General features: G+C 40.1%; 45 protein-coding genes and 1 riboswitch. Of the genes, 14 read left to right on the forward strand and 31 right to left on the reverse strand.

Annotation, left to right across the window (positions count from 1 at the left end; translation table 11 throughout):
• The 3 genes from KC820_RS07670 to KC820_RS07680 form a co-directional block, all read left to right on the forward strand.
• The coding region (locus KC820_RS07670; RefSeq protein ID WP_212369989.1) for a SulP family inorganic anion transporter at nt 1–1,340 on the forward strand (1,340 nt) is incomplete at its 5' end.
• A gap of 2 nt (nt 1,341–1,342) precedes the next feature.
• Entirely contained in the window at nt 1,343–1,762 is a 420-nt protein-coding gene (locus KC820_RS07675; RefSeq protein ID WP_212369991.1) for a universal stress protein, read from the forward strand.
• A gap of 98 nt (nt 1,763–1,860) precedes the next feature.
• Nucleotides 1,861–2,379: a CueP family metal-binding protein gene (locus tag KC820_RS07680; protein ID WP_144089454.1), complete on the forward strand. Its 519-nt coding sequence runs from the start codon at nt 1,861–1,863 to the stop codon at nt 2,377–2,379.
• A 380-nt stretch (nt 2,380–2,759) separates the two neighbouring features.
• On the opposite strand, the gene KC820_RS07685 is transcribed toward KC820_RS07680, so the two are convergent.
• Nucleotides 2,760–3,212 (reverse strand): OsmC family protein, encoded by a 453-nt coding sequence (locus tag KC820_RS07685; protein WP_212369993.1) that lies wholly within the window; start codon nt 3,210–3,212, stop codon nt 2,760–2,762.
• Nucleotides 3,213–3,273: 61 nt separating this feature from the next.
• Nucleotides 3,274–4,413, reverse strand: coding sequence for an alpha-hydroxy-acid oxidizing protein (locus KC820_RS07690; RefSeq protein WP_336511035.1), 1,140 nt, complete (start codon nt 4,411–4,413; stop codon nt 3,274–3,276).
• Between the two features lie 187 nt (nt 4,414–4,600).
• On the opposite strand from KC820_RS07690, the gene cyoE reads away from it, so the two are divergent.
• Entirely contained in the window at nt 4,601–5,509 is a 909-nt protein-coding gene (gene cyoE / locus KC820_RS07695) for a heme o synthase (protein ID WP_212369996.1), read from the forward strand.
• Nucleotides 5,510–5,572: 63 nt separating this feature from the next.
• Here cyoE and KC820_RS07700 read toward each other — a convergent pair whose 3' ends face one another.
• Nucleotides 5,573–5,926, reverse strand: a complete 354-nt coding sequence (locus KC820_RS07700) for a DUF2200 domain-containing protein (protein WP_212369999.1) — start codon at nt 5,924–5,926, stop codon at nt 5,573–5,575.
• A 49-nt stretch (nt 5,927–5,975) separates the two neighbouring features.
• Complete coding sequence (gene rlmD / locus KC820_RS07705) at nt 5,976–7,442, reverse strand: 23S rRNA (uracil(1939)-C(5))-methyltransferase RlmD (protein ID WP_212370002.1); 1,467 nt, start codon at nt 7,440–7,442, stop codon at nt 5,976–5,978.
• Nucleotides 7,443–7,743: 301 nt separating this feature from the next.
• On the opposite strand from rlmD (KC820_RS07705), the gene KC820_RS07710 reads away from it, so the two are divergent.
• The gene (locus tag KC820_RS07710; RefSeq protein ID WP_144089444.1) at nt 7,744–7,848 is read left to right on the forward strand and encodes a YjcZ family sporulation protein; all 105 of its coding nucleotides are present in this window, start codon (nt 7,744–7,746) and stop codon (nt 7,846–7,848) included.
• A 238-nt stretch (nt 7,849–8,086) separates the two neighbouring features.
• Entirely contained in the window at nt 8,087–8,374 is a 288-nt protein-coding gene (locus KC820_RS07715) for a phospholipase (RefSeq protein WP_212370005.1), read from the forward strand.
• 159 nt (nt 8,375–8,533) lie between these two features.
• Here the strand turns inward: KC820_RS07715 and rlmD (KC820_RS07720) are convergent, their stop codons facing one another.
• Nucleotides 8,534–9,904, reverse strand: a complete 1,371-nt coding sequence (gene rlmD / locus KC820_RS07720; RefSeq protein ID WP_212370008.1) for a 23S rRNA (uracil(1939)-C(5))-methyltransferase RlmD — start codon at nt 9,902–9,904, stop codon at nt 8,534–8,536.
• 249 nt (nt 9,905–10,153) lie between these two features.
• Here rlmD (KC820_RS07720) and KC820_RS07725 point away from each other — a divergent pair, with 249 nt between their 5' ends.
• Nucleotides 10,154–10,351 (forward strand): hypothetical protein, encoded by a 198-nt coding sequence (locus KC820_RS07725; protein WP_212370011.1) that lies wholly within the window; start codon nt 10,154–10,156, stop codon nt 10,349–10,351.
• Nucleotides 10,352–10,428: 77 nt separating this feature from the next.
• Here the strand turns inward: KC820_RS07725 and KC820_RS07730 are convergent, their stop codons facing one another.
• From KC820_RS07730 to gatC, 4 genes are all read right to left on the reverse strand, one after another.
• The gene (locus KC820_RS07730) at nt 10,429–11,334 is read right to left on the reverse strand and encodes a diacylglycerol kinase (RefSeq protein ID WP_212370013.1); all 906 of its coding nucleotides are present in this window, start codon (nt 11,332–11,334) and stop codon (nt 10,429–10,431) included.
• Nucleotides 11,335–11,401: 67 nt separating this feature from the next.
• The gene (gatB, locus tag KC820_RS07735; protein WP_212370016.1) at nt 11,402–12,832 is read right to left on the reverse strand and encodes an Asp-tRNA(Asn)/Glu-tRNA(Gln) amidotransferase subunit GatB; all 1,431 of its coding nucleotides are present in this window, start codon (nt 12,830–12,832) and stop codon (nt 11,402–11,404) included.
• Nucleotides 12,832–14,307 carry an Asp-tRNA(Asn)/Glu-tRNA(Gln) amidotransferase subunit GatA gene (gene gatA, locus KC820_RS07740; protein WP_212370019.1) on the reverse strand — a complete coding sequence of 492 codons (1,476 nt, stop codon included), beginning with the start codon at nt 14,305–14,307 and terminating at the stop codon, nt 12,832–12,834. Before gatA ends, gatB begins: the two co-directional genes overlap by 1 nt.
• Before the next feature lie 12 nt (nt 14,308–14,319).
• Nucleotides 14,320–14,613, reverse strand: coding sequence for an Asp-tRNA(Asn)/Glu-tRNA(Gln) amidotransferase subunit GatC (gene gatC, locus KC820_RS07745; RefSeq protein ID WP_212370022.1), 294 nt, complete (start codon nt 14,611–14,613; stop codon nt 14,320–14,322).
• A 319-nt stretch (nt 14,614–14,932) separates the two neighbouring features.
• On the opposite strand from gatC, the gene pepF reads away from it, so the two are divergent.
• Nucleotides 14,933–16,732, forward strand: coding sequence for an oligoendopeptidase F (gene pepF / locus KC820_RS07750; RefSeq protein ID WP_212370025.1), 1,800 nt, complete (start codon nt 14,933–14,935; stop codon nt 16,730–16,732).
• Between the two features lie 26 nt (nt 16,733–16,758).
• On the opposite strand, the gene KC820_RS07755 is transcribed toward pepF, so the two are convergent.
• The gene (locus KC820_RS07755) at nt 16,759–17,286 is read right to left on the reverse strand and encodes a GrpB family protein (protein WP_212370030.1); all 528 of its coding nucleotides are present in this window, start codon (nt 17,284–17,286) and stop codon (nt 16,759–16,761) included.
• A 98-nt stretch (nt 17,287–17,384) separates the two neighbouring features.
• Between KC820_RS07755 and KC820_RS07760 the strand changes: the two genes are divergently transcribed.
• The gene (locus tag KC820_RS07760; protein WP_212370033.1) at nt 17,385–18,062 is read left to right on the forward strand and encodes a Dph6-related ATP pyrophosphatase; all 678 of its coding nucleotides are present in this window, start codon (nt 17,385–17,387) and stop codon (nt 18,060–18,062) included.
• Nucleotides 18,059–18,232: a septum formation initiator gene (locus tag KC820_RS07765; RefSeq protein ID WP_212370037.1), complete on the forward strand. Its 174-nt coding sequence runs from the start codon at nt 18,059–18,061 to the stop codon at nt 18,230–18,232. The genes KC820_RS07760 and KC820_RS07765 overlap by 4 nt, the downstream gene beginning before the upstream one ends.
• Here the strand turns inward: KC820_RS07765 and KC820_RS07770 are convergent.
• From KC820_RS07770 to pcrB, 6 genes are all read right to left on the reverse strand, one after another.
• Nucleotides 18,229–18,522, reverse strand: coding sequence for a hypothetical protein (locus KC820_RS07770; RefSeq protein WP_212370040.1), 294 nt, complete (start codon nt 18,520–18,522; stop codon nt 18,229–18,231). The two genes, KC820_RS07765 and KC820_RS07770, sit on opposite strands and share 4 nt — an antisense overlap.
• Before the next feature lie 86 nt (nt 18,523–18,608).
• Nucleotides 18,609–20,165, reverse strand: coding sequence for an L-glutamate gamma-semialdehyde dehydrogenase (gene pruA / locus KC820_RS07775; RefSeq protein WP_212370043.1), 1,557 nt, complete (start codon nt 20,163–20,165; stop codon nt 18,609–18,611).
• A 108-nt stretch (nt 20,166–20,273) separates the two neighbouring features.
• Entirely contained in the window at nt 20,274–21,482 is a 1,209-nt protein-coding gene (locus KC820_RS07780; RefSeq protein WP_212370046.1) for a CamS family sex pheromone protein, read from the reverse strand.
• A 12-nt stretch (nt 21,483–21,494) separates the two neighbouring features.
• Nucleotides 21,495–23,498, reverse strand: coding sequence for an NAD-dependent DNA ligase LigA (gene ligA / locus KC820_RS07785; RefSeq protein WP_377862678.1), 2,004 nt, complete (start codon nt 23,496–23,498; stop codon nt 21,495–21,497).
• Nucleotides 23,499–23,528: 30 nt separating this feature from the next.
• A complete protein-coding gene (gene pcrA, locus KC820_RS07790; RefSeq protein ID WP_212370050.1) occupies nt 23,529–25,742 on the reverse strand; it encodes a DNA helicase PcrA in 2,214 nt (737 codons plus the stop codon).
• On the reverse strand, nt 25,743–26,453 hold the full coding sequence (gene pcrB / locus KC820_RS07795; protein WP_236782571.1) for a heptaprenylglyceryl phosphate synthase: 711 nt from the start codon (nt 26,451–26,453) through the stop codon (nt 25,743–25,745).
• A gap of 419 nt (nt 26,454–26,872) precedes the next feature.
• Here pcrB and KC820_RS07800 point away from each other — a divergent pair, with 419 nt between their 5' ends.
• Nucleotides 26,873–28,255 carry a glycine--tRNA ligase gene (locus tag KC820_RS07800; protein ID WP_212370052.1) on the forward strand — a complete coding sequence of 461 codons (1,383 nt, stop codon included), beginning with the start codon at nt 26,873–26,875 and terminating at the stop codon, nt 28,253–28,255.
• Nucleotides 28,256–28,552: 297 nt separating this feature from the next.
• Here the strand turns inward: KC820_RS07800 and KC820_RS07805 are convergent, their stop codons facing one another.
• Both KC820_RS07805 and mgtE read right to left on the reverse strand, forming a co-directional pair.
• Nucleotides 28,553–29,743: an IS256 family transposase gene (locus KC820_RS07805; RefSeq protein WP_212370054.1), complete on the reverse strand. Its 1,191-nt coding sequence runs from the start codon at nt 29,741–29,743 to the stop codon at nt 28,553–28,555.
• Between the two features lie 560 nt (nt 29,744–30,303).
• On the reverse strand, nt 30,304–31,674 hold the full coding sequence (gene mgtE, locus KC820_RS07810) for a magnesium transporter (RefSeq protein ID WP_212370056.1): 1,371 nt from the start codon (nt 31,672–31,674) through the stop codon (nt 30,304–30,306).
• 115 nt (nt 31,675–31,789) lie between these two features.
• Between mgtE and KC820_RS07815 the strand changes: the two genes are divergently transcribed.
• On the forward strand, nt 31,790–32,164 hold the full coding sequence (locus tag KC820_RS07815) for a fluoride efflux transporter FluC (protein WP_212370058.1): 375 nt from the start codon (nt 31,790–31,792) through the stop codon (nt 32,162–32,164).
• Nucleotides 32,137–32,496 carry a fluoride efflux transporter CrcB gene (crcB, locus tag KC820_RS07820; protein ID WP_236782572.1) on the forward strand — a complete coding sequence of 120 codons (360 nt, stop codon included), beginning with the start codon at nt 32,137–32,139 and terminating at the stop codon, nt 32,494–32,496. Before KC820_RS07815 ends, crcB begins: the two co-directional genes overlap by 28 nt.
• 500 nt (nt 32,497–32,996) lie before the next feature.
• On the opposite strand, the gene KC820_RS07825 is transcribed toward crcB, so the two are convergent.
• From KC820_RS07825 to KC820_RS07865, 9 genes are all read right to left on the reverse strand, one after another.
• Nucleotides 32,997–33,305: a YerC/YecD family TrpR-related protein gene (locus KC820_RS07825; protein ID WP_144089004.1), complete on the reverse strand. Its 309-nt coding sequence runs from the start codon at nt 33,303–33,305 to the stop codon at nt 32,997–32,999.
• Nucleotides 33,306–33,326: 21 nt separating this feature from the next.
• Nucleotides 33,327–34,406: a DUF3048 domain-containing protein gene (locus KC820_RS07830; protein ID WP_212370060.1), complete on the reverse strand. Its 1,080-nt coding sequence runs from the start codon at nt 34,404–34,406 to the stop codon at nt 33,327–33,329.
• Between the two features lie 32 nt (nt 34,407–34,438).
• On the reverse strand, nt 34,439–36,187 hold the full coding sequence (locus tag KC820_RS07835) for an adenine deaminase C-terminal domain-containing protein (RefSeq protein ID WP_212370063.1): 1,749 nt from the start codon (nt 36,185–36,187) through the stop codon (nt 34,439–34,441).
• Nucleotides 36,188–36,558: 371 nt separating this feature from the next.
• A complete protein-coding gene (locus KC820_RS07840; protein ID WP_336511032.1) occupies nt 36,559–36,738 on the reverse strand; it encodes an NETI motif-containing protein in 180 nt (59 codons plus the stop codon).
• The gene (locus KC820_RS07845) at nt 36,710–37,276 is read right to left on the reverse strand and encodes a DUF2179 domain-containing protein (protein WP_144089000.1); all 567 of its coding nucleotides are present in this window, start codon (nt 37,274–37,276) and stop codon (nt 36,710–36,712) included. Before KC820_RS07845 ends, KC820_RS07840 begins: the two co-directional genes overlap by 29 nt.
• A 271-nt stretch (nt 37,277–37,547) precedes the next feature.
• Nucleotides 37,548–38,870, reverse strand: a complete 1,323-nt coding sequence (locus KC820_RS07850; RefSeq protein WP_144088999.1) for an NCS2 family permease — start codon at nt 38,868–38,870, stop codon at nt 37,548–37,550.
• A gap of 145 nt (nt 38,871–39,015) precedes the next feature.
• Nucleotides 39,016–39,118, reverse strand: a riboswitch (purine riboswitch).
• 126 nt (nt 39,119–39,244) lie between these two features.
• Nucleotides 39,245–41,449, reverse strand: a complete 2,205-nt coding sequence (locus tag KC820_RS07855; protein WP_212370066.1) for a transglutaminase TgpA family protein — start codon at nt 41,447–41,449, stop codon at nt 39,245–39,247.
• Nucleotides 41,449–42,714 (reverse strand): DUF58 domain-containing protein, encoded by a 1,266-nt coding sequence (locus tag KC820_RS07860; protein ID WP_212370069.1) that lies wholly within the window; start codon nt 42,712–42,714, stop codon nt 41,449–41,451. The genes KC820_RS07855 and KC820_RS07860 overlap by 1 nt, the downstream gene beginning before the upstream one ends.
• Nucleotide 42,715: 1 nt before the next feature.
• Nucleotides 42,716–43,672 (reverse strand): AAA family ATPase, encoded by a 957-nt coding sequence (locus KC820_RS07865; protein ID WP_236782573.1) that lies wholly within the window; start codon nt 43,670–43,672, stop codon nt 42,716–42,718.
• Between the two features lie 363 nt (nt 43,673–44,035).
• Between KC820_RS07865 and KC820_RS07870 the strand changes: the two genes are divergently transcribed.
• Complete coding sequence (locus KC820_RS07870) at nt 44,036–44,263, forward strand: hypothetical protein (RefSeq protein ID WP_212370072.1); 228 nt, start codon at nt 44,036–44,038, stop codon at nt 44,261–44,263.
• A 678-nt stretch (nt 44,264–44,941) separates the two neighbouring features.
• Here the strand turns inward: KC820_RS07870 and KC820_RS07875 are convergent.
• The 4 genes from KC820_RS07875 to KC820_RS07890 all read right to left on the reverse strand — a co-directional run bounded on the left by KC820_RS07875 (nt 44,942) and on the right by KC820_RS07890 (nt 48,858).
• Entirely contained in the window at nt 44,942–45,262 is a 321-nt protein-coding gene (locus KC820_RS07875; RefSeq protein ID WP_212370075.1) for a coiled-coil domain-containing protein, read from the reverse strand.
• A 272-nt stretch (nt 45,263–45,534) separates the two neighbouring features.
• Nucleotides 45,535–46,104 carry an SCO family protein gene (locus KC820_RS07880; protein ID WP_212370077.1) on the reverse strand — a complete coding sequence of 190 codons (570 nt, stop codon included), beginning with the start codon at nt 46,102–46,104 and terminating at the stop codon, nt 45,535–45,537.
• A 214-nt stretch (nt 46,105–46,318) separates the two neighbouring features.
• Entirely contained in the window at nt 46,319–48,070 is a 1,752-nt protein-coding gene (locus KC820_RS07885; RefSeq protein WP_212370079.1) for a GMC family oxidoreductase, read from the reverse strand.
• Between the two features lie 20 nt (nt 48,071–48,090).
• On the reverse strand, nt 48,091–48,858 hold the full coding sequence (locus KC820_RS07890; RefSeq protein WP_336511034.1) for a gluconate 2-dehydrogenase subunit 3 family protein: 768 nt from the start codon (nt 48,856–48,858) through the stop codon (nt 48,091–48,093).
• Nucleotides 48,859–49,291 lie beyond the last annotated feature (433 nt).

The following is a 49,291-nucleotide window of genomic DNA, read 5'->3' on the forward strand; positions in this document are numbered from 1 at the left end:
CGATGGTCGGATTATATGCATCGTTTTGTATCGCCGTAATTATTGCATTTACAGGCGGTCGTCCAGGGATGATTTCAGCTGCAACAGGTGCGATGGCACTGCTCATGGTTCCTTTGGTGAAAGAGTATGGACTTGATTACTTACTCGCCGCAACCATATTAACGGGTATCATCCAAATCTTATTTGGAATTTTCAAAGTAGCAAAAGTGATGCAATTTGTTTCTAGAGCCGTCATGATCGGCTTTGTAAACTCACTGGCGATTTTGATTTTCATGGCTCAAGTGCCACACTTTATCGGGATAAATAACTTAACGTATGTATTTGTTGCGATTACGTTGTTGATTGTGTACTTGTTGCCAAGATTTATCAAATCCATTCCGGCTCCGTTAATTGCAATTGTGCTCTTAACAGCCGTTGCACTTTATGCTAATTTTGACTTACGAACTGTCGGTGATTTAGGAGCGATTCAACAATCATTACCGTCCTTCTTCATTCCGAATGTTCCATTCACTTTTGAAACACTCATGATTATTTTTCCTTATTCTCTAGCATTAGCGATTGTTGGTTTACTAGAATCATTATTAACCGCTTCAATCGTTGATGATATGACGGATACGGACAGTAACAAAAACAAAGAAGCACGTGGGCAAGGAATTGCGAACGTTGCAACAGGATTCTTCGGTGGAATGGCTGGCTGTGCGATGATTGGTCAGTCGGTCATTAACGTAAAATCAGGTGGTCGCGGCCGCTTATCAACGTTCGTCGCTGGTACATTCTTAATGTTTTTGATCCTCGTTTTAGGTAATTTGGTTGTTCAAATTCCAATGCCTGTTTTAGTAGGGATTATGATTATGGTATCCATTGGAACATTTGATTGGACATCTTTTAAATATTTGAAAAATGCGCCAAAAGCAGATGCAGCCGTTATGGTCGTGACGATGGGAATTGTTGTAGCGACACATGATTTATCTAAAGGAGTCATTGCCGGCGTGCTGCTAAGTGCAGTATTTTTCGTCATCAAGATTTCCAAGATTCAAGTTCAAAAACAAATACTCGAACACTCAACGGTTTATCACGTTACAGGGCAACTGTTTTTCGCCTCTGTCGATAACTTTGTCGACGCAATCGATTTAACAGACCGTGAAAGCAAGATTAAGATTGATTTTTCCCAAGCACACGTATGGGACGATTCAGCTGTCGGAGCAATTGATAAAGTTGTGTTAAAACTAAGTGAGAACGACAACGACGTGACAATTACAGGCTTAAACAAATCAAGCCAAAAGATTGTTAATCAGCTAGCTGTTCAGCGCATGAATACGGAAGTAGTTCAGGAGGGGTAAAGATGTATCGACGAATTTTATTAGCGGTAGATGGTTCGAAGCACTCCGAGCGTGCAACCGAACAAGCAGTAGCAATCGCCTCTTTAATTGAGGATAGCTTGATTGAAGTTGTGCTGGTCGCGGACTTTTCTAAAGCCAAAAATGAAGTACTCCATTCACAAGGCAAAGAAGAACTTGAAGTATCACGACGAAAAAAGTTAATAGACATCGAAAAAATCATTCAAGAGAAAAACGTTAACTATGAAGTAAACATTCTTCATGGCGAACCTGGTCCAACAATTGTTTCCTATGCCAATGACCAACAATTTGATTTGTTGGTGATCGGAAGCCGGGGATTGAATACACTTCAAGAAATGGTGCTAGGTAGCGTCAGCCATAAAGTCGTCAAACGAGCGAATTGCCCTGTGTTAGTCGTTAAGTAGAATCGTGAAATTTTTATGTCAATTTACTGTTTTTTGTATGGAAAATATTGAGTTCAGTCTATAATGAAGCTAACAAAATTGTGTAAGGAGTGAACTTCATGCGATTGAAAGTTCTCTATATAACGTTATTGTCATTATTTTTGTTGGCTTCATGTAATACATCCGATGACACTTCTACTGCTGACCAAGCGGATGTAAAAGAGATGGTCAATGAGTATAGTGCTGGTAATTTCGGTGATGAACAAGCTTCTATTACATCCACCGAATTGATCATTCAAGAAAACAACGAAGAAAAACGATATGAATTACCGGAAGATGAGTTCTTCGTCTCGATTGCTCCATTCATCAATCAAACACATCCATGTGGTAACCACAGTCTGACAGGCTGCCAAGGTGAACTGGCAAATGAAGAATTTGAGATTACCATTACGGATGTTGACGGCAATGTCGTATTTGATGAAAAGCGTAATTCTGGAAAGAACGGGTTCGTTGATTTATGGCTTCCAAGAGATCAAACGTATCAAGTTTTAGCCAAGCATGATGGAAAAACGGTTGAATCTGAAATCTCTACTTTTGAAGATGACGGTACATGTATTACTACCATGCAATTGCAGTAAATTTTCATGATGTTTTCATTTACCGAACTATCGGGTATAGTAAAATAGCTAGTCATAAAATAAAACCGTAGACGCGTTCCCACGTCTACGGTACAACAGTCGAACTCCATCAAGAGGAGACGGCGCTATAGGTTACAAAATAACCCCTTTGCCGGTCAAAGCATATGAGGGGTTATTTTTGTGGTCGGACATTATAAACGCGATTAACATCCCGAAGGAAATCATAAGCGTTAATGCACTTGCAATGTCTATAGGCGTCACCTCCCTTCCTCGGAAAAATCCAAAGAAGGTCATTCTGTAACGCCACCCCTCATATCGTTCGTCGATCTGTTGTTGCTAACAGTATAACAGAATGCGAACTATTGTTCTATTATATTTTCTTATTTTTTCGTCCATTGACTATGAACTTCAACACCTGCATCCACCAACAAATTGTGTAATGGGCATCTTTTTTCTACGGTTTCTTTCAACAACGCCAAAGCTTCTTCGGATTCTTCCGTCTCCACTTCTACTTGAATCGTAACCGTTTGAAAATACGTTTGTATACCCTCTACTCCTTTAAAACCTCTTGGATCCAAGCTGCCATTCGTATCAAAATCCAGTCCCGTGTAAGTAAAGTTCAAGTCTTTTGCAGCGTATGAAGCCATAATGGAAGTACATGCTGAATAAGCACCTAGGAAATACTCCAACGGATTTGGACCTGCGTTCGTTCCACCTAAACGTTCTGGCTCATCTACGAAAAATGGTGCCAAATCTCTTACATTAACCTTGTTTTTTAACCCTTCTTCCATTTTTCCATTTACACTTAATGTTGCTAACTGAGGTTTTGTCATTTTATAATCTCCTTTGTTTATCTTAATTGATCATTGAAAACAAATCTTACCGCAGACAAACTTAATCGCAAATAATTTTTAACTGTTGTAATTGCTTCATATTTTTCACTCCAGATAACATCATAGAACTACTGAAGTCTTGAAGAAAATTAGCTAAAAACTGACTAACACCCTTTTCACCATTGATGGCTAAACTATATACATAAGGTCGACCAATCAACACAGCATCTGCACCGAGCGCTAACGCTTTCAGTGCGTCACTTCCTCTTCGAATACCACTATCGAATAACACAGGAATCTTTCCATTTACGACTTTCGCAATTTCAGATAAGGCATCGATACTTGAAATCACACCATCCAACTGTCGACCGCCATGATTGGAAACAATCAATCCATCGACACCAAGATTCACCGCCCGCTGTGCGTCTTCCGGATGTAAAACACCTTTCAAAAGAATTGGTAAGCTCGTTTTTTCCTTCAACTTACTAATATGTGACCAGTTCAAAGCTGGATAGTTAATATTTTTAATGATTCCATCGACGATCGCGCTGTTATTTACCTCTTCAACCGTAGATAGAAAAACATCGTCAGATTCAAAATTTCCTTGACCATAACCATCGGCCAACGGTGAATACCCGTAAGACAGATCTTTTTCTCGAAATCCTAGCGTAACGGTATCAATTGTCACGACAATCGCTTCGTAACCTGCCTTTTCTGCTCGTTTCACAAAACTAAAAGAAATATCTTCAAGCGACGTCCAATACAATTGAAACCATTTTGGTGCACCACTTGATTGCCCCACCTCTTCAATTGAAAAACTAGAGACGGTACTTTGGATAAATGGGATATTATATTTTGAAGCCGCACGTGTCACAGCAAGATCCCCTTGGTCATCAGCTAGCTTAAGAACCCCAACCGGGGCTAAAATGAATGGTGTGGGATAGTTTCTTTCGAATAACGATATGCTCGTATCTACCTCTGAAACGTCATTCAATAACTTAGGAACAATAGAATACTTTTGGAATGCATCTTTATTTTTTCTTGCAGTTTCTTCTGCACCGGCACCAGATGATATATAACTAAACGCTTGTGGAGAAAGTATGTCTCTGGCTGCTTTCTCGATTTCCTCATAGCCAACCGGTAATAGACTCTCTTCAATCGATTGAACGATGTAATCATTGCTTTTGTATGTAGAAATGATTGCTCACCCCCGTTAACGTAATAACCTTCATTGCTACTAGTTTATCACTCAAGGTATAACAACGCCTAGTGAATAATAGGAATCCCTTCGGACTAAGCAATGTTCAAGCTAATTTCACATAGTGGAAAATATTTTTATGATATAATAAATTTAGAAAAAGATTTGTGTAAATGATTGGGAGATTTGTATGAAAAACGTAACGATTCAAAGTAGCAGGGACTCATCTTCATTGGTCAGTCTGCTCATCGATATAAAAAATTTATTAAAAGGAAAAGTGTTAATCGCGAATGTTTTTCCAGTATTTACAGCTTTCTGGTTAGCGCTTTATTTCCAAGGCGAGCAATTCAGCGGTCATATCGGATTATTCTTTTTAACGTTGATTGGTAGTACACTCGTCATATCCGGGGCGTTAATGCTAAATAACTGGTTTGAGGTAGATCTTGATCAAAATATGGATCGTACACAAGAACGGCCAACGGTCTCAGGGAACTTCTCTTTAAGAGCTGTTTTATTAGCTGGGATTGTTACAACGATTGTTGGATTGGCTATCATGTTTTTCACTACGAATGAAGCCTTGCTCTATTCCTTTTTAGGCTGGTTCGTTTATGTGGTACTCTACACCTTTTGGTCAAAACGAAAGTATGCCTGGAATACACTGATCGGAAGCGTTTCTGGAGCCTTCACCCCATTGATCGGATGGGCTGCCATCGCACCTGCGAATCACGTTGTTCCAATTACATTGTTCGTGATTTTACTCATTTGGCAAGTTCCACATACGTTAGCCATCACAATTAGACGATTGGAAGATTACACGCGAGCAGGTGTACCGATGTTACCGGTTGTCCGCGGTGTACAAGTCGCGATGATGCACCATTTGATTTACGTCATTGCCTTACTCCCTCTACCGTTCTTATTGATTAAACCGTTAGGCTGGATTTTCTTTGTGATCGCCATCCTTCTAACAATTAGTTGGATGATTCATGCGGTGAAAGGGTTCCAAGCAAAAGATCAAAAGAAATGGGCGCAAACGAGTTTACGCTTTTCATTGATTTATCTAATTTTGCTATTCCTTTTGATGGTTATCCTAACCATTTAACTGTTTCATCAAAAAATGACCTCGTTTTCAATTCGAGGTCATTTTTATTTGAAATTTAGTCATCTATTCTGTTCGGAGTATTTTTTCCATCGCTTTTCCCTTTGCCAACTCGTCAATGAGTTTATCCAAATAACGGATTTCCTGCATTGTCTGCTCTTCAATATCTTCTACTCGAACGCCACAGATGACCCCTTTAATTAGCTTTCTTGAGGAATTTAATTGTGGAGCTTCCGCAAAAAACGTTTCAAAATCTACCTTGTTTTCTAATTGTTGATCAAGCTCTGCTTGTGAATACCCGGTTAACCAGCGGATAATTTCATCGACTTCTTTTTTCGTACGATCCTTCTTTTCCGCCTTCGTGACATAATGCGGATAGACACTTGCGAAGCTCATTGTATATATTTTATGTTTATCCATTATAAAAATCCTCTCCTTGGTCAATTCAAATAGATTATATAACTTTCTTTCACTTTTTTCTCTCCAACAACGCCACACACTCCACGTGATTCGTCTGTGGAAACATGTCAACTGGTTGTATTTCCTTGACCTGATACCCATTTTTCACTAAATACTTCATATCCCGTGCTTGTGTTTCTGGATTACAAGATACATATACAACGCGCTTTGGTTGTAGCTTAATCACACTTGATAAAAATGCTTCATCGCTTCCACTTCTCGGAGGATCCAAAATAACAACATCTGCTTGTTCGCCGCGGGTTGCCATTTGAACCATGAATTTACCTGCGTCACCTTGATAAAATCTGGCATTCTTCACCCCGTTGCGTTTCGAGTTTTGAATGGCATCACGAACCGCACCTTTATTCAGTTCCACACCAATGACTTTGCCTGCTTTTTCGCTTGCAACCAATCCAATTGTACCGATCCCACAATAAGCATCGATGACCGTTTCTTTTCTAGTAAGATTAGCCATTTCAATGGCTTTTGCATATAGTTTTTCCGTTTGAACAGGATTGATTTGATAGAATGATGTCGCTGAAATTTCGAATTGCAAACCACAAAGTGTGTCTTTGATTGTGCCTTTGCCGAAAAGAACTTTTTCTTGATCGCCAAGGATCATGCTGTCCGATCTAGTATTTACGTTCAATAAGATTGTCGAAATCTCTGGGTGTGCTTCTCTTAGCGCTTTCACAAAATTTTTCTGGCCCTTAAATATTGGGGAAGCTGCAACGATGACAACCATGATTTCACCACTATTTTTACCAACTCTCACAAGCACGTGGCGCAAAAATCCTCGGTCTGAATCTTCGTCATATGGCTGCATTTTAAAGGATTTCATCATTCCTTTAATCGTTTGGATAATCTCATCGGCTTTCGGGTCATGAATAATTGAGCGCTCCATCGGTATGATGCGATGGGAATTCGGCGCATATAAACCTGTGACGACTTCCTTCTTTTTATTCAAGCCAAATGTCATCGTGTTTTTATTACGATAATCATAAGGATGCTCCATCGTAATAATTGGTTTTGGCTTACCGAACGGCTTCATTAAATCTTCCACGACATTCTGCTTGAAGCGAGCCTGGGCCTTGTCTGTCATGTGGTGAATTTGACATCCTGCACTCTGCGCATAATAGGAAGTTGGTGAACCCACGCGGTCTTTCGATGGCGTAATAATTCGCTTGAGTTCCGTCTTTGGAAATCGTCCCTTTTGTGAAATGAGTACTTCTGCTTTCTCACCTGGCAAGAAGTTTTCTACAGTAAGAGACTTCCCTTCCCACTCAAAAATCCCCTGCCCCTCATGTGTTAAGCCTGTGCAAGTGACTTCTACAATCGTTTTTTTCTTTGATTTGGGCTGGTTCTTATGCTGAGGTTTTGAGTTATTTGGTTTTTGATGTGTCTTTTGATTGACTGGCTTTTTTGTCGAGCTCCATTTATTTTTCTTTCCTTTATTTCTATTGTTCTTTTGTTTCATGTAAATTCACGACCTAACTTTCATCTTTATATAATATAATTCGGTAGTTTTCTTCTTAAAAATATTGGAATCGATAAGTACCAAACATTATAACATTTCCCCATGTAATTAACAGGATGAAGCTGTTTCAGATAAACCATGCTGTATTTCTCATGAATGTCATCATTCACCTAATCGACTACTAATCATCGTTTTTATAAGTTTTTAAACCGAAAGTCCAAACGCAACCATGAAGAAATTCATACAGTATATAAAGGACCTTTGCGATAGGTTCTTCTAATTCTTAAAGGAGTTGATACAAATGTCTTGTAGCTACGGTGGAGGATTTACTTTAATTGTCGTTTTGTTCATATTGTTGATTATTGTTGGCGCAAGTGTGTTTAGCTGTGGAGGGTATGGATACTAACTCATTTTACTTACCTCTCAATCTTAAAAGATACAAACTTCACTATGCCCAATCTACGGATATGGTGGACATTTATTTAAAGATATGGATGAGGAGGCCTGATTGTAAAAGGTCTTCTCTTATTCGTCTTACATAAAAAGATAATTTTTATAGGTATCTAAACATACACAACGACACTTTCTTGCATATATTGTCATATAAAAGGTGAGGTCATGGCGAGAGGAGATGAAATATAATCATGAATCGCTATAGGAGAGGATTATCTCCACGGTTTTGTATATTTCCGGGATACAATTGGTGCGGACCAGGATGTCATGGGCCAGAACCTCCAATTAATGCTGTAGATGCTGCCTGCAAAGCTCATGATGAATGTTACGACAAATATGGTCCATCATGTGGTTGTGATCGTGAGTTTCTTTATCGGTTAAGTCATTTAATGAATCCGCACACTGAGGAAGGGCGCCGTGCGAGATTAATGTATAACTATATGAAGATGCAAACATTTTTTACTTGTGGGTTTTATTAAAATGAGTAGAAACAAGGCACTGAGCATACCATGTGTTAGATACGCTTAAGTCAATATCTCTTCAATAGTGGAGGGATATTTTTTCATAAGCCTAAAAAATCCCCCGAACAATCTGTCCGAGGGGCATAATAATCCACTGAATATGAATTTGTTATTAACCTAAGCCTTTTTCACAATCTCCGTCACAGTTTCAATATGACTACTCTGCGGAAACATGTCGACTGGCTGAATTTGTTTAGCTTCATACCCTGCTTCATCTAATACTTTTAAATCACGTGCCAATGTTGATGGGTTACAGGAGACGTAGACGATACGATCTGGGTTCATTCCGACCATTGCGTCCAGCAGTTCTTCGTCGCACCCTTTTCTTGGTGGATCGACAACAATCACATCAGGTCTCAATCCTTGTGCGTGCCACCAAGGCATGACTTTTTCGGCTTGTCCGACGTAAAATTCGGTGTTGGTCAATCGGTTGTGCTTCGCATTATCTTTCGCGTTATCAATTGCTTGGCGGACAACCTCGACACCATAAACCTTTTTGGCATGTTGAGCGAGGAACAAAGATATGGTTCCAATACCGCAATAAGCATCGATTACCGTTTCATTACCACTTAACTGCGCATACTCTAACGTTTTCGCGTACAGCTTTTCCGTTTGTAGTGGATTAATTTGATAGAACGAATGTGCACCGATATTAAATTCTAAGTCATCTATTCGATCGGTAATCGTATCACTACCCCAAACTGTCTTTGACTCTGGACCCATAATCACATTCGTTTTCTTCGTGTTAATATTATGAATGATACTTTTCACATCCGGGTCGATGGCTTGAATTTTTTCAATAAGCTGTTCCTTTTTAGGAAGTTCTTTCGTGTTGGTCACGAGTATGACCATCATTTCGTTTGTATGTTGTCCTGTTCGCACAATGACATGACGAATAACTCCTCGGTGGGTGTCCTCGTCATATGGTTCGATATGGAGCTCTTCGAAAAGATTCGCCATTTCTTGGATTAATTTATCATTTTGCGGGTGTTGAACCGGGCATGAGTCCATGTCGATGATATTATGGGATCGTTTTTGGTAGAAGCCTGTGATGACTTTTCCTTCCAGTTTACCGACTGGAATTGATACTTTGTTGCGGTAATCCCATGGGTTTTCCATGCCAATTGTTGGGTGGACAGGGACATCAGGCAAATGAGCAATTTTTCGCATCACGTCTTTTACTTGTTTTTGTTTCATTTCAAGCTGGCGTTCGTATGTCATATGTTGTAGCTGACATCCGCCACATTGAAAGAAGATATCACATGGCGGTGTCGTCCGATGTTCACTTTCCTCATATAGTTCGATCAATTTGCCGAAACCGAAGTTTTTCCGTGTTTTCACGACTTTAACCTTCGCTTTTTCACCCGGTAATCCGTATGGAATAAACAAAGGATAGCCATCTACTTTCGCAACGCCGTCTCCTTCGTGTGTTAGATCTTCGAATGTAACATCGATATATTGATTTTTTTCTACAGGTGCTTTTGCCATATTTCATTCCGTCCTTTATGTGTTGGTGGTTTCATTATATAGGAAGTACCTCTTTTTTCCCAAACCTAAGTTAAAACCGATCGCTTTGTTACAATCTTTCTTAAAATGAAACAATTACTTAACGATTATGTAATTCCAATTGCTTGCTAACTAATGTATAATGTATATAAACAATTCAGAAAATTTTAAGGCATAATGATTTGCGCATGATTATTCGACAAAATTGTAAATGAGTAAGGAGGAGATCTCATGTACATAGTTGCTAGAAACGTTAATGGAAGAACAGAATACTTAAAAGATTCAAGTAGTACGTCGAACAAGACATTTGATGATTTCTCTATTGCAGAAAACTTCGTAAAAAAGTTAAATACGCATACGCAATCAGACAAAAAGTGGTATGTCATGGAATTGGAAGATGAACATCAAGATGAAATCTTGCCTAAGTAAAGTAAAATAAAGTAGTTCAAGAAAGGTGTTAATGTTAATCAAAATCCCTCCTTGAACTACTTTTTAATTTTCGCTCACTATTCGCTTTCTCCAAAATGTTCCTCTGGTACGAAAAATTCTATATGCTTGTGAAGATTCGTGAACGTACCCGGAAGCTTTCCTCCGTATTCACCATCAATATTCAACAGCAATTCATCTCGCGGTTCAACAACGATTTCTTTTGCATGAGTATATATGACTTTATCGTCATCAATATGTTGTCCCCTCAACGCTTTGTTTGCCAATAACAGAAACTCAGCTAAGTTTGTTTTCTTCAAAATTAGCAGATCGAAATATCCATCGTTCATGACAGCATTGGGTGCAAGTCTTTCAAAACCACCGATTGAATTCGTATTCGCAACTAGAAAAAGCATGATTTCCTCTTCACATACATTTCCGTCATATTCGATTTTGACATACGCCGGGCGTATAGAAGGTAACATCTCGACTCCCTTTAAGTAATACGCAAGCTGGCCTAACAACGCTTTTTGCTTGCTGGAAGTTTCATACGTTAATTCTGTCAGTCTCCCACCGCCGGCGATGTTCATGAAATGTTTGTCGTTCACTTTCCCGATATCAAGCTTTTTTGAGTAACCTTTCAAAATCAGCTCAGTCGCTTTTCTTGGATCTCGAGGTAGCTTTAACGCTCTGGCAAAATCATTTGTTGTCCCCATTGGCAATATGCCGAGTTTCGGCCGGTAAGGTTGGTCCGCATAACCATGAATCACTTCATTCAGCGTACCATCTCCTCCAGCTGCCACGACGAGATCATACTGTCGTTCACAAGCGGTTTGTGCAGCTAATGTAGCATCACCTTCACCTGTTGTGGCATGCGCTGATGTTTCATAGCCTGCCTTTTCCAACATTTCCAAGACATCAGGTAAATACTTTCGCATGCCTTCTTTACCTGATGTCGGATTATAAATTACTCGAGCACGTTTCATCGTCTCACCTTCGTTCAGCTTGTACTCTTTCGTCGTTGCACATCGTTGTTGTTGGATTATATTCTTTTTATCGTTTGTCTATTTCTTCTTTTAAAATTTTGTTGACCATTGGTGGATTCGCTTGACCTTTTGTTTTCTTCATCACTTGACCGACTAGGAAACCAAGGGCACGGTCTTTACCGTTTTTATAGTCAACGATTGATTGTTCGTTTTCATTTAAGATTTCTGTAATGATTTCACGCAACTGATTTTCATCAGAGATTTGAACGAGTCCTTTTTCTTTGACGATCTTCTCTGGGTCGCCGCCTTGCTTCATCAGTTCTGTAATGACTTTTTTCGCAAGTTTACTAGATAGCGTTCCTTCGTCGATTAATTTCGTCATTTTTGCCAAGCTCTCTGGAGTAACTTTCAAATCACTTAATTCCAGTTGTTGCTTGTTCATATGCGCAGAAATATCTCCCATCAACCAGTTGGTTGCTTGTTTCGCATCAGCACCGTGCTTGACGGTTTCCTCAAAGAAATCAGACATTTCTTTCGTTGACGTTAAAACTTCTGCGTCATATTGATCAAGGCCTAGCTCTTCGACATAACGTTTCTTACGGGCTTCTGGCAGCTCAGGGATAGACTGGCGTACTTGTTCCTTCCACTCATCACTAATATAAAGTGGCACTAAGTCTGGCTCAGGGAAGTAACGATAATCGTCCGATCCTTCCTTGATCCGCATGAGAACTGTCTCTTTTGTTTTCTCATCATAGCGACGTGTTTCTTGAAGGATTTCTCCTCCCATGCGAAGTACTTTTTCCTGACGTTTTTGTTCGAATTCAAGTCCTTGGCGAACAAAGTTAAAGGAGTTCAAGTTTTTCAGTTCTGTTTTCATCCCGAATTCTTCTTGTCCGACCGGGCGCAAGGAAAGGTTCGCATCACAACGAAGGGAGCCTTCCTGCATTTTCACGTCTGAAACACCGGTGAACTGGATAATATTGCGCAGTTTTTCTAAGTAAGCATATGCTTCATCAGGTGTGCGGATATCTGGCTCAGAAACAATTTCAATGAGTGGTGTTCCTTGACGGTTGTAATCCACATAAGAATAACCGTCATCACCGTGTGTTAATTTCCCAGCATCTTCTTCCATATGCAAACGAGTTATCCCGATTTTTTTCTTCTTGCCGTCGACTTCTATTTCAATCCAACCATTTTCACCAATCGGTTGATCAAATTGAGAGATTTGATAAGCTTTCGGGTTGTCTGGATAGAAATAGTTTTTTCGATCAAATTTTGTATCTGTTGCAATATCACAGTTTAGCGCCATCGCAGCTCGCATCGCAAAATTGACGGCTTCTTTATTTAACACCGGCAATACGCCTGGATAGCCTAAGTCAATTGGATTGACGTTAGAGTTCGGTTCGTCACCAAAAGCATTTGGACTCGGGCTGAAAATTTTTGATTTTGTCTTAAGTTCGACGTGTACTTCGAGCCCTATGACTGTTTCAAAGTTCATTAGTTGACACCCCCAATTGCTGGCTTCTGTTTATAGTGCATTGTTTGTTGCTCATACGCATGCGCAACACGATAGACATTGCCTTCGTCAAAGTGTTTTCCAATGATTTGCAGTCCAATTGGCATGTCGTTATCCGAATGGAAGCCACAAGGAATGGAAATCGCTGGTACACCGGCTAAGTTGACTGGAATTGTCAAAATATCATTTGCATACATGGTGAGTGGGTCGTCGATTTGTTCACCGATTTTGAACGCTGTTGTCGGTGAAGTTGGTCCAACGATGACATCGTAGTTTTCGAAAACTTTTTCAAAGTCCTCTGTGATTAAACGGCGAACTTGCTGTGCTTTTTTATAATATGCATCATAATAGCCTGAGCTTAATGCGAACGTTCCTAACATAATCCGACGCTTCACCTCATCACCGAAACCTTTACTTCTCGATTGTTTGTATAATTCAATCAAGTTGTCTGCATTTTCAGCGCGTTTTCCGTAACGAATCCCGTCAAAACGAGCGAGATTAGCAGAAGCTTCAGAGGAAGCAAGCATGTAGTACGTTGCAATTGCGTATTTTGAGTGTGGTAAAGAAACTTCATCCACTTCAGCACCGAGCTCTTTTAATGTATCAATCGCTTGATTAATTTTATTGGCAACCTCTTCGTCGACGCCTTCTTGGAGATATTCTTTTGGTACAGCGACTTTTAATCCTTTAATATCACCAGTTAATGCTTCCTGGAAATTTGGAACGTCTATGTTTGCACTCGTAGGATCCATCTCGTCTACACCTGAAATGACTTCAAGAATTCGAGCATTATCTTCAACGGTTCTTGTCAATGGACCGACTTGATCGAGTGATGAAGCGAATGCGACCAATCCAAAGCGTGAAACTCGTCCATAAGTAGGTTTCATACCGACTACACCGCAGTAGGATGCTGGTTGACGAACAGAACCGCCTGTATCAGAACCTAATGCAAATGGTACTTGGCCGGCTGCTACAGCTGCTGCTGAACCACCGCTTGATCCTCCTGGTACATAGTCTTTATTCCAAGGATTTGTCGTTTTTTTGTAAGCTGAATTTTCAGTTGAAGAACCCATTGCGAATTCATCCATATTCAATTTACCGATATTGATGGCATTCGCATTTTTGAGCTTCGTAATAACGGTTGCATCATATAATGGGTCTTCGAAATTACTGAGAAATTCACTTGCACAAGTCGTCTTTAAATCTTTCGTCATAATATTATCTTTGATACCGATTGGCATACCAAACAATAGGAATTGATCAGCGTCGATTCCTTCTTCGTCCAATTGCTTCGCTTGTTCCAATGCAGCTTCTTTATTTAATGTCAAAAATGCATTTACTTGGTCATCGGTTTCTTCAATTCGGTCAAAGCATGCTTGTGTTAATTCAGTTACCGTAATTTCTTTGTTGCTTAATTTTTCCTGTAGCTCTTTTATTGTTAAATCTAATAAAGACACCTGGTTCCCTCCTTATTCCAAAATTGATGGCACACGGAATTGACCATCTGCTTTGTCTGGTGCGTTTTTTAATGCTTCTTCTTTTGTAATCCAATCTTTTGGTTCATCTTCACGGAATACGTTTTTCATATCTAGTACATGCGTCATTGGTTTGACGTTACTTGTATCTACCTCACTCAATTGCTCGGAGAAATTAATGATGGAGCTTAATTGCTCACTATATTTTTCCGCTTCCTCATCTGTAATCGCAAGTCTTGCCAAATTAGCGACATGCTTCACATCTTCAGTTGAAATCTTTTTAGACATTCTGGCACCTCCAATTATTCCATCCATCTATATGTAACATTATGAATCAAAAATAACCTTACAATACTCTCTATCATAGCAAAATAACCATTTGCATGGCAACGATTACTATACGTTAAGAACCCTTAAATAAATTGGGTCCAAGATGGTGACTCAGGGGATTGTATGGCTCTCTTGTTTTAGCTAGCAAGATTTGTGGATGGGCCCTCGACTTCCTCTTGAAATATCTTTCTATACAAAATAATAAGATTAGACTGACAAATTTATTTATTTCCTTTATAATACTTAGTATCACGAAATAGTTTAGAGGAGGAATTACATGGCACAACGTAAGAAGCGTTCAGAAGTTCCTGTTGAACAAACATGGAACTTAGAGGATTTATTCTCGACTCCTGCTGATTGGGAAGAAGCGAGAATGGAATTGGAGGATGAGTTGCCGACGGTTACGCAATATGAAGGGCGACTGCACGAAGGTGCCGACGTTTTGTATGATTGCCTCGAAGCTCAAACGGCGTTGATCGAAAAAGCAACACTCGTGGCTACATATGCAAACCTACGAAGTTCAGAAGATGGAACGAATGCAGAGAATCAAGCGAATTCTGCCAAAGTTTCAAGTACACTTGCCAAAGTTGGTGCTGCTTTATCTTTTGTGAATTCAGAGATTTTGGCATTACCTGAAGGTACCATTGAAAAGTATCTCAATGAAAATGATCACTTAACTGACTATCAATTGGTTTTACAAGACTTATTGGAAGAAAAACCATATACTTTATCTGCTGAAACGGAAAAAGTATTAGCTTCACTCGGACAAGTAACTGATGCACCTTATATGATTTATCAGCGGAGCAAATCTTCGGACATGGATTTCAAAGATTTTGAACACGATGGTGAGACATATGCGAATTCATTTGCTTTGTTTGAAGATGAATATGAACTTTCACCTCAGACGGCGATTCGTCATAAAGCCTACGAATCGTTCGTTGAAACATTAAAAAACTATCAAAATACATTTGCTGCTACGTATTCTACAGAAGTGACAAAGCAAGTTACGCTAGCAAAAGTTCGCGGCTATGAAAACGTCACGCAAATGTTGTTACAGCCTCAAAAAGTAACAGAAGAAATGTATCATAATCAGCTAGATGTCATTCAAAAAGAATTGGCACCACATATGCAACGTTATGCTAAGCTGAAAAAACGTGTCCTCGGTTTAGAGAAGATGTCTTTTGTCGACTTAAAAGCTCCATTGGACCCAGATTTTAACCCACAATCTTCTTATGAAGAAGTGTGCGACACCATTCTTCATGCATTGCAAGTGATGGGGCCTGAATATACGGACGCGATGAAAAAAGCAATGACTGAGCGTTGGGTCGATTATGCTGATAACGTCGGAAAATCAACAGGTGCATTTTGTTCGAGTCCATATGGCTCCCATCCTTATATCTTACTGACGTTTACCGGTAACATGCGTGGCGGATTTATATTGGCACACGAACTAGGACACGCAGGACATTTTTATTTCGCAAATCAAAATCAGCGAATTTTTAATACACGCCCATCCACTTATTTCATTGAAGCACCTTCTACCTTAAACGAGTTGCTTCTAGCCGATCACCTATTAGAAAATACTGATGACCCACGGATGCGTCGTTGGATTATTTTGCAACTGCTTGGTACGTATTACCATAACTTCGTGACTCATTTGCTCGAAGGAGAATATCAACGCCGGGTTTATTCTTTGGCCGAGCAGGGCATTCCGTTAACCGCTCATACGTTATCTGATCAGAAAGGTAAAGCGTTGAAAAACTTCTGGGGAGATACTGTCGAAATTGATGAAGGAGCAAAGCTCACTTGGATGCGCCAGCCACATTATTATATGGGTCTTTATCCGTATACGTATTCAGCTGGGCTCACCGCTTCAACTGCCGTACATCAGTTGTTTAAAGAAGAAGGTCAGCCGGCGATTGATCGTTGGATGGAAGTTTTAAAAATGGGCGGAACGAAAACGCCTCTTGAATTAATGAAATACGCAGGTGTCGATATGTCTACACCAGACGCTGTGAAAAAAGCTGTTGCATATGTCGGTTCACTCGTTGACGAACTTGAAAAAAGCTATGAATAAATTTAGAGAAAGACAGAACTTCAAGGTTAGTTGAGGTTCTGTCTTTCTTTATGCCAGATGAGTGCCTTTTGCTCAAGTTCTTTGATGAGATTCTCTTTACCTTTTATATAAGACACCATATCTGTAGGGAATTTTTTTGCTAGATTCACTTTTAATAAACCATATCGTCCACGCTCAGTCGGATGTGACCTTAAATAATCTCGAAAGACCAAATGACGATGAATGTGAGAACTGCCTTCTTGAAAAATATGTACGTGATGCGTTCGGTTCTCTTTAGCTTTCGGAAAGTACCTTCTACCCGGGATGCCAAATTCTCCTTTCGGTAGATAACCAAGCTCTTTCATCTTTTCATTTACTGCGTCTATTTTTTCGATTGATTTCACAACAGGCATCATGTCGATGATCGGCTTGGCACTCAACCCTGGAATTGACGTACTGCCGATGTGGTGAATTTCTAGCAACTCCACTCCAAAAACGTTCTTTAGTCGTTCCGCTTCTTCCTGAAATAGAATAGGCCATTTTTCATTATAGGCCGTCACTTCGACTTTTCGCATAATGTCACCTCCCTTATTCGCTTATTATATCGTAATTCAATTCTCTAGCTGAATTTAATAAATTTCGATAAACTAGTTTGAGTAGGAGGTTTTTACATATGGTTAGAAAAGTTTGGGTTTCTCATAGCGGTGGGAAAGACTCAATGCTCGCCTTACATCGAATGATGAACCAATCAGATATTGAAGTCGTAGGTTTGCTGACGACAATCACTGAAGGATTTGAACGTTCCACTACCCATGGCATCAGGGAAGAACTCATCGATTTACAAGCCGAACTTTTAGGATTACCGATACACAAAGTTTTTTTACCGAAAGATCCATCCAACGAAAATTACAACCTACGAATTTTCGATGCTTATCAAAAAGCACGGGATGAAGGGGTTTCTCACATTGTTTTCGGTGATATTTTACTGAAAGATGTTCGTGATTATCGAGAACAACAAGTACAGGAATCGGGATTAGAAGCGATTTTTCCATTATGGGGCGAATCGACAGATGATTTAATCCATGAATTCACTGGACTTGGTTACGAAACAATCATCACGACAATTGATCCAAAGACTGTGCCAATTACTTTTTTAGGAGAAAAAATAACGACAGATTTATTAGAAGCTCTGCCAGAAAACGTTGATGTATGCGGTGAAAATGGTGAGTTTCATACATTTGTAGTTGGCGGTCCGTTATTTGAGCGACCACTCCCTTATGAGGTTAGTGAACAAACGCATGAAGGACCTTATTATACATATATCGATTTAGTTAGGAGCGAAACAACATGACAGACAAGGATAAAGAAAAATCAAGTTTGATTCCCGATATGGTCATTGGCGTATTGATTGCCATTGCCGTTTGGCTCGTTACCGATAACCTAGTAACTGGAATTGCTATAGGTGTCACGATCGGTGCAGGGCTCAATGTAATTAAAGAAATGAAAAATCGGAGAGACTAGATTCGATACGACGCGATGTGTTTATCAACAGTCAGGAGCACTTTTTCAACAGTTAGGGAGCGGGTATCGACAGCTAGGAAGCCTTTATCAACAGTCAGAGCGCGGGTATCGACAGTCAGAACAACTTTATCAACAGTTAGAGCGCGGGTATCGACAGTTAGGAAGCCTTTATCAACAGTCAGAGCGCGGGTATCGACAGTCAGACCAACTTTATCAACAGTTAGGACGCGCCTATCGACAGTTAGAACGCGGGTATCAACAGTTAGAATAACTTTATCAACAGTCAGCACGCCCTTACCGACAGTTAGAACATATCATACAACCAAATATAAAAGGAAAAATCCCGGCATTGCGCCGGGATTTTCTCATCTTTCTATTAATACATTTCAGAGATTGTTTTTCCTTGTAGGAAGTTATTCAAGTAGTCAGGGCCGCCTGCTTTGGAGTCGGTTCCGGACATCTTGAAGCCTCCGAATGGGTGGTAGCCTACAATGGCTGCTGTACATCCACGGTTAATGTAAAGGTTTCCGACGTGGAAGTCTTCTTTCGCCATTTCAATATGTGTACGGTTGTTGGAGATAATTGCTCCAGTTAGGCCGTACTCTGTATTGTTTGCAATGTCTAACATTTCGTCAAAGTCTTTTGCTTTTGTGAAAGCAACGACTGGTCCGAAGATTTCTTCTTGCATGATGCGAGATTTCGGATCAGCATCTGCAAAGATTGTCGGCTGAATGAAGAAGCCGTTTTTGTCATCTCCCGTACCACCATGTACGAGGCGAGCACCTTCTTCTTTTCCAATTTCAACGTAGTTCAAGATTTTATCGTAGGAAGCTTGATCAATCACGGCACCCATATAGTAGTTTTGCTCGGATGGGTCACCGACATCAAGCTCTTTCGTTAATTCAACACAGCGGTCTAACAACTGATCATAAACGTCTTCATGCGCAACAACTCGAGAACATGCTGAACATTTTTGACCAGAGAAACCGAATGCTGAGTTAACAATCGATTCAGCTGCTAACTCCAAGTCCGCATTGTCATCAACGATAATGGTATCTTTTCCGCCCATTTCTGCTACGACACGTTTTAACCACTCTTGTCCTTCTTGTACGACTGCTGCACGTTCAAAAATACGAGTACCTACTTCACGAGAACCTGTGAAACTAACAAAACGCGTTTTTGGATGCTCGACTAAGTAGTCACCAACTTCTCCTCCTGGTCCAGGTAAGTAGTTGATAATCCCACCTGGAAGTCCTGCTTCTTTTAATGTTTCCATTAACTTGTAAGCAATGACTGGTGTATTACTTGCCGGTTTTAAGATGACAGTATTACCAGTCACCATTGGAGATACAGCCGTTCCAGCCATAATTGCAAATAGGAAGTTCCATGGTGAAATAACAACTCCTGCTCCTAATGGTATATAACTGAAGCGGTTATTTTCAATTGGACGGCTGACGATATCTAGCCCTTTTCCACTATCAATTTCTAGCATTTGTCTTCCGTAATACTCTAAAAAGTCAATACCTTCTGCGATATCTGCATCGGCTTCTTTCCAAGGTTTTCCTGCTTCTTTAATAATCCACGCATTAAATTCGAAACGTCTGCGACGAACGATAGCTGCTGTACGGAAAAGGATATCCGCACGCATTTCAGCAGTGGATTTTCTCCACCATTCGAAATGTTCATTTGCGGATTGAATTGCTTTCTCCGCAAGTTCTTTATTGGCTTTGGAAACTTTTCCGATCACTTCTTCTTTATTACCTGGATTTGTCGAAACGATTTTATCATCTGTATAAATCTCTTCACCGTCGATGAGGAGAGGATACTCTTTGCCAAGCATTTGTTCAACTTGATGGAGCGCTTCTTTCTGCGCTTTCTTATTTTCCTCTAATGAAAAGTCTGTAAACGGTTCATGTCTGAATGGTACTACCATTGAAATCTTCCTCCTCTTAATTTTCTGATATTATAGCGCTTACACACTTATTTTAAATGAAAAGGAGACGGTATTCAATCCTTCTTTTTCGTCTCCCTATCAAAACAGCTATTGATAGATATAAACTTCTGGTTCTTCTTTGTCCGCTTTTCGGTAGACTACACTTTCTTGACGTTCCGGTGACATGACATTCACTTCCACATCGTAATGGTTCGGAAAGTGCTCCTGAACTAACCGATACACATGTTGTGTGAAGCCGATAACTTCTTGTTTGCCATTGAACTCTATTGTTATATCAATTGATAAGTCGTGTAAATTTCCACTATTAAAATAACCCGTACCAATTACACCAATATAATTCGGGAAAAACTCCCCAACATCTCTTTCAAACGCCGTAAAGGCTTCATATTGATCATAATGATCTCGCTCCGCTTTACCAGATGGGAATAGAACGTATTGTTCATTAATGTTTTCCCATTCTCCGATTGTTCGACCATTCGGATCGACAACAGCTTTCGTTAAGTAGTTTCCAGGTGTGATTCCACTTGCCTCATTTTCTTTATACAAAGCAATCAAAATTGGAATATCCGCTAATTCTTCACGGTCTCTCAGTCGGTTGATCACCTTTTCTGCCGCTTCCTTGCCGAACTTCAATAGTTCCGCTTCATCGATTTCTGTGTAAAAAGTCGGTTCACCGATATCTGTTTGGAAAGCATATTCCGATTTCAATACAAGTGCTACCGCGATGCCTCCAAGCTGCATTTGGTCTTCATTGACCCGTTGCAAATAGTTTTGCTCGTGTATATAAGAGAGAATCTGTGGACTATCTTCTTGCATTTCTTTTCTCTTTTCTTTGTCTGCTTCTTTATATTCATCATCGTCCAACGGTGGATTCAATCCAACTTGTATATCCTCAGGGTTCGCATCCTCATTTTCATCTAGATGTTCCTGAACCTCTTCTTTTGTCGGTTGTCTACCGAGATACTCTCCTAACGTATCTTCCGTCAGATATTGTCCCTCTTGAAAAAAGTACTTCTCCGGATCAAAAACATCCTTCGCTTGGCGAATCAACCCTTGTTCAACCTCATCGATATCATACCGATTTTTTACCCGATCGACGATATAACCACGCGCGACACCCGGGACGTAAGGCAAAATGGTTCGATACGTATCTTCTTCTAGCTTGTTGGTCGGAATAATATATCGCTGTTCCTCTTCATCTTCTGTTTCCTGTACAACTTCTTCATCGGTGTTATAGTTTGGTGCACAGCCTGAGACGATTAATAGCGCCAGGCTGAACAGCATCAATCGTTTCATTCTGTCCACTCCCTAAGCATTCAGTGCTTCTAGCATTTGCGCTTCATTCCATATTTCGATGGATAATTCTTTTGCTTTATCCAACTTAGAGCCAGCATCCTCGCCAGCAATCAATAAATCCGTATTTTTACTAACACTTCCAGTTACTTTTCCACCAAGCGATTCGATTTGGCTTTTCGCTTCTCCACGAGACATTTCTGCTAATTTACCAGTTAACACAATTGTTTTATTGGCAAATGGAGAATCCGTAGGCACCTCGATTGCTTCGTGTAAATAATTCATGTTCAAACCTGATTCCTTAAGCCGTTGAATCAATTCTTGTGCTTCTGGTTTTTCAAAATATGTCACGACTGAATCCGCCATTTTTTCTCCAATTTCCGGAACACGCTCAAGCGTTTCACGGTCTGCTGCCATAATTGGATCGATGGATTTAAACTCAGCCGCTAATATGTCCGCCGCTTTACTACCGACAAAGCGAATTCCTAGTCCAAATAGTAAGCGTTCCAGCGAGTTTTCTTTCGATGCCTCAATCGCATTCATTAAATTGGTAACTGACTTTTCACCCATCCGTTCCAACTGAAGTAAATCTTCTTTTTTCAAGTGGTATAAGTCACCGATATTTCGAATAAGCTCATGATCAAATAACTGTTCGATGACTTTTTCTCCTAAACCATCAATGTTCATTGCCGTTCGTGATACAAAATGGATAAGACCTTCTTTTAGTTGCGCCGGACAATTAGGATTCATACATCGCAAAGCGACTTCGCCATCAATTCTCTCCAAATGGCTGTCACACACCGGGCAATTACTAGGCATGCGGAAAATCTGCTCATCACCGTCTCGCTGATCTTCAACGACACGAACGACTTCTGGTATAATATCGCCCGCTTTTTTGATGACCACGGTATCGCCTATTCGGATGTCTTTTTCAATAATTAAATCTTCATTATGCAACGATGCACGCTGTACAGTCGTTCCTGCAACTTGAACAGGTGTCAAAATCGCAGTTGGTGTTACAACACCTGTTCGTCCGACACTGAGTTCGATATCTAGCAAGTCGGTAATAGCTTCTTCGGCAGGAAACTTATAAGCGATCGCCCAACGAGGGCTCTTTGCTGTAAAACCAAGCTCCTCCTGTTGCTGGATTGAATCAACTTTAATGACGATGCCATCAATATCATAGTCCAACTCATTTCGGTGGATTGTCCATTCTTCTGTGTATTCAATAACTTCTTCAATCGTGTCAAATCGCTTCGTTTCTGGGTTTGTTTTAAATCCTAATTCTCTTAAGTATTCCAATCGTTCACTATGCGAAGCTGTCGATGCGGCTTGCCATTCACCGACTGCATATAAAAAGACATCTAAATTACGACGTGCCGCCACTTTCGGATCGAGCTGACGCAATGAACCTGCAGCCGCATTCCGAGGATTTGCGAAAAGTTCAAGCCCCTCTTTTTCCCGATGATCATTCAACGAAAGAAAAGATGGCTTTGGCATGAATACTTCTCCACGAGCTTCAATCGTCACGGGCTCTGTCAAACGAAGGGGAATGCTTTTGACGGTCCGCAGATTATGAGTAATATCTTCTCCCGTTTTCCCGTCACCTCTTGTCGCACCAAGTACGAACGTCCCTTCCTCATAACGTAATGAAACAGCAAGCCCATCAATCTTCAGCTCACATACGTACTGAAAGTCATCGCCGATTTTCCCGCGAACACGTCGATCGAAATCGCGTAGATCTTCAGCATTAAATGCATTGCCAAGACTTAACATCGGCACCGTATGATCAACTTTTCGAAATTCATCTAATGGCTGTCCACCCACTCGTTGGGTCGGTGAGTCATCTGTAATGAGTTCTGGATGTTCTTCTTCCAGCTGAACAAGCTCGTGTAATTTTTGATCATACACTGCATCGGGAACAGTCGGTTGATCCAACACATGATACTCATAATTATATTGATTGAGCTCATTTCGTAACGCTTCAGCTCTCTTTTCTGCTTCGCTCATATCACTCATCCTTTATTCTTTTTCACATGGGTAATCGCTTTATATTTTTTCAATCGGTGCAAACTGGGCGAGTAATCGTTTGATTCCAGTCGGTGCTGGAAATGCGATATCTAACTCCGTATCTTCTCCTTCACCAACTACTTTAACGACCGTACCTTCGCCCCATTTTTTATGTGAGACCTTATCGCCTAATTGGAAGTTCACATCACCTTTTGGCTTTTCTTTAATGACGCGAGATTTTCTTTTCCCTGTCGTACGATTTGGTCTGAAGTCATCGATTGTTGTTCGAAAGCCCGTTTGTTGCGTCGTTTCTTTAACATCCTCTTCAATTAATTCGACCGGAATTTCATCCAAAAAGCGACTTCGCTCATTGTATTGTGTTCGACCGAAAATCGTACGGGACGTAGCATGTGTAATAAATAAATCCTGTTCAGCCCGGGTAATCCCTACGTATGCCAAGCGGCGCTCCTCTTCCATTTCTTCCATATCGAATAACGAGCGTGTATGTGGAAAAATGTTTTCTTCCATTCCGACTAAAAAGACGACTGGAAATTCAAGCCCTTTTGCTGCGTGTAAAGTCATTAATGTAAGCTTATCTTTCGTCTCTTCATCCGTGTTATCCAAATCAGAGATCAATGCTAAGTCTGTCAAAAATGAAATTAACGTTTGATCTTCACTCGTTTCTTCAAATTGCTTTGTAACGGTTTTGAATTCTTCTAAGTTTTCCAAGCGACTTTGTGATTCGATGGAACGATCTTTCATCAGCTCTGCTTCATAGCCTGAGCGAGATAAAACTTGTTCGACCACATCCGTGACATTTAAAAATTCTTGCTGTTGTTGCCAGTCTTCAATCATTTCTCGGAACAGATTCAGCTGATTGGATGCCTTTTTGCTCATGCCTGTAAAATCTGATTCTTTCACCGCATCAAATAACGACAAATCATTGATTTCTGCATGCATTTGCAACTTATCCATCGACGTTTTTCCGATACCCCGTTTCGGCACGTTCACGACACGCTGAAAACTAATATCATCATGCGGGTTTGTTATTAACCGTAAATAAGCGAGTAAGTCTTTAATTTCTTTTCTGTCATAGAACTTTGTCCCACCGACGATTTGGTAAGGAATATCGGACTTCACCAGTACATCCTCTACAGCACGCGACTGCGCATTCGTTCGGTAAAGAATCGCCATTTCTTTATAGCGTGTACCTTTTGTCCGGTTTAACTCTTGTACTTGATCGATGACATAGCGTGCTTCATCCCGCTCATCAAGCGCCTTAAACAATTTAATTTCCGTTCCATCATCGTTTTCTGTCCAAAGATCTTTCGGTTTTCTCGATTGGTTATTTTCAATAACCGTATTCGCAGCTTGTAAAATTTTCTTCGTCGAACGGTAATTTTGTTCAAGTAAGATTACTTTTGCGTTCGGGTAATCTTCTTCAAACGAAAGAATGTTATAAATGTCAGCCCCGCGCCATTTATAAATCGATTGGTCTGAGTCACCTACGACGCATAAATTTTGAAATCGAGCGGCTAACTGTTTCACTAATTCATATTGTGCTTTGTTCGTATCCTGATACTCATCGACGTGAATATATTGAAAACGATTTTGATAATAATGCAGCACTTCTGGATGCTTTTTGAATAAAAAATGAGTTTCCATAATTAAGCTATCAAAATCTAGTGCCTGGTTTTTCTTTAAAATTGTTTCATACGTTTCATATAATTCAGCGATTTTTTCTTCACCATAATCATTTGCTTGCTGCTTCATCACTTTCGGCGTAATTAGCTTATTTTTTGCATCACTGATTGCATACTTGACTGCCTTTGGATTGAACACTTTGGAATCGACGTTATTGATTCGAAAAGCTTCCTTCACTGCCGTTTGTGAATCAGATGCATCATAAATCGCGAAATTACGGTCGATACCTAGTTTATCTCCATCTCTTCGCAAAATCCGAACACAGAGAGAGTGGAACGTCGACATAATAATCTCTCTCGCTTCGTCACCTACAAGTTTCGTAACCCGTTCTTTCATTTCCTTTGCGGCTTTATTTGTAAATGTAATCGCCAAGATATTCATTGGCGCAATGTCTTTTTCTGATAGTAAATAAGCAATCCGGTGAGTCAACACACGTGTTTTCCCACTTCCGGCACCTGCCATGACAAGCAGTGGACCATCTGTATGCTTGACTGCCTTCGCTTGCTCTTTGTTCATTCCTTCAAGGATCTCTTGCATGGATAAACTCATTTATTTCCCACCCTTAATTTTCTCGACTGAATGAACCGCGTGAACGGTTCGCAATGCTGCATTCAAATTTTCATAAATGACATTACCGACAACAACGATATCCGCATGTCGCGCCATATCTCTCGCTTCTGCCTTCGTGGTAATCCCACCACCATAAATCAATAAACTTTGATCGAGTTCTTTACTTACTCGTTCAACAAGCTCTACATCTCCATATGTACCGCTATATTCCAGATAAACGAAAGGAAGATGCATTAAATGTTCAGCAACTTGTGCATAAGCGATGACATCCTCATCCGTTACCTGTTTCGATTCCGTCCATTGATAAGCCTTCGACCCGGGATTCAACATAATATAGCCTTCCGCTTTCAACTCTTCCCATTCAATGAACTCACCGTATTCCTTGACGGCTTGCTGGTGGTAGTCAATTAACCAGTTCGGATTTTCTGTATTCAACACCATTGGAATAAAATAAAAGTCGTAGCCAGGTGTAATAGCTGACAAATTAGACACTTCCAAAATACATGTCACCTGATAACGACGAATTCTCGCCAACAAATAAAGTACTTGATCGAGTGTCACATCATCCGTGCCACCTACAATTACTGCGTCTGTACCCGACTCACAAATCTTTTCCAATGCATCATCATCGATTGGTTTATTCGGATCTAATTTAAAAATGTGTCGCCACATTCGGTAATCTTCAATCATTCGACATACGCCTCCAAAATTGCATACCTTTACCTCACTTATTATAGCAGAAACAAGGGGGGTCTTTCACCGATTGTTCTTAAGCAATTTGGATTAATTTGATGGTGTTCCACTCCCTCTACACAATTTTGTTGAGAAAAAAATTTTGTTATGCTACGATGTTCTCAGGAAATATGCATATCAACCCACGAAGAAGGACCAATAGTAACCAATCACCTCTGCAACAAGCGATTCAGGGACGGTGCAAGCCTGAAGCAAGGATTGGCGAAAAGGCAGTCTGGAGTGTAATTTTGAAAGCGGACATGATTGTTTCATGTCAAGCAGGGTGGAACCGCGAGAGTACATCTCGTCCCTGGGCAGTAAATGCCCTGTGGACGAGATTTTTTCATGTAACAGACATTATTAAGGAGGCTATATACATGGCAAAGAATATGGAACAGCTTGTCAATCATGCGAAACACCGAGGGTTCGTATTCCAAGGATCTGAGATTTATGGTGGATTAGCCAACACATGGGATTATGGTCCATTAGGTGTTGAAGTAAAACGTAATTTGAAAGATGCTTGGTGGAAAAAGTTTGTTCAAGAGCAGCCGAACATGGTCGGCTTGGATGCTTCCATTTTAATGAACCCAAAAACGTGGGAAGCTTCCGGACACCTAAACAATTTCAATGACCCGATGATCGATTGTAAAGAATGTAAGTCACGCCACCGCGCAGACCATTTAATCGAAAATCATTTTGAAGCGAAAGGCGAAGAACGTGTCGTCGATGGCTTGCCTTTTGACGAATTGCAGAAAATCATTCAAGAAGAAGGAATTACTTGCCCGAATTGCGGCTCTAATGACTTTACGGATATCCGTCAATTCAACTTGATGTTTAAAACCTATCAAGGTGTAACAGAAGACTCCTCTGATGAAATCTTTATGCGTCCTGAAACAGCACAAGGAATTTTTGTGAACTTCAAAAATGTTCAGCGTTCGATGCGTAAAAAAGTTCCATTCGGAATTGCACAAATCGGTAAAAGTTTCCGTAATGAAATTACACCAGGAAACTTTACGTTCCGCACGAGAGAATTTGAGCAAATGGAGATTGAATTTTTCTGTAAACCTGGCGAAGAAAAAGAGTGGTTTGACTATTGGTTGGACTTCAGCCATAACTGGCTGACAAATCTCGGTCTCAATAAAGAATTGATTCGACGCCGTGAACACGACGAAGATGAATTATCTCACTACAGTAATGAAACAACCGATCTAGAATACCTTTTCCCATTCGGATGGGGTGAGCTATGGGGAATCGCATCTCGTACGGACTATGACTTAACACAGCACGCCGAACATTCCGGCGAAAACTTTGAATACATCGATCAAGAAACAAATGAGCGTTATATCCCTTACGTCATTGAGCCATCATTAGGAGCAGACCGTCTGGCACTTGCTTTCCTAGCCGATGCATATAAGGAAGAAGAACTTGAAGATGGAACAACACGTACCGTGATGAATTTCCATCCAGCAATCGCACCATATAAAGCGGCAATCTTCCCATTGTCCAAGAAACTTTCTGAAGAAGCGCAAGAAGTATTCCGCGACTTAGCAACAGAGTTCATGGTTGACTATGACGAATCCGGTTCAATCGGAAAACGTTACCGTCGTCACGATGAAGTTGGTACACCGTATTGCATCACATACGACTTTGATTCAAAAGAAGACGGTCAAGTTACAGTGCGCGACCGCGATACAATGGAACAAACAAGAATGCCAATCAGCGAACTAAAATCCTTTTTAGCTGACAAAATGAAATATTAATATGGAAATGACACCAAGCGTTGACTTGGTGTCATTTTTTGTGGCTATGGCTGGGTTACGGAGAGTCTATTCGACGATAGAGCGAAAAAATTTTGGCCTACCGTCGATTAGAGAGCGTCTATTCTACGATAGAGCAATAAAATTTCGGCCTTCCGTCGATTAGAAGGCGTCTATTCTACGATAGAGCGGTAAAATTTGAGCCTTCCGTCGATTAGAGGGCTGCTATTCAACGATAGAGCGGTAAAATTGGTACCGTCAATAAGTTTGTGTAAAAAAGTAGGGTGATCCTTAGGAGGGTTATTTCCCCTCCTCACTTTCGGTCTGAGATCCATAACGGTCCTCAAACATGTCGCGCAGTTCAGGACCTGCGATTTTGAACCCACTGAGTTTGCGTGTAGACCATTTGGTGTTGCATTCATCTGAAACCATATAAATCACCTTTTCCACTGCTTCTTCGGAAGGAAGGCTGTTCATCGTTTTTAGACGTTTCTTGAATTCCTTCATGGTGCGCTCGATGATGTTTGTCGTGTAAATCAGTGGACGGATAGAGGAAGGGTAGTTCAGGAACGTCGTCAGGACGTTGAAGTCCTCCCTCCAGGACTTGGTGATCTTCGGATATTTCTTCTGCCAGTTTTCACAGAAGGCACCAAGCTGTTTTTCAGCTTCTTCATTACTTTTAGATTGATAGATAGCTTTCATGTCTTCACTGATCGCTGAACGATCCTTCTGTCGAACTTTGTTCAGCGTGTTCCGTACTTTGTGAACGACACAACGTTGCACATCAGCTTTCGGATAGATAGCTTTCATCGCTTCTTCCAGGCCTGGAAGACCGTCGAAAATACCGAGAAGCACTTCTTCACAGCCACGACGGTAGATATCGGAGAGAACTTCCTCCCAGCCGAGGGAACTTTCCTGGCCACCGACATAGAAGCCGAGAATCTCACGATAGCCGTCTTCCGTGACACCAATGACGACGTATACGACTTCGTTCGCTACATCATCCCGGCGCAACTTCAGATAGGTGCCATCGAGATAAAGAACGGCATATCTTTTCTGAAGAGGACGCTCCTGCCAGGCACGGATATCTTCCATCAACACATCGGTGATGTTACTGATGGTGCCTGGGGCGTAAGCGTGGCCGAGAATGCGCTCGAGGAAGTTTCCGATTTCACGCGTACTCATGCCTTTCTGATACATCGTGATGATTGTTTCTCCCAGCCACCGTTCATAACGCTGATAGGGTTGGAATACTTCAGTCTGAAATGCATTTTCTCGATCGCGTGGCACCTGTAGATCTTCGATACGCCCGTATTTCGTGTCCAATTGACGACCGTAACTGCCGTTCTTATAGTTTTTTAGTTCAGGATTCTCTTCGAAGAATTGATTCATTTCTTCCTTCATGATTGTTTCCAACTTCTCCTGGACGAAAGAGCGGACTAATTCGTCCAATTGATTTTCGAGGTTGTTTTGTCCTATACTTGTAGACATGAGGTAGGGCCTCTCCCTTCATGAGTTGATTTCGTTGTTTACTCTGAGGATACCCTACCTCTTTTTTTGTCTTCAAGAGTTTTACACAAACTATTGTACGTCATCGTAAAATTCGGGACTACCGTCGATTAGAGGGCTGCTATTCAACGATAGAGCGGTAAAATTCGGGACTACCGTCGATTAGAGAGTGTCTATTCGACGATAGAGCAATAAAATTTCGGCCTACCGTTGAATAGAAGGCTTCTATTCTACGATAGAGCAATAAAATTTGAGCCTTCCGTCGAATAGAGAGCTTCTATTCTACGATAGAGCGGTAAAATTTGGGCCTATCGTCGATTAGAGAGCTTCTATTCTACGATAGAGCGGTAAAATTCGGGACTACCGTCGATTAGAGGACTTCTATTCTACGATAGAGCGGTAAAATTCGGGCCTAACGTCGATTAGAGAGCGTCTATTCAACGATAGAGCAATAAAATTTCGGCCTACCGTCGATTAGCAAACTACTATCCAAGTGTAGCTGTCAAGCTATCCTTTTTTAGTATTTTTCCCTTAAATATATTTTATTGCAAGTACTGTAAAAATGATGTTGCAATAAGGAAATAAATGACGATACTAACCATATCGTTCAATGTCGTTATAAAAGGCCCTGACGCAACGGCGGGATCAATATTTAATTTGTTAATAATAATCGGAATGACACATCCGATAAATGTCGCAAAACCTAGTGCGAGAAAAACCGAGCCGCCGACGATGAAGGCCAGTGGCCAATTTCCATTATAGAAAATCGGAATGACGATAAGCAATACCGCGGCAGAGCAAATACCGATCATGAAACCTGCGGATAACTCACGCAAAATAATTTTCCAGACACCTTTTTTCACATCGTCATTTGAAATACTTCTAACAATGACTGCTAGTGTCTGTGTCCCCGTGTTTCCTGCAGCACCCATCACTAAAGGAATAAACGCAGATAACATCACAACTTCTTGTAACGTACTTTCGAAAAAGCTAATGATCTGTGCTGTAATCATCCCAATCAGCAATAATCCCATAATCCACGGCGCTCTTTTTTTCGCAGCAATCAACGCAGATAATTCAATACCTAATGCACCTCTGGATGCAGCGAATTCACCTAAGTCCTCTGTCGCTTCTTCTTCTACGACATCCATGATTTCGTCGACCATAATAATTCCTAATAAATGACGATCATCATCAACAACAGGAATGGCAATCAAGTCATAGTCTTTCGTCAGTTTTGCAATATCTTCCTGGTCCTTGTCTTGCACGACTTGGATGACTTCTTCTTTCATAATTTCTTCTAACGTCTTCGTTGACTCCCCCGCCAACAAGTGGCGCAAGGATACAACACCTACTAATTTATGTTCATCATTTTCGACGTAGACATAGTAAATCGTCTCCGCTTCATCAGCAAATTCTCGCAATTTCTCGATTGCCTGCTCAACTGTCAAACTTTTATTTAACGAAACGAACTCTGTTGTCATTAACGCTCCAGCTGTACCTTCCTCATGTTTCATCAGTTGCATTGCCGTCCGCGCTTGTTCAGCATCCATTTGATCAATCGTTTGATGAATGAAATGCTCTGGCAAGCGGTTAAATAAATCGGCTAACCGATTCGTTGACATCGCTGAAAAAACATCAGCCTGGTACGTGTCATCTAACTCTTGAACTTTTTCTACCTGATCCTTCAGTTTCAATTTCTGAAAGATTGCAGCGAATTCTCTTGCTGACAAAGCTTGATATACTTTTTTTCGTAATGAAGGGTTTTGTAATTGTTCAAACCAGGTCATCTGATTATATGGATGTAACCGTAACAATTCATGTCTAAATGACTCAATATCATCGTTTTCAAGATATTCATCTAACTTTTTATAAGAACGATGTGCAGAGATTGCACTCAATAATAAAAACATAACGATTCACCTCAACGATCCAATCTATCTAATGGATTACCCGAAGTTTTGTCGTTTGAACCCCTGACAGAATGAACATGTTAGAATAAAAGAAACAAAAACGAGGAGCATTCCGATGAAACTACACTATTTATTGGCAGTCGGGTTAGGAGGCGCTGTAGGAAGCAGCTTTCGTTACATGGTCGGCCGCTTACTAACAGACACACCAGCTATAGCCACTTTATCCGTCAATATTCTTGGAAGTTTTCTATTAGGGGTTATCACAGCTTATTTTATAAGGCACCCTGAAAAACACACCTTCCAATTATTATTAGGAACTGGGTTTTGTGGTGGATTTACAACAATGTCTACAGTAGCACTCGATTTTTTCAGATTCATTGATAGCGCGCAATATATTTACTTGGCCGCTTATTCGTCAGCTACTTTAATCGGAGGAATCCTCGCTGCTCTGATCGGATTTAAATGGATGGAAAAGAAGGTGACAAAATGATCCACGTCATGATCGGTGGAGCGTTTGGTGCAATCACCCGGTATGTGCTCTCTTTATTATTTTCTAAAACCACTGTATTTCCTTGGGGAACGTTCACCATTAATTTAATTGGATCTTTTTTATTAGGAATCGTCATCGCCACTATGTCTAGTGAGTCTATACTCTTATTCGGCACTGGTTTTCTCGGAGCCTTCACAACATTCTCGACATTCAGTGTTGAAACTATGGAGATGCTTCGGGGAAAAAAGTATGTAACTGCGATTATTTATATCGCAAGCAGCTTTATTGGTATAGGCATTTGTTTTTCAGTTGGATATGTGTTGGTTGGGTAAAATGGTGATGATGAGACGAGTTATCGATGACATTTTGTGATGCGGTGACACTCGTTCGTGTATTGAGACAAGGTCTCGACGACAGTTCACGATGCCACGGCGTTCATTCGAGTGTTGAGATCACTTATCGACGACATTTGGCGAGGCTACAGAGCTCATTCATGTATTGAGACGGCTTCTCGATGACATTTCCCGAAGCCACAGCGTTCATTCGGGTATTGAGGCGGCTCCTCGATGACATTTCCCGAGGTCACGGCGTTCATTTGTGTATTGAGACGACCTCTCTACGACATTTCGTCATGCAACGGTGCTCATTCGGGTATTGAGACAAGGTCTCGACGACATTTCACGATGCCGTCCCGTTAATTCGTGTGTTGAGACCACCTCTCGATGACAGTTCGCGTTGCCGCAGCACTCATTCACGCGTTGATCATCCAATCCTTCCCTATTTTAGATACAAAAATCCGCTCCCTAAAACAGAAAACGGATTTTCCACTCATTTATTTTTCTTCTTTTTCATCTGCGTAAATTCTACCGAATACCATTTCGTATCCTTCACTGCCGTAATTCAAGCTTCGTTTCACTCGTGAAATTGTAGCAGTTGAGGCATTTGTTTCTTCCTCAATTCGTTGATACGTATGGCCTTCACGAAGCATACGAGCAACATCCATTCGTTGAGCTAGGGCTTGGATCTCATTGACTGTTGCTACGTCGTCGAAAAACTTATAACATTCCTCGACGTCTTTCAGTGCAAGAATTCCTTTAAAAAATTGATCCAATTCTTTCCCGCGCAATTTATCGATTTGCATGTAAAACCCTCCTCCAGGTTTTTATTGTTCATTCTTTGTTGTTGATTGAATCGTTACTTTCTCTTCGATGCCCATTGGGATCACGTTAATCCATGTTTTTCCGGGAACTAGTTTTGCTTCCTTTCCACCTACAAATGGTAGCATTAGTCCATCGACATTTTTCCATTCAATTTCTTTTGCTACACCATTTTGGATTAAGTATCCTTTTCCGCCCGATTCACGGTCAATGTCTCGGCGTAATGCCTTATCAATGACCTCATGATGTGTTTCATAGATTAAAACATTAGAGTAATGAAGCTGTTCTTCCGTGTTTAAGTCGGTAGATGGCTGACCATCCGCATAACGTGCATACGTATTCGTCGCCTCGTCGTACTCATATGAAACACTTAAGTTACTGAAATAATCGATTCTGATGTCTGTTGCTGGCGAACCATCAACTTCGCTCAGTTCATCTTCTCCATAAAAGCCAAGCCAATCATGAGCTTTTTCTGTCTCTATATTATTTCGTTTCGCTACTTCATAAGCATTTTCCAATAACGCATAAGAGTTATGAGGCGCTCTTCGGAAGGATTCCCGTTTGAACAAAAATCCGTCGTTGTCATAATACGCTCCATTCAAATTATCCACCCAACCGGCACGTAAGTCTTCCTCAATAAAGTTTGCTGCACCGTGATAGATGTACAATGCTTCATGCGCTTTAGCTGTCTCAATATAATATGAACGAGCACTTCTTACAGGTCCAACCGCTTCCGGTATTTGGCTCTGATAGACTGCTAGAAAGCGAGTAATTGGTCCTTCAGCTAAAAATTCATACACAATGTCTGCGTGAATCAATCCTGTTTGCGGCCTTGCTTTAGAGTGGTTATTGATCATGACCGCCAACGCCCGATTCGTCACTTCTTGATCAGCATCTTCTCCAGTTAATGGATAAGTGAATTGAGGTTTTGTTTCAACATCCTCTTTCTCATTTTCTGTAGATTCTTCATCCGTTTGATTTTGTTCCGTTTCAGTAGGTTCCTCACTCGTTTCTTCGTCGTCACTACAAGCGGAGCTGACTACCAAAATTATTAATAAGGTAAAAATAACGTAGTACTTTCTCATCGTTTCCCCACTACCTTTATTTGAAATTTACATTAACGCATAATCGATGGGAACAAGATTTCTTTTTTCATGACATCGACAATTCCTGATGGTGTAATTCGGATATAAGGCAAATGCGTCGAAGATAAAAATAACAATGTATAGACAGGATCGCCAAATGTATAACCGAACTCTTGTAGAAGTTTTTTCAATTCTCTCTCTTTTTCAATAACGTCTTCCATCTTTAAGTTTGCCATAACACCTTGTAACCGTAAAGGTAGTTCAAAAATGATTTCACCTTTATGCGCCAGAACAATTCCTCCGCCAAGTTCCTTCATTCGCTGGAACGCAAGCTGGATATCGCTTTTTTTCTTACCGAGCAAAATGACATCGCCTGTATTGGAATAAGAACTCGCGAGACCACCAAGTGAATCAGTAAATCCTTTTATATAAGTGGATGTTAGCCATTTTCCTTCCTTATCCATCAAAAGAACATACGCTTCGTTATTTGAACGGGACAGTAAATTCTTATTTGATTCTGTTTTGACGGCATAAGGCTTCAACAATACATCACTGATCATTTCCATACCAAACGGCATTGAAATATGTAAGTCGTCTGCATTAGGCTCCCAATCCAACTTCAATGGATTGAAATCGTAAGCTGGCCAATCAACTGGTTTCATATAGTCGTTCGCTGCTTCGCCATTGCGGACAATCCACTTACCCTTAGCCATAACAGAAGTAGGTAATGGGTTTTCTTTTGAAGAAAGGAAATTAATGTGCGCTGTCCGTCCAGGTGCAATGCTACCAAGACGATGATCTAAATTGAAATATTTTGCTGCATTAATTGAAGCCATAGCATACGCTTCTTCTACGGGAACCCCTTCTTTAATCGCTATTTCAATACACCGTTCGATCATTCCTTCTTCCTCATAAAAAGAAGGAGTTGCTCCGTCGGTTGTGAAGAGCATGTAATCCCATACTTTCACATCATAATCCATAAGCTCCTTCAGTATATTTCTTAAGTCCGGACGAATTGAGGAATGTCGAATCGCTGCATAATAGCCCAACTGCAAGCGCAAATATAATTCTTTTGCAGAAATAGATTCATGATCACCATCTGCTCCTAGCAGTTTCATTTTTGATAACGTCCGAATGGAAGCTCCTGGGAAATGTCCTTCAACCGACTTGCGAAGCCGCTTCGTTTCCTGCATCCAGTAAAGGGATAAGTCATCCTCTTTTAAAATTTCAGGCCAATTGGTTAGTTCGCCCCCTTGAATGACGGCTTCATGATTGAGCCAATCCAACACTTCTTCACTATCTAAAAACTCTTCTTCTTCACGGAGAGCAGATTGTGAATCGAAACGAGCCCACCAAAAAAGAGAGGCCGGTGTATCTTGTAAACTGTCAATAAAAGAAAACGCTTTCTTTTTCTTCAATAATAAAAGAAGCATTAAGTTGTCATTAACGAGTGTTGTCGTTCCTTTTTTCAGCGCATACTCCGCTAAGGAATGGGGATTATATAACTGAAACGGATGTGAATGAGGCTCAACATAACCAGGAACGAGGTATTCTCCGGAGCAATCGACTATTTCTGTATTTCTCATTTTCCTCGGCATGTCTTCGCCGACAAACACGATGCGATCCTCATAGATCCATATATTTGCTGTTTGCCACTTTTTTAAATAAACATTTAAGAAAGTCGCATCTTTTAAAACGATCGTTGGCGAGATTTTTCCGTCAATAACAGCAACATGTTCTCTTAGCTGCTTGTTTCGCCAGCGATATAAATGTTCTTGCATGTTCAGTCCTCCATTTATCTCTGTATAGTCTACATTTTAATGCATTAAACCTGTAAAGGGAAGGGAAAAGTTATGAGAAAACAAAATATCGGAACGGTCAGTGCGTTTGTAAGAACGAGTATGGGAGTATGGGATTATGTGGTTTAGCAGTAGGAGTGGCAAGGCTTTCTCGTCATTCTGTAACAACAAGGAACCTTCTATTAATCAAATTATCAGCTCTAGTAGCTGCTGAAGGTTTGACAAAATATTGTCCGACGAAGGAGTTATTCATCCCACAACGGCATTCATCTAAATGATTGAGAGATTTAAGGTTATCAAAAGATCTCAACAAATGAAAGGTTCAAAAGGGATTCATTCTCTTTTGAACCTCGTTATTTTTCTACCGCTTCAAAGACAATCTCTTGGCTGATTGGTACACGTTCGCCGTTTTTCTTCTCTTCAAACACGGGTTTTTCCATCCGTCTTATAGGTCGATATCCGTCTTTGGCTATTTGGTCTAAACACGAATCGATTGAGTCAAAATCACTCACTCTGTACTTTTTCTTCTTCACGTTGCAATCGACTCCCTTTTACTTTCTTCACCCAAAAGCCGCCATGAATCTGACGTGGTTCATAAGCGATGATAAACGCTTTAGGGTCAATTTCCTTTATCGCTTCGTACAACATTAATTCATAGCGTCGTGGAGTTAACACTTGTAAAGCCAAACGATCTCCATCCATTCCATACGCATACCAACTCGTCACACCATAACCTTTTGCACGAAGCTTGCGAGTAAATGGAATATCTGGATTAGAGGAAATAACGTTAACCGTAATATACCCAATCGCCAGCTTTTCTTCAATTTTCATTCCAACAATAACACCAATCCCAAATCCGAGTGCATAAGCAATCACGTTTTGGATTTCACCTAGGTTGTCCAATACTAATCCTAAGCCTACTACATACACCGTTATTTCAAAAATACCAATGCTAGCTGCAATATATTTTTTCCCTTTTAATGTAAAAATCATCCGTCCGGTCAATAAAGAAACGTATACAATATTAACCACTAGGATAATTGTTACCATGACAAGGCTAGATTCAAGCAACGCCAAGTCTCCTCTCAAATGAATATAATTTTATGTTCAGTCTTCCCTTAAATTTACTGGGTAATCACTATTAACTATATGAGTGGTCAGCTTAATTTACCCAACCAATTCTTATGTATTTTAATACCAATTTAACGCCTAGGTCAACTGTCGACAGCTAGATGAGATCATCTCTTAATTTATTGCACACCAAGTCCATTCCTCAATAATCACAAAGCCCCTACTGGCTATTCCTTACATAGCCAGTAGGGGCTTTGGATTCATAAATTAATTACGTTAAAAAGATAAAATACAAGAAGAATATTACACCTAACACATACATCAATGGGTGAATTTCTTTATATCGACCTTTGACAAGCATCGTAATCGGATAGAAAATAAACCCAATCGCAATACCTGTTGCAATACTATTTGTCAATGGCATCATGAGGACCGTCAAGAACGCTGGTACAGCGATCTCAAATTTGTCCCATTCGATCTCTTTTAAATTGGATACCATTAAAACTCCGACGATAATTAATGCTGGCGCTGTCACTTCTGTCGTCACCACACTGAGTAATGGTGAGAAAAATAAAGCGAGCAAGAACAATCCCGCTGTTACGACAGATGCAAAGCCAGTACGACCACCTGCGCCAACACCTGTTGTCGACTCAACGAATGAAGTCGTCGTGGAAGTACCTAAAATCGCTCCACTGACAGTTGCTGCAGAATCAGAGAATAGAGCTTTACCCGCACGTGGCAGCTTTCCGTTCTTCATCAAACCACCTTGGGTCGCAACCGCCACCAACGTTCCTGCTGTATCAAAGAAATCAACGAACAAGAAAGTCAAAATGACAACTAACATATCCATTGTGAAAATTTCACCAAAATGAGTGAGTGCTGCACCAAACGTCGGTGCTAAGCTTGGTACACTACCAACAACATCATTGACACCAGTTGGCACATTAATCAAACCGACTATCATTCCAGCAATCGCTGTAATGATCATTCCGTAAAAAACGCCACCTTTGAAGTTCGCCGCTAGTAAAATAACGGTGACAAACACACCAAAGATTGTTAGTAAGATACTAGGATTAGTCAAATCACCTAATGCGACCAATGTCGCCTCGTCTGCTTGGATAATCCCAACATTTTTCAAACCGATAAATGCGATAAACAAACCAATTCCTGCACCCACAGCGAGCTTTAAGTTATTTGGAATAGCATCGATGACTTTCTCGCGAATCCCAGTTAACGTTAATACAATAAAAATAAGACCTGATGCGAGTACGCCTGCTAAAGCCGTTTCCCAAGGAATTCCCATCCCTAAAACAACACTATATGAGAAGAATGCGTTCAATCCCATACCTGGTGCTAAAGCGATTGGGTATTTCGCAAGTAACCCCATAATCAGTGTACCAATTGCAGCAGCTAATGCCGTTGCCACAAATACAGCCTCCGGGTCCATCCCTTCGACTCCCTCAACGTCACTCAAGCTAAGGATCGCTGGGTTAACGAATAAGATATAGGCCATCGCCAAAAATGTTGTCAGGCCTGCGACGGACTCTGTCCGGTAATTTGTCCCAAATTCCTCAAAACGAAAATAATTTTTCAACGCAATTTCCCCCTCGATCACTTGAAACACTACGGATATCCGAGCTAAAGAATAGCAAAAGCACCCTTGGTATAACCAAGAGTGCTACGAGGAAGATTGCAAACATACCATAAGCTTGGTTAGATAATAACAAACCATTTTGCTTTGGCTATTAACAATCACTCGTAGTCAGACCATTTACGGTAGTCTGGTAGAAACTCTTGGGCCATATTCCCAATATTATACGAAGTGTTCAAGTTTAATTTTATAATACATCTCTACTTTACAAACTTCCGCACGATTCGTCAAGAGGGAAATTCACGTATATTTTCTCATTTACATCAACTTCAATAATATTTTTCGACCTAAAGCCGAATATACAGCGCATAACTTTCTTATTTAGCTAGCAAATTACGAACAATTTGAGACCATAGCCGATTAATTTCCTCCCGGTCACTTTCCAAATTCTCCTCCCGGTAAACAGCTCGCTCATAATAATTGGTTAACTCGGACATATCTGTGTTACCAATCAACCGGTCGACTTTTTTCGAAAATTCTCGTAATGTTTGACCACTTTCCACCGCATATCCTTCTTTTTCTAATAGCTTTACTAAAAATTGATAAGCATCCGTGAATGATTTTTGGTCATAATTATTTTGTAGTTTGTTTTTCTTCCAATAAGACATAAGGCGGAGGCGATAGCGCGTCAACAACCAAATGAGTGACGCAACAAGCGCAATGATGATGCCCCATTTCACTAACGTATAACCAGAAACATTAGATGTTGATTCAACATTTACGGCATCACTCTCTTCTTCTGGCTGCTGTGCTTCAGGACCTTCATCTAATTCCGGCTCCGGAAGTTCCTGCTCCTCTTGCTCGGTTGGTTCATTCATTTCCTCTAAATCTTCCGGTGACTCTTCTGACATAAAATCAGTTTGATTGGAAAATCCGACGGTCGGCTCAAAGGGTACCCAACCGACATCAGGGAAAAACACCTCCACCCACGAGTGAGCGTTATTATTTTGGACTTCATACGTCGTTAAATCTCCACCATTTGTTAGGTCTGTTTGTTGGGTCATTTCTCCGCCTGTAAAACCTTTCACCCATCTAGCTGGTATTCCGGCTGAACGAAGCATCGCAACCATTGATGTCGAATAATGATCGCAGTAACCTCTTTGTGTCTCAAATAAAAATTGATCGACAAAATCCTGATCTTCATCAGGAACAGGGACATCCTTTGTTTCATAAATATATCCATTTCGAGAAAAATACTGTTCGACTGCTTTCACTTGATCGTATCGGTTTTCTTTACCTGCAATGATTTCCTCTGTTAATTCATATACACGATCTGGCAAAGTCTCCGGCAACTGTAAGTATGGTTCAGGTACAGTAGGCATCGTGGGAGACACGGCTTGCATCTGTTTAAGAGGGAATTTTGGTTGTTCCACATGCAAATTATACGGCTCCGCTGGCAGGTCATCTGGACTCTTGACCTCCCCAGTCACCGGATTGTATTCGACCTGTAAATTTCTAAAAGATGCCGTTCCATAACGATAAGGTAGTTTATTTAAATTTCCTGGTTCGACCAACTGAATACTCGATTGACCTGGTTCTCTTGTTACCGTTGTCGGATACGCTTCCAATGCGAGCTTTTCCCCAGGAAACCCAGTAGCAAATTCACCTTCAACTGTTCGCTTCCAACCCTTACCGGTGTATTGATCCTTTGTTTCGACTTTCCAATATTGGCTAGATTCAGCAGATGCATAAAACACGGTCGTATCATCGGCAATAAACCCGCCGCCTAACTGTTCGTCATTTTCTCCATATCCAATCCGCTGTACCTTATTTTGAAAGCCAACACCACTGAAACCTTGTTCTGCCGTACCTTGTAAAAACGGAACGGGGTCTGGCCATTGAGGACTAAACTTCGGTGCTGCATACCCAATTGATGTCCCGACGATGATAACGATGAGTAAAGGTGTTAACCATTTCATAAGTATGCGAAACGACTGAATCTTTAATTTTTCCGCTTCAGCCAACTTAAATAAATGACTGATGCCTAGCACACCGACGCCAATTGCAAACGTACGGATGATCGACCAGACAGCACTATATTCTGTAAAGGTGTCCAAAACCGTTAAATAAACAAACGTAAATACGATAAAAGATAAGGGCCTTTTCACGATGGCGAACCAATAATAAAGTAGATAACTCAACATCCACAATAAAATCAAAAACAGAAATGTTCGAAACGGCGCCGTAAACTCCATCCAACTTCGGTTAGAAAGCATTTCGAAATTTATGCGTAAATCACCGAGAAATTGCTGCATCCATGCTCCGGACAGAAAACGGGCATCAAAAAACAAAACATCCATGACGACGAGCAGACCTAGCAATTTCAGTGGTGAACGAACCCATGCTGGCATAGCGATTGCCGTCAATAAATAACAGTACGCGACAAACAGATAAAACACGTAAACGTAACCTGTGTCGGTAACGATTTCAAGTGGTATAATCCATTCAAATAATAAAAACATACTGCCGATATATAATAATATACTCACCCACGGATGGGTCGGATTTCCGTTCAAACGCATTACGCGTTCACCTCGATTATCTCACTCGTCAAATGATTCTCAGAGAGCCACTGGAAACCAACAGGACTCTGCTCCAAACGATTGATGATAGCATGCTCTTGATCTGTCAGTTGCTTTTTTCCAGCAATAAAAATAAACAGTACGTCTCGAGCTTGCTGACTCAAACGCAAGACTGACTCTCCAATTTGTTCATTCAATTCCGCCGATACAATGAGCAGATTGCGATCAGCCACACGTAACGATGCTTCCTTGATCAACTGCTCCTCAAATGAGCTCGATTGCAACGGTTGAATTGTTGATAATAAGTGTATTAGTTGTTCATCAGACCGCCTTCGATTCGACAACATCAATTCTTCTCGTAGAGCACCTGCATGGATAAATTGAACATTTCCATACAAATTTAACGACTGTCGGGCCAACGACTGAGACAACTCAATAGCCGCTTCAAATGCGAGCCAACGATTCGGATCCGCTACAGCTCCATTTAACAAAACCGTTACGTCCTTATTTTTTTCTTGCTCAAACTCTTTTGTAACAAGTCGCTGCTTTTTAGCGGTTGTTTTCCAATCCACCCATGAAAAACGGTCGCCAGGAGCATAATCTCGCACACCAGAAACGACATTCGTATGCCTCACCTGAGGTAGAAACGCCGATTGCCTTCCTTCATCAAACGCTGACATTCCACTGGATAGCTTTGTCGTTCGATTCCACGCCCGCACAGTAATATCATTTTGAACTTCTATTACTTTTCTCTTTTTAATAATCCCTAAAAAATCACCTGTAACAATTTTCACCGCACTAAATTCATGTTTGCCACGTGGTACATGATCAAGTAAATAATGATAAGTTAATCTCCGCTTAAACCACGGAAAAATAATCGTTTTTTTCGCTTCCCGGTTCATTAACACTTTCGGTTTGCTTAAAAATTGATACTTTTTCGCACGGGTATCTTTCCAATTTAGACTCTCTGGCAATGAGTCTTCGATAATTAAATAAAAGACCGGCAATGGCAAAAAACGCTTTAACGTCACTTCTACTTGAATGTCTTGTCCTGCTTCTCCATAACTCGAATAAAATTGACGTTCGGCTTTAAACAAACTTAATGGATAAAACGTTAAAAATAACGAATAAAGAAACACAGGGAGAAAGCCAAAAAATAAAAACCAACTGACAAATCCCCCTTGAAACATCGCGTACGCAAAGAGAATACCGGCAAGAGACAATACAAGAATGAAACGAAAAAATGTACGTATAGAAGCAATCATTTTAACCACGTTCCATCGGAATTCGGGTTTTATTTGTGATTTCTTCTAAAATCGAAACAACCGTCCGTCCTTCAAATCTAGCTTCTGAGCTGACAAGCAAACGATGACTTAACACATCATGCAATAGCCATTTCACATCATCCGGCACGACATAATCCCGCCCCTGGATAAATGCATAACTTTTTGAAGCACGCATTAAAGCGATGGAAGCACGCGGACTCGCCCCAAGTTCGAGCATCGGATGTTCCCTCGTTTGATGAACCAATTTCACAATGTACTCCTTGATGCTATTGCTAACATGAACTTGTTGTACTTGCTGCTGCAATTCAATGACTTCTTCTTGTGTCATAACCGCTTGAATTTGGTCGACAGGATGAACGGAAGTCGTGCGTCCGAGCATATCGATCTCTTCTTGCTCAGTCGGGTAGCCGAGTCTTAATTTAATTAAAAATCGATCTAACTGAGCTTCTGGCAAAGAGTACGTCCCTTCATATTCGATTGGGTTTTGAGTTGCCATGACAAAAAACGGTTGCTTCAATGCCATTGTTTGGCCATCAACCGTTATATTCCGCTCTTCCATACTTTCCAACAAAGCCGACTGAGTTTTCGGTGACGTACGGTTAATTTCATCCGCTAAAACAATGTTTCCAAAAATCGGTCCTGGCAAAAATTCAAACGTCATTTCTTTTTGATTATATACGGAAGCCCCAGTCACATCAGAAGGCAATAAATCCGGCGTAAATTGGATTCGTTTAAAATTCAAGTCCAATGATTTGGCTAATGCCCTGACAAGCATCGTTTTCCCGACTCCCGGTACATCCTCCAACAACACATGTCCACCAGCAAGTAAAGCAACAACCGTTAATTCAATCGTATCCCGCTTCCCAACAATAACTTTTTCCATATTCGTCAACAGCTCTTCGATTTTCGAATGCTGTGTCATAATCGATCGCTCCATCCCCGGTTCTCCTCCTTCAATTCTCCCAATAACAAATCTACCTTCAGCATTAGCGTTATTCACATAATATATACGCTTAAACTACTAATCTATTAGATGAATGCATAAGTCATTTAATAGAATAACTAAGTCTACCTAGTATTCAATATAACTACACTCCATTTTACCAATAATTCCGACATTTTACCCTATAGATTGCGCGATTAGTTTTTTTGTTATCAAAAAATGGCCGATTAAATCAGCGCATTCTCTTAAATTTTACCAGAAACGAGACTGACTAGGAAATAACATAGAACGTTTTCTGCGTTTAGTACATCAGAAAATGAGGTAAACAATTATAAACAAGTAATATGAGGTGATTTGATGAGTAAAGATCAGAAACCTACAGATAGAAAACGTGATTCAGTACATGATGAAAAGCGAACACCATTAGATGGAATGAAAGAGCAACAACACACGGATGATATACCAATGGAAGATTTAAAGATTGATGAATTGAAAGATCGAGACGGAGCAGGCTACCAAAAAACATCACAGTCAGAGAGGAAATGGGAAGAAAAAGATAATAAAAAACATGATGACATCGATTAGATTACTACTGGCTCATATAATTGAGTCAGTTTTTTATGTCTAAGATAACCATTTTAATACAGTTAAATGAAGGAATTTACTGAAATTAGTCGAATATTATACAGTAATTTAAACGTCTAGTGAGGAGGAAAGTAGATGTCTGCATTTTATTATTTACAGAACCCCGACCATAAAGGTATTTTTACTGTACATACTGAAGATTGTAGAATCATCTTGCCTGTTCATGGTAGGACTTATATTGGCACTTTTGAAAACTGTCAAGAAGCAATCAAAAGTGTAACACTCCTTTTTCCCTATCGTATATTTAATGGTTGTGTAGAATGTTGTCCGGAGTGTCATTATTGGTAAGTGGAATGACTGGAATTTCTGACGTCTTTTCTCAGTCCATTGATTAAGGAACATATATTCTTCTTTTAATTTAAGGCCATATTTTTTCAAATTGGTTACATAAGTTATCGTGTGAGGCGCATATATGAACTTCGTGGCACATATTTAACTTAAAAGAGTTCCAATAAAGTCGGAATTTTTGTCAATTACGGCTCGATTATTAAATGTAGTAAGAATTTTTATGGAATGGAATGAGTATGTGTTATTTATCTGTGCGATGATTGTGTAGGTTATCCCCGGGATCGAAGCAGGCAGTGTGCCAGATTCGTAGTGTTGATAGCTGTTTTGATCTTATAGAACTCTTTTTTTCAATCGAAAAATATCTTCATCATGATCGATCATTTTCTCTTGGATATATTCTACTTTTTCAGTTAGTCGATCAATTTTATCCGTGACAACCCCATGGTTTTTGTCCACCTTTTCTTCTAAACGTTCCATATGTTGTTCAAGATTGTCCATGCGCTGTTCAAGACTATCCATGCGTTGTTCAAGATTGTCCATACGCTGTTCAAGCTTGACCAAGCGTAGATTAATTCTTTCTTCAACACCATCAACTTTGTCAGACAACTCATGAATCGCTTGAATAATCATATTAAATTCACTTTTTTCCATTGTAGTTCCTCCTTTGATTTGATAATAAATCTATTATACTAAGATTTTGTCGGAAAAGGAAGTGAGTTTAAATAGGACATTCTTAGAGATATAGTTAGTTCTAATGACTCAATTTCTTCGACCATTTCATTTAACCTCTCTACGATTAGGTATAGTACATTAGATTATTTACAAAAATAAATATGAAGGGCTTCTCAATAGTTTTATATTAACGAGAAGCCTTTTTAATTTTTATGGTTGGTTATCTCGCGTACCTTATTAAACACAAGATACTACTTAACTCTTTTAACATCATTAAAAAGCAGCTCTAAATCATCTGCGTTCATTCCATTGTATTTCTTAACGATAATACCCTTAGGATTGATTAAATAAAAATTAACTCCGTGAGATTTTAGTCCAACTGCCCCTTTCGCTAAGTTAGCTTTAAAAGTTTCCTGAGATAAGTCTTGAATCGTCTCAAAATCATACCCTGTTAAAAAACTCCATGAGTCAAAATTAGCATCATAATGGCTAGCATATTCTTTTAGAACTTCAGGTGTATCATTTGACGGATCAACACTGAAAGAAACAATTTGCGGATGTAATCCTTCCTTGGCCAATTTATTTTGTAAATCCGCCATCCGTTCTGTTGTAATCGGACATACGGCTTCACAATGTGTATACATAAAATTCGCTATCCACCAATCATCTTTTAAATCCGCAAAACTTAGCGTGTCGTTATCTTGTGTGGTAAATTGAAAATCTGTCATCGGTTCTGACATATTGGTTTCGATTTCTGCTTCATTTCCGCAAGACACTAAAAAAACAAGGAATAAAAGGAATAATAACTTTACTTTTCCCACGTCATATTCTCCTTTATTAAATAAGGCTTTCAATATCATCTAGAACAAATCCAGTCATTGTAAAACCAAAAATTTAACAGGTTGTTCTCTGATGTAAGACATTTTCGTTTTAAAATAATAAGTAACCTGATAATTGGTGAATAGTCATTACCAGGTTACTTATAAAAAAACAAATATCTATTATTAAAAGAACATCTTTTCGCAATTTCAATTATTAGGTATTTGCTTTAGCATCTTCTGCATCGATTAATTGGCCCCCACCGTTAGTTAAAAACTGCTCAATTCCTTCAGCAGCACGATAAGCCATTGCTCCAACTGTTCCCGTCGGATTTGCGGAACTGAAATGTGGAAATGCAGACGCACCCACTACAAATAAATTATCTACATCCCACATTTGTGAGTAGTTATTTACTGCGGAGGTTTCAGGCGATTTCCCCATAATAGCGCCTCCACTACTATGTTGGAATATAAAACTTCCACTAATATGATCAATGTCTTCACTTGGTTCGATAATGTCTGCTCCCATTTCTTTCATTACGTCTTCGCATACATCTCTTCCAAACTTAAGCAAGTTATGTTCTTGATCTTTAAAATCAAATGTGACGCGTAATAATGGATCACCCGAGCTGTCGGTATAATTAGGATCAAGATCTAGATAGTTATTTCTATAAGGCATAACAGCGAACATAAAATTAACATTTAATACACGATTCGCATAAAATAGCGATTTTTCTTTGAATTCTCTCCCCCAACTAGGCGTCCCTTTTGGTACAGGGTTATGTGAAATCGCGCCACTACCCCCTTGGGTAATTCGAGCGACACCACCATGAATAAAATCAACATCCGAATGGTCAAAGTTATCAGCAGCAAGATCGTAAAAAATAGCACCTAATCCCCCTGCGCCCATGTATAAATTGAACTTTTTTTCATTAAAGAATCCAGTAACATGACTCGCGCCATCAGCCACATGGTGATCGCAGAAGTTTTTACCAATGACTCCCTCACCAGTCTCAGGATTATAAGGTTTTCCTATTTCTGAAAGTAATAACAAACGAACATTATTAAATGTATAGCTTGTCATAACGACGACATCAGCGGGTTGTTCAAATTCTTCCCCTGTACGCGTGTCTGTATATAAAACTCCTTTAGCTTTACCATCTTCATATAATATACGCGTTACGTTGGCATTTGTACGAAGCTCAAAATTATTTGTCTTTTGTGCAGTCGGGATAACCGTAATAATAGGATCTGATTTAGCACCGAATTGACATCCATGGCTATAACAAAAAGCACAGTATTGGCAAGCATTAATTCTTTGACCATCAGGATTTTCATACGATTCTGATAGAGTAGCTGAAGCCAACGTAAGTGGATGATAACCTAAATTTTTGGCCGCTTTCTTGAACATTTTTGTTACAGGAACGTCTTTCATTGGGGGAGTTGGATATGGATTTGACCGTTGTGGGCCGAACGGGTCCTCTTCACCAGAAATTCCTGCCATTTTTTCAAATTTATCGTAATAAGGTTCTATTTCATCATAAGTAATTCCCCAATCTTGAATGGTCATTCCTTCAGGTATTTTATCTTTCCCGTATCTCTCAACAGTCTTACTATAAATTTCATAATCATAAGGGAAATAACGGTGATATTGCGCAGCCCAGTGACTGCCACCGCCTCCTGTATCTTTTCCAATTCTTAGATTACCATTATCACGAATTGGTAAAGCATCTGTATCTAAATCATTACGGAAAGTAAGCGTAGCATCAGACAGGTCATTCATCATTTCATTTCTAGGATTGTATTTTAATTCATCTTTTATCTGATTATAATCATCTAGCGACGTCTCCACGCCTCTTTCTAAGCCTAATACTTGAAATCCTGCTTTAGCAAGTTCAGCAGCAATGATACCGCCTGTCCAACCAACACCTACGGTAACAACTTCTACTTTATCTAGTTTTTTTGCCATCGTAATATCTCCTTTTCGAACTATTTATTATAGTCACTTAGGCTAATAGGATCCATCTTAATAAAATCTTCTTCTTCAATTTCGTTGATATAGGCACTTTGGGCTCCAGGAAATTCTTTCATGCGCCATCCATCCATATTTCTGTTTCCACCATACAAGGGATCTGCATAAGCACCTTCAAGTGTAGCTTGTCTAAGTAAACCGAAAAATCTAGTCGAACTGACATTTTTTAAATCAACTTCACCATTTTCAAACATCATTAGAACTTCATTTTGTTGTTCCTCTTCTAACTCTGGAAAAGATGCCTTAAACTTTTTATTGCTCACCTTATTTATTTCACGAATACCTTGAATGAAAATCTCTCCCCTATTCAAAGGCGATTGAAAACCTTGCGTTTCTTCTCCTTCTTTAAACGGTCCCCTCATATAATCATCAGCATTCTTTCCCCAAGGGCCAGCTAATTGTTTATCAATGAAGTACGGAACTCCTAATAGAATTGCACCCGGACCATTCTCATCCTCAGGAAAAATTCGCTCAGTCGCCCAACTTAAAACATTGAAATCTTCTCGGCGATTAAAAAAGATTCTTGCTTCACTAAAGTCAGGAGAAGTCTTTGTTTCTGTAGCAGTATCAGAGTCGTCCCACCAATTATGGCCAATCACGCCTCCAAGGAAGCCAGCACCAACTACGCCTCCTGTAAAAACTCCTGCGTTTTTTAAAAATTTACGTCGACCACTATCTTCTTCTTGGTCAGCGTCAACGTTTTTATTTTTGTCTTTATCATCCACCACAACCAAACACCTCATCTCATTTTAGTATTTAATCTATCTAATATTTGGATTTAATATACCTTAACATAGTCTATTTTTTATTTTAAATATTTTGTATTTTGTTATTAATTGCAATAAACATGACATAATCAAGACGAAACGGAGTGCGACCGAATTCTTTTAGATTACAGTAATTTAGTTCCACTTCTCTGTACCAAGACAATTTACCTTTTAAAGTGGCGAATAAGTATACTTTTCCGAATTGCTCTATCAATCTTTATGGATTATTAAATTGTCCTTTGCTCTATTGCTTTATTTACCTCTCCTTTCGTTGTGTAAGATCAAAAGTAATAAAAACTATAATATTGATTGTAAGAACAAACCTCCTTTATTTCATTTTTCTAAAAAGGGTGATTGTCCAAACAATTACCTTATTCCGTTCTGTTTAAAC

The organism is Allobacillus saliphilus (assembly GCF_018138385.1).
Lineage (GTDB): Bacteria > Bacillota > Bacilli > Bacillales > Alkalibacillaceae > Allobacillus > Allobacillus saliphilus.

Excerpts from the sequence above, each read along its gene's own strand:
- KC820_RS07675 (WP_212369991.1), top strand. The coding sequence starts at position 1,343 with ATGTATCGACGAATTTTATTAGCGGTAGATGGTTCGAAGCACTCCGAG.
- KC820_RS07680 (WP_144089454.1), top strand. The coding sequence starts at position 1,861 with ATGCGATTGAAAGTTCTCTATATAACGTTATTGTCATTATTTTTGTTG.
- KC820_RS07685 (WP_212369993.1), bottom strand. The coding sequence starts at position 3,212 with ATGACAAAACCTCAGTTAGCAACATTAAGTGTAAATGGAAAAATGGAA.
- cyoE (WP_212369996.1), top strand. The coding sequence starts at position 4,601 with ATGAAAAACGTAACGATTCAAAGTAGCAGGGACTCATCTTCATTGGTC.
- KC820_RS07700 (WP_212369999.1), bottom strand. The coding sequence starts at position 5,926 with ATGGATAAACATAAAATATATACAATGAGCTTCGCAAGTGTCTATCCG.
- rlmD (WP_212370002.1), bottom strand. The coding sequence starts at position 7,442 with ATGAAACAAAAGAACAATAGAAATAAAGGAAAGAAAAATAAATGGAGC.
- KC820_RS07710 (WP_144089444.1), top strand. The coding sequence starts at position 7,744 with ATGTCTTGTAGCTACGGTGGAGGATTTACTTTAATTGTCGTTTTGTTC.
- KC820_RS07715 (WP_212370005.1), top strand. The coding sequence starts at position 8,087 with ATGAATCGCTATAGGAGAGGATTATCTCCACGGTTTTGTATATTTCCG.
- rlmD (WP_212370008.1), bottom strand. The coding sequence starts at position 9,904 with ATGGCAAAAGCACCTGTAGAAAAAAATCAATATATCGATGTTACATTC.
- KC820_RS07725 (WP_212370011.1), top strand. The coding sequence starts at position 10,154 with ATGTACATAGTTGCTAGAAACGTTAATGGAAGAACAGAATACTTAAAA.
- KC820_RS07730 (WP_212370013.1), bottom strand. The coding sequence starts at position 11,334 with ATGAAACGTGCTCGAGTAATTTATAATCCGACATCAGGTAAAGAAGGC.
- gatB (WP_212370016.1), bottom strand. The coding sequence starts at position 12,832 with ATGAACTTTGAAACAGTCATAGGGCTCGAAGTACACGTCGAACTTAAG.
- gatC (WP_212370022.1), bottom strand. The coding sequence starts at position 14,613 with ATGTCTAAAAAGATTTCAACTGAAGATGTGAAGCATGTCGCTAATTTG.
- pepF (WP_212370025.1), top strand. The coding sequence starts at position 14,933 with ATGGCACAACGTAAGAAGCGTTCAGAAGTTCCTGTTGAACAAACATGG.
- KC820_RS07755 (WP_212370030.1), bottom strand. The coding sequence starts at position 17,286 with ATGCGAAAAGTCGAAGTGACGGCCTATAATGAAAAATGGCCTATTCTA.
- KC820_RS07760 (WP_212370033.1), top strand. The coding sequence starts at position 17,385 with ATGGTTAGAAAAGTTTGGGTTTCTCATAGCGGTGGGAAAGACTCAATG.
- KC820_RS07765 (WP_212370037.1), top strand. The coding sequence starts at position 18,059 with ATGACAGACAAGGATAAAGAAAAATCAAGTTTGATTCCCGATATGGTC.
- pruA (WP_212370043.1), bottom strand. The coding sequence starts at position 20,165 with ATGGTAGTACCATTCAGACATGAACCGTTTACAGACTTTTCATTAGAG.
- KC820_RS07780 (WP_212370046.1), bottom strand. The coding sequence starts at position 21,482 with ATGAAACGATTGATGCTGTTCAGCCTGGCGCTATTAATCGTCTCAGGC.
- ligA (WP_377862678.1), bottom strand. The coding sequence starts at position 23,498 with ATGAGTGATATGAGCGAAGCAGAAAAGAGAGCTGAAGCGTTACGAAAT.
- pcrA (WP_212370050.1), bottom strand. The coding sequence starts at position 25,742 with ATGAGTTTATCCATGCAAGAGATCCTTGAAGGAATGAACAAAGAGCAA.
- pcrB (WP_236782571.1), bottom strand. The coding sequence starts at position 26,453 with ATGATTGAAGATTACCGAATGTGGCGACACATTTTTAAATTAGATCCG.
- KC820_RS07800 (WP_212370052.1), top strand. The coding sequence starts at position 26,873 with ATGGCAAAGAATATGGAACAGCTTGTCAATCATGCGAAACACCGAGGG.
- KC820_RS07805 (WP_212370054.1), bottom strand. The coding sequence starts at position 29,743 with ATGTCTACAAGTATAGGACAAAACAACCTCGAAAATCAATTGGACGAA.
- mgtE (WP_212370056.1), bottom strand. The coding sequence starts at position 31,674 with ATGTTTTTATTATTGAGTGCAATCTCTGCACATCGTTCTTATAAAAAG.
- KC820_RS07815 (WP_212370058.1), top strand. The coding sequence starts at position 31,790 with ATGAAACTACACTATTTATTGGCAGTCGGGTTAGGAGGCGCTGTAGGA.
- crcB (WP_236782572.1), top strand. The coding sequence starts at position 32,137 with ATGGATGGAAAAGAAGGTGACAAAATGATCCACGTCATGATCGGTGGA.
- KC820_RS07825 (WP_144089004.1), bottom strand. The coding sequence starts at position 33,305 with ATGCAAATCGATAAATTGCGCGGGAAAGAATTGGATCAATTTTTTAAA.
- KC820_RS07830 (WP_212370060.1), bottom strand. The coding sequence starts at position 34,406 with ATGAGAAAGTACTACGTTATTTTTACCTTATTAATAATTTTGGTAGTC.
- KC820_RS07835 (WP_212370063.1), bottom strand. The coding sequence starts at position 36,187 with ATGCAAGAACATTTATATCGCTGGCGAAACAAGCAGCTAAGAGAACAT.
- KC820_RS07855 (WP_212370066.1), bottom strand. The coding sequence starts at position 41,449 with ATGCGTTTGAACGGAAATCCGACCCATCCGTGGGTGAGTATATTATTA.
- KC820_RS07860 (WP_212370069.1), bottom strand. The coding sequence starts at position 42,714 with ATGATTGCTTCTATACGTACATTTTTTCGTTTCATTCTTGTATTGTCT.
- KC820_RS07865 (WP_236782573.1), bottom strand. The coding sequence starts at position 43,672 with ATGGAGCGATCGATTATGACACAGCATTCGAAAATCGAAGAGCTGTTG.
- KC820_RS07870 (WP_212370072.1), top strand. The coding sequence starts at position 44,036 with ATGAGTAAAGATCAGAAACCTACAGATAGAAAACGTGATTCAGTACAT.
- KC820_RS07875 (WP_212370075.1), bottom strand. The coding sequence starts at position 45,262 with ATGGAAAAAAGTGAATTTAATATGATTATTCAAGCGATTCATGAGTTG.
- KC820_RS07885 (WP_212370079.1), bottom strand. The coding sequence starts at position 48,070 with ATGGCAAAAAAACTAGATAAAGTAGAAGTTGTTACCGTAGGTGTTGGT.